The organism is Naasia sp. SYSU D00057, from assembly GCF_017916505.1.
In the GTDB taxonomy this organism is placed as follows: Bacteria; Actinomycetota; Actinomycetes; order Actinomycetales; family Microbacteriaceae; genus Naasia.
The window spans coordinates 431,660-489,330 of sequence record NZ_JAFMSZ010000003.1 but is presented as its reverse complement, the minus strand read 5'-3'; the positions used below and the strand labels follow the sequence as shown (position 1 = coordinate 489,330).

Below are 57,671 nucleotides of genomic sequence, written 5' to 3'. Positions count from 1 at the left end.
GTGCCGGGCGGACTCGACGGGCGCCGGGGAAAGCACCCCGACGGGGTCGCCGCTCGTACCCCGTCCCGGCTCGGGAAGCGGACGCCGGACGGGAACGAAGCGGGCTGGGCAGGGCGCCGATGCGATGCTCGGGGCCGACGGCGGAACAGGCATCCCGGCACGGTAGGACGGCGCCGCTTGCGGATCGCGGATCGGCCCGATCCGGTGGCCCGTCAGGCCTCCGGCGGTGCTGGGGAGGAGCGGCCACTCACGGGTCGTATGGCGGACACCCGTCGCGCGAAGATGCGGACGCGACCGTTAACGAGAAGGGGCGGCACCTATTGGGGGGAACAGGTGCCGCCACAGCAACGCTGGATTGGGGGGAATCGCTTACGCTGCGTGTCAAAGGAGCTTTGACGGCATCAGTGTACCCCGTTCGGGTCACGGCGCAAGAGCCAATTCCGGGCGTTGTCGGGTGATCCTCAGGTTCCGTCGTATGACGGCCGGAGGGCGCCACGAGCGGCCGAATCGCTAGGCTCGGACCCGATGCAGCAGGCAGCGCGAAGGAGCGTGGAGATGGTGGAAGCGACCGACGATACGAGGGCCGAGGACCTGGTCTTCGATCCGCCGGCGGAGTTCGCCGCGAACGCGGTTGCGAAGGGCTCGCTGTACGCCGACGCCGCGCAGGATCGCCTCGGCTTCTGGGCGGATCAGGCACGCAGCCTGCTGCACTGGCACCGCCCCTTCACGCAGACGCTCGACTGGTCGGAGGCGCCGTTTGCGAAGTGGTTCGCGGACGGCAAGCTCAACGTCGCCTACAACTGCCTCGACCGGCACGTGCTGGCCGGCAACGGCGACCGCGTCGCCCTGCTGTGGGAGGGCGAGCCCGGCGACTCCCGCCGCCTCACCTACGCGGAGCTCACCGCGGAGGTGAAGCGCGCCGCCAACCTGCTCACCGCCCTCGGCATCCGCCAGGGCGACCGGGTGGCGATCTACCTGCCGATGATCCCCGAGGCGATCATCGCGATGCTCGCGGTCGCGCGGATCGGCGCGGTGCACTCGGTCGTGTTCGGCGGGTTCAGCGCCGAGAGCCTCCGGGCCCGCATCGACGACGCGGAGGCGAAGCTCGTCATCACCGCGGACGGCGGCTACCGCCGGGGCCGCGTCAGCCCCTTGAAGCCGGCCGTCGATGCCGCTCTCGAGAGCGGCGACTCGACGGTTGAGCACGTACTCGTGGTGCAGCGCGCCTGGCCGGACGACGAGGAGCTCGCCTGGACGGACGGCCGCGACCTGTGGTGGCACGAGGAGATCGCCCAGGTCGACTGGGAGCACGAGGCTCAAGGCTTCGACGCCGAGAACCCGCTCTACATCCTCTACACGTCGGGCACGACTGGGAAGCCGAAGGGCATCCTGCACACGAGCGGCGGCTACCTCACCCACGTCGCCTACACGCATCGCAACGTGTTCGACCTGCACCCGGAGACGGACGTCTACTGGTCGACCGCCGACGTCGGCTGGGTCACCGGGCACAGCTACGTCGTCTACGGCCCGCTCGCGAACGGCGCCACCGAGGTGATCTACGAGGGAACGCCGGACACCCCGCGGCCCGGCCGCTGGTGGGAGATCGTCCAGAAGTACGGCGTCACGATCCTCTACGCGGCGCCGACCGCGATTCGCTCCTTCATGAAGGCGGGCCGGGAGATCCCGCAGCAGTCGGATCTCTCCTCGCTGCGGCTGCTCGGCTCGGTCGGCGAGCCCATCAACCCGGAGGCCTGGCTCTGGTACCGCGAAGTGATCGGCGGCAACCGCACGCCCATCGTCGACACCTGGTGGCAGACCGAGACGGGCGGCATCATGATCAGCCCGCTGCCGGGGGTGACCGCGGCGAAGCCGGGCTCGGCCCAGGTGCCGCTGCCGGGGATCACGGTCGAGGTCGTCGACGACAAGGGCCGGCCGCTCGGCAATGACGAGAGCGGGCTGCTGGCGATCCCCGAGCCGTGGCCGGGGATGCTGCGCGGCATCTGGGGCGACCCCCAGCGCTTCATCGACACCTACTGGTCCAAGTTCCCGGCGCGACCGACCGGGCCCGTCTACTTCGCCGGCGACGGCGCGAGGAGGGACCACGACGGCGACATCTGGCTGCTCGGGCGGGTCGATGACGTCATGAACGTCTCCGGACACCGGCTGTCGACGGCGGAGATCGAGTCGTGCCTCGTCTCCCACCCGTGGGTTGCGGAGGCGGCGGTCGTCGGGGCGCACGACGAGACCACCGGTCAGGCGGTCGTCGCCTTCGTCATCGCCAAGGCCCGCCACGCGGACGAGGCCAACGCCGAGGGTGCCACGAACGAGCTGCGGGCCCACGTCGCGAGCTCGATCGGCGCGATCGCCCGGCCTCGCGAGCTGTTCATCGTGAACGAGCTGCCGAAGACCCGGTCCGGCAAGATCATGCGGCGCCTGCTCCGCGACGCGGCCGAGGGCCGGCCGCTCGGCGACACCACGACCCTGACGGACGCGACCGTGATGCAGGCCATCGCGGACCGCCTCAAGAACTGAGGAATCCGGGCCGGTTCGGCAGGTCCGGGCTTCCTAGGAGGCCCGGATCCGCCGATCCGGCCCGGATCGTCGTCGTCGAGGTCGAGGTCAGGCGAACTCGAGGACCATCTCCACCTCGACGGGCACGTCGAGCGGCAGCACCGCGACGCCGACCGCCGAGCGGGCGTGCCGGCCCGCGTCGCCGAACACCTGACCGAGCAGCTCGGAAGCGCCGTTCACCACGACCGGCGCCCCGGTGAACTCCGGCGAGGACGCGACGAAGCCGACGAGCTTCACGACCCGGGTCACTCGATCGAGGTCGCCGAGGGCCGCCTTGGCGGCGGCGAGCGCGTTGAGCGCGCACGTCTTGGCGCACTCCTTCGCCACCTCGGGCGAGACGAGGCCGTCGGCCTCGCCGACCTTGCCCGTGGCCTGCGGAACCCCGTCGACGAACGGCACCTGGCCGGACAGCCAGAGCAGGTTGCCGGTCGTCACGGCGGGAACGTACGCGGCGACGGGAGCGACGGGCTCCGGCAGGTCGAGACCCAGCTCGGCGAGACGCTGCTCGACCGAGCCCATCAGGCGTCCCCGGCCGGGCGCTTGAGATAGGCGACGAGGCCGCCCTCGGGTCCCTGCACGATCTGCACCAGCTCCCAGCCCTGCGATCCCCAGTTGTTGAGGATGGCGGTCGTGTTGTGCACGATCAGCGGGGTCGTCATGTACTCCCAGACGGCCACGAAATTCCCTTCCGCCACGCTCCGCCCACCGCGAACAGCGCGGCGGTTTGTCAGCGTGGCTCCCGTACCCTTGATCCTATGTCTGCCCTCAAACGGCCGAAGGGCCGCCTGGGCGCAGTTCTGAGCTTCGTGGGGATCAGTGCGATCGCGGGCGTTCTCGCCGGCGTCGCCGTCACGCCTGCGATCGCGCTCACCGGACTCGCCGCGAACAACTCCATCGGGATGTTCGAGAACCTCCCCAGCTACGTCAAGATCGGCGACCTTCCCGAGAAGACGACGATCTACGCGCACCGCTCCGTCGACGGCGCCGACCAGAACGTGCCGATCGCCTCCTTCTACGCGGAGAACCGCGAGAGCGTGGCGTGGGAGCAGGTGTCGCAGTTCGCGAAGGACGCCGCGCTCGCCGCGGAGGACCCGCGCTACTACGAGCACGGCGGCATCGACCCGCTGGGCGTCGTCCGCGCCGCGGTCTCCAACGTCCTCGGCAGCGACGTGCAGGGCGCGTCGACGATCACGCAGCAGTACGTGAAGAACGTGCTCGTCGCGCAGGCGACCGGCCTCGCCACCGAGGCCGAGCGGGACGCCGCGTACGAGGAGGCCACCAAGGTGAGCCTCGACCGCAAGCTCAAGGAGATGCGGCTCGCCATCGGCCTCGAGAAGGTCTACTCGAAGGACGAGATCCTCCTCGGCTACCTCAACATCGCCCTCTTCGGCGGCCGGGTCTACGGCATCCAGACGGCGTCGCAGTACTACTACGGCGTCAACGCGTCCGACCTGACGCTGCCGCAGGCCGCGAGCCTCCTCGCGATCGTCAACAATCCCGAGAAGTTCCGGCTCGACAAGCCGGACAACGAGGAGAACGGCGCCGCGAACGGCTACGCCGCCAACAAGGTCCGGCGCGACTACATCCTCGGCAACATGCTCGAGGAGAAGAAGATCACGCAGGAGGAGCACGACGCGGCCGTCGCCGCTCCCATCGAGCCGCGCATCACGCCGGCCGCGTCCGGCTGCACGATGGCGGGCAACGCGGGCTTCTTCTGCGACTACGTCGTGAACGTGATCCGCAACGACCCGGTGTTCGGCGACAGCGCCGAGGAGCGCTACAGCCGGTTCATCCGCGGCGGCTTCGACGTGTACACCACGCTGGACCTCGACCTGCAGGACACCGCGCAGGCGGCGATCGACAAGAACGTCCCCAAGGCGATGGAGACGGTGGACATCGGGTCCGCGTCGACCGCCGTGGAAGCCGGCACGGGCAAGATCAAGGTGATGGCGCAGAACAAGGACTTCAACGACAGCGGCGACGCCGCCACGCTCGGTCCGAACTTCAGCGCCCTGAACTTCAACACCGACGCCGCCTACGGCGGATCGCAGGGCTTCCAGGCGGCGTCGACCTACAAGGCCTTCACCCTCATCGCGTGGCTGCGTGCCGGCCACACCCTCGGCGAGACGTTCAACGTGTCCGAGAAGACGTACGACCTCTCCACCTTCAAGGCGTGCGACAACTCCTTCGGCGGCACCGAGTACATCGAGAACGACGCCAACGAGGGCGGGAGCCGGTCCGTGCTCTCCTCCACCGCGACCTCGATCAACGGCGCCTTCATGCAGATGGGCCAGAAGCTCGACCAGTGCGACATCCGCAAGGCGGCCGAGGACCTGCTCGTGCACCCCGCCGCGGGCGACAAGCTCGAGGACAACCCGGCGGCCATCCTCGGCACCAACAACGTCTCCCCGCTGACGATGGCGACCGCGTACGCCGGCATCGCCAACAACGGCCTCGTGTGCACCCCGATCGCGATCGAGCGCATGGTCGCGCAGGACGGCAGCGACACCGCCATCCCGACGAGCACCTGCACGCAGGGCATCGAGCCTGACGTCGCGAACGCGGCGGCGTATGCGCTTCAGCGGGTCATCACCGAGGGCAGCGGCACCGAGTCGAACCCGCGCGACGGCATCGAGCACATCGCCAAGACGGGAACGAGCAACAGCGCGACGCAGACCTGGACGACCGGCGCGAGCACCAAGATGGGCCTCGCCGTCTGGGTGGGCAACCTCACCGGCGACGCCAACCTCCGCAAGGTGCGGATGGACAACGGCTACTACGCCGCAACGGCCCGACACCGCATCTGGAAGCCGATCATGACGGCGCTCGACGAGAAGTTCGGCGGCGACGACTTCCCGGACCCCAACAGCAGGTACATCCGCGGCGTCTTCGCCACAGTGCCGGACGTGACCGGCATGACGATCGACCGCGCCCAGGCCGCCCTGGAGAACGCCGGCTTCGAGTTCGTCGACGGCGGCGCGCAGCCGTCCGGCGCACCGAGCGGACAGGTGATCGGCAGCGACCCGGCGGGCGGCTCGTCCGTCGCCCGCGGCAGCACCATCACGGTGTACACGAGCGACGGGACAGAGGTGGGCACCGCCGTGCCCGACGTGGTCGGCCAGAAGGCGCCCGCCGCCACCGCGGCCCTGCAGGCGGCCGGATTCTCGGAGATCGAGTACGAGCTCGACACCGAGTCCGACGCGGACACCTGCACCGTGACCGGCACCGACCCGGCGGGCGGCTCGACCGCGCCGACGGACACGACGGTCACCGTCTCGGTCGCGGCGGGCGACGAGGGCGACGGCGACGGCGAGGACTTCGACCTCAGCAGGTGCGCGTGATGCTGCGGCGCGCGGCGGCCGTCGTCGCCGCCGCAGCCGGCGCGGCGTTCGCCTACGGCTCGCTCGTCGAGCGGCGCCGGTTCACCCTGCGCGAGTACGACGTGCCCGTCCTGCCGGCAGGCTCGGCCCCGCTGCGCGTGCTGCACCTCTCCGACCTGCACATGGCGCCGTGGCAGCGCGCCAAGCAGGAGTGGATCCGGTCTCTCGCCACGCTGCAGCCCGACCTCGTCGTGACGACCGGGGACAACCTCGGGCACGAGCGCGGGCTCGAGGGCGTCCGCGAGGCGCTGGAGCCGTTCCAGGGCGTCCCCGGCGCCTTCGTGTGGGGCTCGAACGACTACTTCGGTCCTGAGCTGAAGAACCCGTTCCTGTACTTCCTCGGCGCCTCCGCTCCCCCGAAGCGCTTGCACCGGCTCGACATCGAAGCTCTCGAGCTCTACTTCACCGAGCTCGGCTGGACCGACCTCAACAACACCGCGGCCACCCTCGAGCTCGGCGGCCTGGCCATCGACTTCGTCGGCGTGGACGACCCGCACCGCCGCTTCGACCGGCTCGACCGGGTGTCCGCGGCCATGGACGACCTCGACGAGGTGCGCGAGCGGGATGCGGACCTCCGCGTCGCCGTCGCGCACGCGCCGTACCAGCGCATCCTCGACTCCTTCACCCGTCGCGGCGCCGACCTGATCCTCGCCGGCCACACGCACGGCGGGCAGGTGTGCGTGCCCGTCTACGGCGCGCTCGTCACCAACTGCGACATCCCGCGGCGCCAGGTGAAGGGCCTCAGCCGCTGGCCGGCCGGCAGCCGCTCCTCGTGGCTGCACGTCTCCGCAGGGCTCGGCACCTCGATCTACGCGCCCGTGCGCTTCGCGTGCCCGCCCGAGGCGACCCTCCTCACGCTCACCGCGCGCGCCTGACGCCTCGCACGCCCTCCGTGATCGAGGAGCCGGCCGCAGGTCGGCGTCTCGAGATCACGCGACTAGCGCTGGGAGTCGCGTGGCTGGGTACAGAGGCACGCCCGAGTGATTTCGAGACGCCCGCTGCGCGGGCTCCTCAATCACCGGAGAGACGCCCGCTGCGCGGCCTCCTCGATCACCGGAGAGACGGCCGCTAGGCGGGCTCCTCCTGCACCCGAGGGGTGGGGTCACCGGAACCAGGCGAGACACCGGAAACGAAGAAGAGCGGTCCCGCGCTGCGGAACCGCTCTTCTTCGTGTTGTCGGGGTAGCGGGATTCGAACCCACGGCCTCCTCGTCCCGAACGAGGCGCGCTACCAAGCTGCGCCATACCCCGGCGACTTGCGCCTGTACGAGGATACCGGATGTTCGGAGCCCCTCGGAACGCGATCGCGCCCCGGCCCCGTTCCCGAGCCGCCGCTCAGGTGAAGTCGGGGTCCGGCGCGGACGCGTAGCTGAACGCGCCGGCCGCCTGGCGGGCCCGCCCGAGGAGGCCCTCGCTCTCGCGCAGGTAGCACTCGCCGCACAGCGACTCGTAGGTGACGTTCTCGAAGCTGTCGATCGCCACCTGGTCGCCGTCGAACACGTAGCGGTCACCGACGCGGCGCGCGTTGAACACGGCCTTGCGGCCGCAGCGGCAGATCGTCTTCAGCTCCTCGAGGCTGTGCGCGATCTCCAGCAGGCGCCGGCTCCCCGGAAAGGCGACCGTCTGGAAGTCCGTGCGGATGCCGTAGGCGATCACGGGCACGTTCTCGAGGATGGCGATGCGCAGCAGGTCGTCGACCTGCGCGTCGGTGAGGAACTGCGCCTCGTCGACGAGGATGCAGGCCACCTGGGATCCGGTGCGCAGCCGCACCGCGGAGCGCTGCCGGTGGAACAGCTCGATGACGTCGTCGTCCGGCGAGATGGTGAAGTCGACGGGTCGGCGCACGCCGAGGCGGGACACGATGTCACGGTCGCCCTTGAGATCCACCAGCGGCTTCGCCAGCAGGACGCGCTGGCCCCGCTCCTCGTAGTTGTGGGCGGCCTGTAGCAGAGCGGTGCTCTTGCCGCTGTTCATCGGGCCGTAGCGGAAGTAGAGCTTGGCCAAGGGTCCCCGTTCGTCGGCCGCCTACTGCAGATAGCCGTCCTCGGCGGCGCGACGGATCAGGTCGGCCTTCCGGCTGGCTGGGCGGTTAGCTTTAGCGTACTTCTCGCGCACGCGACGGAGGTACGTCTTGGCTGTCTCGTACTGCACATTCATCAGCGAGGCGACCTCGCTCGTCGAGTGACCTGCCACGTACAGCTTCAGCGCCTCCGCCTCGCCGAGGCTCAGCTTCGGGCGGTTCGTGTTGCTCGCGCCGATCGGCAGGGGACGCCAGTCCTTCTGCAGCTCCTCGCCCCGCGCGACACCCATGATGCTGCGCGCCACATCCATGACCTCGCGGAGGGGCTGCGACTTCGACACGAATGCGGCCGCTCCTGCCGCCATGGCCCGGTCGCGGGCCTCGCTGGTGTCGACGCCGCTGAGCACGACCACCTTGGCGCCCGCCGCGCGGCACGTGCGGACACGCGCCTCGATGGAGACGGGCTCCTTCAGCTGGAAGTCGAGGAACACGAGCTGGGTCGGGAAGTTGGCGCTGTGAACGAGCTCGAGCCACGTCTTCGCGCTCAGCACGACCTCGAAGTCGGGGGCGTTGGCGCCGATCCAGCTGGTGAGGCTGTCGAGGAGCACCTCGTGGTCGTCGAGGATCGCGAGGCGCACGGGTGCGCCGCCCTCCAGCAGCGGCTGCGGTGCGGGCTCCCGGGTGAGCTTCGCTCCCCCGATCAGCGTGGGGATGCTGCCCGTCGGGGTGCGATCGATGGAGTCAATTGGCGGCATACGTGAACCTCAGAGTAAGGGCGGGAGGGTCGGACTCGACGGCGACGTCGTCGAATACCGCACGGAGGACGGCGAGATAGGGGGCCAGCGACGCGGTCAGCGCCGCGGCGTCGAGGGCGCTGCGGCAGTCGAGCCGGACGGCGGTGCGGTCTCCGGTCGCCGACAGCTCGACGGCGAGGTCGGCCGCGAGAAGCCGTCCGGACAGGGCCGAGACGAGGGCCCGCACGGCGGAGCGCTGGTCGAAGTCCATGCCTTCGGCGCGGTGCCCGGGGTCGTGCACGGGCGAGGCCCACACGGCGGAGCGGTCGCCGCCGCGCGCGGGGGCGAGGAGGTCGTCGAGCCAGGAGCGCTCCGTCTCGGCGACCATGACGGCGCGGATCGCCTCGGCCACATCGCGGGCCCGGCGGGCGTGGTCGCCGGTCAGCGTGCCGCCGTCCAGCAGCTCCGTGAAGAGCGGCACGACATCCTGGTTGAGGATGGTGACGCGCCCCTGCTGCACGGAGCGGACGATGCCCTCCTCCTGGTTCTCCGCGTGCGCGCGCGACGCCCGCTCGGCGCGGTCCCGCCAGCGCTCGAGGCGCCTGAGGACCGAGTCGGCGAACGACGCTCCCGCGAGCCCGAGGGCGAGCACGGGGACGACCGCGACGGCCACGAAGATGAGGACCGGCAGCTGCGTGACGAAGAAGCGGCTCTCCAGGATGGTGATCGCGGCCACCACCGCGGCGGCGACGCCGGTGAGGGTCCGGGTCTCCGCGGGCGGCCGGTAGGGGCTGAGCGCCAGCAGCAGGATGCCGAGCACGATCGGCCCCCAGTCGTCGCTGACGAGCTGGTTGCGACCCCACGAGGCGAGCGCGGCGAGCAGATTGGCGACGAGGGCGATGCCGACGACCACCGCGGCGCTGCGCCGCCGCAGCGGCGCCCGCTCCGGCTTGCTGAGCACGACGAGCGCGAGGCACGCGAGCACGCTCACCGCCACCGCGAGCACGGCGAGGGCGGGGTCGGCGGTCTGATCCCCGGTGTGCACGAGGGTCAGCACCACGGCGATCGCGGTCGCGGCCACGGCGCCGAGCACGGTCAGCGGCCGGCCCGCCAGCGCGCCCAGCGGATCGAGCAGCTGGACGGTGCCCTCGCGGGCGCTCATCGGGCGTCCTCGCTCTCCGGCACCCCGGGCACCGCTGCGGGGCTGCCGTCGGGCACCTGCACGAGCACGGAGGTGCCGCGACCGGGCGCAGACCAGACCTGCACCCGTCCGCCCACCGTCTCGATGCGCGATCGGACCGAGTGCCGCAGGCCGAAGCGGTCGCGCTGGACCGCGGCCTGGTCGAAGCCCCGGCCGCCGTCGATCACCATGACGGAGAGCGTGCCGCCGCCGGCATACACGACGACCTCGGCGGCGCGGACTCCTGCGTGTTTGTGCACGTTGACGAGCAGCTGCCGGACGGCGAGCCCGAGCGCCTCGTCCACCGGCCGGGCGAGCGTCGCGACGGAGGCGGGGTCGCCGGAGACGGTCACGTCGAGGCCCAGCGCGCGGGCGTCCTCGATCGCCTGCGCCAGCCCGCTCGCAGCCCACTCCCCCGGGTTGGGCAGCTCGCTCGCGGCGGCCGCATCGGACCAGTCCTGGCCGATGATCGTCTCGAGGTCACGCCGCAGCCGGCTCGCGAGGGCGGGCGACAGCGGCCCGCGAGGAGCGGCCGAGATGGCGGCCAGATCGCTCAGCACCGTGTCGTGCAGGAGCGCCGCGGCGCGCGTCTCCGCCGCCTGCCGCAGCTCGGCGATCCGCTCGTCCCGCACCGCACGGTGCAGTGCGGGCTGGAGGCGGCGGGCGCCGCGCCGGGTCATCGCGGTGACGGCGGAGACGACCACGACGAGCAGCGCCGCCAGGGCGGCCGTCACGTCGAGGACGACGGGCTTGCCCGTCTCGATGGCGCCGATCCCGATCGCGACCTCGCCGAGCACGTAGCCGGCGAGGGGCGGCACGACGCCGCCGACGACGCGCGACCCGACGGCGCCCACCATGACGAGCGCCACCTTGAGCATGGTGAACACCCACGCGTTGGAGGCGGTGAGCACAGGCACCTGCAGGAGGCCGATGAGCGCGAAGAGATAGCTGAGCGCGGCTCCGAGCAGCAGGTAGGCGCCCGCGTTCAGGGCGGTCGGACGACGCTCGACCGCGTAGAGCAGCAGCGCCATCCCCGCGAGCGGGATCAGCGAGGGCCAGAGGAGGTCCGTCGGCGCGACCGCCTGCTGCACGAGCGTCGCCACCAGGGCGGCGAACAGGCACACCGCGGCGATGACGTGTGCCGCGCGCGCGATCCCGGCGCTCACCGCACGGGGAGCGAGGTGGCCGGGAAGACCGAGGGACACGGGACCTCTCGAGGTGTCGGTGGGCCGTCCCTGATCGCCGGGCGACGGCGGCGACGGGGGCCGCCGGATCGATTATGGCAGTGACACGACCGTTTTGTACCCCGATCCGGCGATCACCCGGCGCGGCCCGCCCGCAACGGGGTACAGCTCAGAAGAGCGTCGGCACCGGCTCGGGCGCCGCCTGTCGCTGCGCGGCGCTCGAGAGCACCGCCCCGGTAGCGGGGTCGGTGCGACCGGAGCGCAGCCCGTGCTTCGCGAGGAGAGGCGAGATCCGCTGGGCGAGCCAGGCGCGGTACTCCTTCGGCGCGTAGGCGCCACGCGCGTACAGCTGCCGGTAGCGGCCAGAGAGGTCGGGGCGGTACCGGTCGAGCCAGGCCAGGTACCACTCCTTCGTTCCCGGCTTCAGGTAGAGCGCGGTGTGCAGCACCGAGGTCGCGTTCGAGGCCGCGATCATGCCGAGCGCCTTGTCGAGGTGGCTCGTCGTGTCCGTGAGGTAGGGCAGCACCGGCATGAGGAAGACGCTGCAGGGCAGACCGCGCTCGCGCGCCGCGGCGACCGTGGCGAGGCGAGCGGCGGTGGTGGGCGTGCCCGGCTCCACGGACTGCTGCAGCTCGTCGTCGTAGACGGCGATGGACATCGCGAGGTCGACCGGCACGCGCTCGGCGAGCGTGGCCAGCAGGTCGAGGTCCCGCCGCAGGAGGGTGCCCTTGGTGAGGATGGAGATGGGAGTGCCGGAGTCCGCGAGCGCGGTGAGGATCTCCGGCATCAGCCGGTAACGGCCCTCCGCGCGCTGGTAGGGGTCGGTGTTGGTGCCGAGCGCGACCGGCGGACGCTGCCACTTCGGCGACGCCAGCTCCTTCCGCAGCACCTCGGCCACGTTCACCTTCACGATGATCTGGCGGTCGAAGTCCTCGCCCTCGTCGAGGTCGAGGTAGCGGTGGGTGGGCCGCGCGAAGCAGTACGTGCAGGCGTGGCTGCACCCGCGGTAGGGGTTGATGGTCCAGCCGAAGCCGAAGCGCTCGGGCCCGGGCACCTTGTTGAGCGCGCTCTTCGCGAGCACCTCGTGGAAGGTCACGCCCGCGAACTCGGGCGTGCGCACCGAGCGGACGAAGTTGTTCAGCCGAGCGAGTCCGGGCAGGGCGTCGACCTGCTCGACGTCCAGCTCCTGCCCGCTCCACCGCATGCGACCAGTCGAACATACGTTCGACTGGTCGTCAACCTAGGCGACGAGGCGCAGCACCCGCGCGGTCTCCTCGAGGACCTCCTCGGCCCGCTCCGGCGTCTTCGACAGGAGGGTGCCGTACGTGGGGACCAGCTCCTTGAGGTGCGGCTCCCACGATCCGATGGAGCCCGGGAAGCAGCGCTTGAGCACGTCGAACATGATCGGCGCGGCCGTCGAGGCACCCGGCGAGGCGCCGAGGAGGCCGGCGATGCTCCCATCCGCCGACGCGATCACCTCGGTGCCGAACTGCAGGACGCCGCCCTTGCGCTTGTCCGGCTTGATCACCTGCGCGCGCTGCCCGGCGACGATCAGGCGCCAGTCCGAGCGCTTCGCGAGCGGGTAGAACTCGCGGAGGCTGCCGAACTTCTTCTTCCGGCTCGCCAGCACCTCGCCGACGAGGTAGCGCACGAGGCCGATGTTGTCCTTCGCGACCGCGAGCAGCGGGATGATGTTGTGCGGCTTGACCGAGCCGAAGAGGTCGAGCAGCGAGCCCTTCTTGAGGAACTTGGGGCTGAAGCCGGCGTAGGGCCCGAACATGAGCGACGCGGAGCCGTCGACGATGCGGGTGTCGAGGTGGGGCACCGACATCGGCGGAGCGCCGACCGACGCCTTGCCGTAGACCTTCGCCTGGTGGCGGGCCACGACCTCCGGGTTGTCGGTGCGCAGGAACTGGCCGCTGATCGGGAAGACGCCGTAGCCGCGCGCCTCCGGGATGCCGGACTTCTGCAGCATCTTGAGCGCCCAGCCGCCGGCGCCGACGAAGACGAAGCGGGCGCGGACCTCGGCCGTGCCGCCCTTCTGCTTGACGCGGACCCGCCACAGGCCGTCCGCATCCTTCTTCAGGCCCTTGACCTCGGCGTTGAGGTGGAGCTGCGCGCCGCCCTCGACCATGCGGTCGAAGAGCGCACGTGTCAGCGCACCGAAGTCGACGTCCGTGCCCGCCTCGATGCGGGTGGCGGCGACCGGCTCGTCCTTGCGCCGGCCCTCGATGAGCAGCGGCGCCCACTCGTGCAGCACGCGCGGGTCGTCGGAGAACTCGAGCCCGGCGAACAGGGGCTCATCCTTGAGCGCGTCGAAGCGCTGGCGGAGGAAGCGCACGTTCTCCGCGCCGCGCACGAAGGTCATGTGCGGCACCGAGTTGACGAACGCGGTGGCCTCGGGAAGGCGCGACGACTCGACGAGTGAGGACCAGAACTGGCGCGACACCTGAAACTGCTCGTTCACCTTGATCGCGCTGCGGATGTCGAGCCGGCCGTCGGGCCGCTCGGGGGTGTAGTTGAGTTCGCAGAAGGCGGCGTGCCCGGTCCCGGCGTTGTTCCAGGGGTTGCTGCTCTCCTCAGCGACCGCGCCGAGGCGCTCGTAAGCCGCGATCGACCAGGTCGGTTCGAGCTGCTGGAGGAGGGTGCCGAGAGTCGCGCTCATGATCCCCCCGCCGATGAGCACGACGTCGACGGGTTCAGCCGATGCCATGCTCCGATTCTACGTGGGCGGAGCATGCCTCCCGCGTCATGAGACCCCCGCCGCGATCAGGCCGATTCCCGCCGCGAGAAGGCCGACGGTGAGGCTCGCCGCCCCGATCCACAGCAGCGCCAGAAGGCGGCTGGGCTTCTGCGGGTCGCGCCCCAGCACGGAGAGGAAGAAGCCCGCCGGCATGAGGATCGCGGCGAGCGGCACGCCATTGCGGGCGACGAGATCCCAGCCGAGGGGAAGATCGGCAGAGTCGAGGACGCCGAGGATGGCGATGCTGAGCACGAGCAGCACTCCCGCGTGCGCGTGCCCCGCGCGGTAGAAGCTGAGCTGCAGCCGATTCGCCGGCGCCTTCCCGCGCAGGACGCGTGTGAGGAACCAGCCGCCGGATTCGACGGTGACGAGCGCCAGCAGCAGGACGCCGATGAGGACCTGGGTCCCGGGTTGGATAGTCATGGTATCCGATCTTGGATACCGCTACTATCCGTGTCAAGGCCGTTCAGGGGGAGGCAGCGTGAGGGTCTCGGAACTGGTTCGGCGCACGGGGACACCGCTCGCGACAGTGAAGTTCTACCTCCGGGAGGGGCTCCTCCCCGCGGGCCGGGCGACGGGCGCGACTCAGGCGGAGTACACGGAGGAGCACGTCCGGCGCATCGCCGTGATCCGGGCGCTCAGCGACGTGGCGGGGCTTCCGCTCGCCAAGATCAGGGCGATCCTCGCGGTCGTCGACGCTCCCGGCGACGACCTCTTCGCCGCCCTCGGCGCCGCCGTCGGGGCGCTGCCGCCCTACCCGTCGCCGGAGGACCCCGCCCTCCCCCGCGCACGGGCCGCGGTCGAGCGACTCGGGCTGCACTGGGATCCCGACTACCCCGCCACCGGCCAGCTCGAGCGCGCTCTCGCCGCCGCCGAGGCGGCGGGGCTGCCGATCAGCGACGAGCGACTCGAGGTGTACGGACGCGTGCTCGGCGAGCTGGCGGAGTACGACATCGCCGGCCTGCCGCCCTCCGGCGGACCTGCGGTCGAGTACGCGGTGCTCGGCACGGCGCTCTACGAGCCGGTCCTGCTCGCCCTCCGCCGCCTCGCCCACGAGGACCGCGCCCGCCGCCGCCTGCGGCCCCCCGGCGCGTGAGGAGTTGCCCTCCCGGTGATTGAGGAGCCGCCGCAGGCGGCGTCTCGAGATCACCCGACCTGCCCCCGGGAAGCCGCGCGCGGCTGGGTCCAGAGACCGGCTCGCGTGGTTTCAACACGCGGGTTCGCCGCTCCTCAACCACCGGGATGGCTGGGTCCAGAGACCGGCTCGCGTGGTTTCGAGACGCGGCTTCGCCGCTCCTCAACCACCGGGGTGCGGGGCTGCGCCGCTCCTCGGTCGCGGTGACGGACGTCAGGCGACGGGGAGGCGCTCCGCGACCAGCTCCGCGAGCTGCACCGCGTTCAGCGCAGCGCCCTTGCGGAGGTTGTCGTTGCTGATGAACAGCGCGAGGCCGCGGCCCTCCGGGGCGCCCTCGTCCTGACGGATGCGGCCGACGTAGCTCGGGTCCGTGCCGGCCGCCTGCAGCGGGGTCGGGATGTCGGAGAGCGCGACGCCCGGCGCGCCGTCGAGCAGCTCGCGGGCGCGCTCCGGCGAGATGGGGCGTGCGAACTCCGCGTTGATGGAGAGCGAGTGCCCGGTGAACACCGGGACGCGGACGCAGGTGCCGCTGACGAGCAGGTCCGGCAGCTCGAGGATCTTCCGGCTCTCGTTGCGGAGCTTCTTCTCCTCGTCGGTCTCGCCGAGTCCGTCGTCGACGAGGTTGCCGGCGAACGGGATGACGTCGAACGCGATGGTGCGCGGGAACTTGTCGGCCTCGGGGAAGTCGACGGCCGAGCCGTCGTGCACGAGGCGGGCCGGGTCGTCCGCGACCGCGGCGCTGGCCTGCTCGACGAGCTCGGCGACACCGGCGAGGCCGGCACCGGAGACCGCCTGGTAGGTGCTGACGACGAGGCGGGTCAGGCCGGCCTCCTGGTCGAGCACCTTGAGGACCGGCATCGCGGCCATCGTGGTGCAGTTCGGGTTCGCGATGATGCGCTTGACGGCCTCGTCGAGGGCGTGCGGGTTCACCTCGCTGACGACGAGCGGCACCTCGGGGTCCATGCGCCAGGCCGACGAGTTGTCGATGACGGTGACGCCGGCCGCGGCGAAGCGGGGAGCCTGAGCCTTCGACGTCGAGCCGCCCGCGGAGAAGATGGCGATGTCGAGGCCGGAGGGATCGGCGGTGGCCGCATCCTCGACGACGATCTCCTCGCCCTTCCACGGCAGCGTGGTGCCCGCCGACCGCGCTGAGGCGAAGTAGCGGATCTGCTCGACCGGGAACTCGCGCTCCTCGAGCAGCCGCCGCACGACGGCGCCGACCTGTCCGGTCGCGCCGACCACTCCGACGCGCACTCCCCTGCCCTCAGCCATGGTTCCGTTCCTCCTGGTCAGCGTCCGGTGCCGGCGTAGACGACGGCCTCGGCCTCGCCGTCCAGGCCGAAGGCGGAGTGCACGGCGCGCACCGCGTCGTTCAGCATGTCCGCCCGAGTGACGACCGAGATGCGGATCTCGCTCGTCGAGATCATCTCGATGTTGATGCCCGCCTCGAAGAGGGCGGTGAAGAGCTGGGCGGAGACGCCCACGTTGGTGCGCATGCCGGCGCCGACGAGCGACAGCTTGCCGATCTGGTCGTCGTGCTGCAGCGTCGAGAAGCCGACCTGGTCGCGCTCCACGGTCAGTGCGGTGAGCACGGCCTGCGCGTCCGACTTCGGCAGCGTGAACGAGATGTCGGTGAGGCCGGTGGCCGCGGCCGACACGTTCTGCACGATCATGTCGATGTTGGCGCCGGACTTGGCGACGATGTTGAAGATCTGCGCGGCCTTGCCCGGGATGTCGGGCACCCCCACGACGGTGATCTTCGCCTCGGTGAGGTCGTGGGCGACACCGGCGATGATCGGCTCTTCCACAGGAACTCCGTTCTCGTCCCGCCCCGGCTCGGTGGGGTTGTAGACGATGGTGCCCTCGTTGTTGTTGAACGAGGAGCGTACGTGCAACGTAACGCCGTGCCGTCTGGCGTATTCCACGGCGCGGATGTAGAGGACCTTGGCGCCGGACGCGGCGAGCTCGAGCATCTCCTCGCTCGTCACCCGGTCCAGCTTGCGGGCGCGGTGCACCACGCGGGGGTCGGCGGTGAAGACGCCGTCGACGTCGGTGTAGATCTCGCAGATGTCCGCGTCGAGCGCCGCCGCGAGCGCGACCGCCGTCGTGTCCGATCCGCCGCGGCCGAGGGTGGTGATGTCGCCGGTGCCGCGGTTGAACCCCTGAAAGCCGGCGACGATCGCGATGGCGCCCTCGTCGAGTGCCTCGCGGACGCGGACCGGGGTGACGTCGACGATGCGCGCGGCGCCGTGCTGGGCGTCCGTGATCATGCCGGCCTGGCTGCCGGTGAAGGAGCGGGCGTCGTGGCCGAGGTTCTCGATCGCCATCGCGAGGAGCGCCATGGAGATGCGCTCGCCCGCCGTGAGGAGCATGTCGAGCTCGCGCGGCTCCGGGATCGGGGCGACCTGGTGCGCGAGGTCGAGGAGGTCGTCCGTGGTGTCGCCCATCGCGGAGACGGCGACCACCACGTCGTTGCCGGCACGGCGGGTGGCGACGATGCGCTTCGCGACCCGCTTGATGCTCTCGGCGTCGGACACGGACGATCCGCCGTACTTCTGCACGATCAAGCTCACACGCGACTCCCGGGATCCGGTCGCGCACCCCGGGCGACCGCGACGATTCTACTGGGACGGCCGATAACGGAAAGCTGAGTGTGACTCAGTGCGCGTTGCCGCGGTCCTCCCGTCCCTCAACAGGCAGAGATCCCGCCAACAGGTGGAATCGGCGGGTTTCCGCCTGTCGGCGGGAGGAATGCCTGTTGAGGGACGGTGACCGTCTCTGGCGGATGCTGTCGCGTCGCGCGGATCGGTCAGTGCTCGACGAGGCGGCGGCCCTCGAAGGCGCGGCCGAGGGTGACCTCGTCGGCGTACTCGAGGTCGCCGCCGACGGGAAGGCCGGAAGCGAGGCGACTGACGCGCACCTCGAGGGTGCGGAGCAGGCGGGAGAGGTACGTGGCGGTCGCCTCCCCCTCCAGGTTCGGGTCGGTCGCGATGATGACCTCCTCGACGACCCCGTCGCTGAGCCGCTGCAGCAGCTCGCGGATGCGCAGGTCCTCCGGTCCGACGCCGTCGATGGGGCTGATCGCGCCGCCGAGCACGTGGTAGAGGCCGCGGAACTCGCGGGTGCGCTCGATGGCCACGACGTCCTTCGCCTCCTCGACCACGCAGATGAGGGTGCGGTTGCGCCGGGCGTCGCGGCAGATGTTGCAGCGCTCCTGATCGGCGACGTTGCCGCACTCGACGCAGAAGCGCACCTTCTCGCGCACCTCGAGCAGGATCTCGCCGAGCCGCTGCACGTCGAAGCTCTGCGTCTGGACGATGTGGAACGCGATCCGCTGGGCGGACTTCGGCCCGATGCCGGGGAGCCGGCCGAGCTCGTCGATCAGCTCCTGGACGATGCCTTCGTACATGCGCTACTCCCGATTCCGGGGCGGCAGCGACGTCTCCTCGAGGAAGCTCGCGCCGAGGATCTCGCGCACGACGGCCTCGCCGTAGCGCTGAGGCTCGTCGCGCACGGGCGACGAGGCGCCGCGCGATGCGACGGGCGCTCCGCCCACGGACGCTGCGGGGCCGGCCGCCGGGGCGTCGCCGGCGTCGACCCGGGCGAGGAACTTCACGCGCACGCCGAGCACGTCGAGGATCGCCCGGCGCAGGATCTCGCTGACACCCTGGCCGGGCGTCTGCTGCTGCTGGCGGAACCCGGCCACGTCGTTCTCGCTGACGAAGCCGAGGGTCAGGATGTCCTCACGCAGGCCGAGCGGCTGCGCGGTGTAGACGACGGTCCACGCGGCGAGCTTGATGCGCTTGACCGCCTCGAGGATCTCCGGCCAGGCGTCGCGGACGCGCTGCAGGTCGAGGGCGATCGCGGCCGGATCCGCGGCAGGCCGCTCCGGCTCCGGCGCGGGCGCCGGGCGGGAGGCGGCGGGAGGCTCGACCGGCGCGGCCGGGGCAGCGGGCGCGGGCTGGGCGGGCCCGGCGGCTGCGCCTGACCCGGGCACCCGGACCTCCCAACCCGGCTCGCTGACCGGGGACGGGCGCGACGCCGGCTCCGGGCGTGCGGTCGGCGCCGGCTCCGGCCGGGTGTCGGGGCGGCGCTCCGGCACAGCTGCGGCACGCGCCGCGGGAGCAGCGGCGGGCGGAGCCGAGACGGGGGCCGGCGCCGGCGCGGCTGCCGCGGGCGCCGACGTCGCAGCGGGGGCAGACGGGGCCGCGGAGGCGCTGTCGGGCACCCCTACCCGGCGCTCGAGGCGCTCGACGCGGGCGAGGGCCCCGCGCTCGGTGCCATCGCTTGCAGTGACGAGCACGCGGGCGATCATCAGCTCGAGGTGGAGGCGGGGCGAGGTCGCGCCGGTCATCTCGGTGAGGGCGTCGTTGACGACGTCCGCGGCGCGGGACAGCTGCGCGACGCCGTAGTGCGCCGCCTGAACCCGATAGGACTCGAGCTGCTCGGTCGGCACGCCGCGGAGCACGGCGCCCGCGTTCTCGCCGGTCGCCGCGACGACGATGAGGTCGCGGAGGCGCTCCAGGAGGTCCTCGACGAACCGGCGCGGATCCTGCCCGGTCTGGATGACCCGGTCGACGGCTGCGAACGCGTCGGCGCCGTTGCGGGTGCCGAGCGCGACGATGACGTCGTCGAGGAGCGCACCGTGGGTGTAGCCGAGCAGCGCGACCGCGCGCTCGTAGTCGACCGTGTCGCCCTCTGAGCCGGCGATGAGCTGGTCGAGCAGCGACAGGGTGTCCCGCACCGACCCGCCACCCGCGCGCACGACGAGCGGGAGCACGCCGGCCGCGACGCTCACCTTCTCCTGGTCGCAGAGCTGCTGGAGGTACTCGAGCATCTGCGCGGGCGGCACGAGCCGGAAGGGGTAGTGGTGCGTGCGGGAGCGGATCGTCCCGATCACCTTCTCCGGCTCGGTGGTCGCGAAGATGAACATGACGTGCTCGGGCGGCTCCTCGACGATCTTGAGGAGCGCATTGAAGCCCTGCGGCGTCACCATGTGCGCCTCGTCGAGGATGAAGATCTTGTAGCGGTCGCGGGCGGGCGCGAAGATGGCCCGCTCGCGCAGGTCGCGGGCGTCATCGACGCCGTTGTGGCTGGCGGCGTCGATCTCGACGACGTCGAGCGATCCGCCGCCGTTGCGGCCCAGCTCGACGCAGCTGGGGCAGGTGCCGCAGGGGGTGTCGGTGGGGCCCTCGGCGCAGTTGAGGCAGCGGGCGAGGATTCGGGCCGACGTGGTCTTGCCGCAGCCGCGGGGGCCGCTGAACAGGTAGGCGTGATTGACCCGATCGGTGCGCAGGGCGGTGCGGAGCGGGTCGGTGACCTGCGCCTGACCGATCAGCTCCGCGAACGTCTCGGGGCGGTAGCGACGGTAGAGGGCGGTGACCACCGAACAAGGGTAACCGCCGGGGGTGACACCGCAGCCCGGGCGCGGCGGCCCGTGGGAAGGGGCCGGATCGACCGGCACGGGGAGGGCGCGGGCGTGATGGAGCACTGGTTCAGCAGTGCGCCCGCGGTCCGGCGCGCGGAAGTTCAGCAGGCGCCGACGCGCTCTGTGGCGCGGCTCGGCAGGCGTCGACGCGGTCTGCGGCACGGCTCAGCAGGCGCCCACGCGACTCAGCAGGCAGAACAGGCCCGGATTCGCCTGCTGAACGCCTCCAGCGCCTGCTGAAGGGCGGGAGCGTTCCTGCTGAGTCGGCCGTTCTCCGGAAGCCGACGGCGCCTCCCGTCGGGAGCCGAGCCCGCCCCGACAGGCCCCGAAAACAGGAAGGACCCCCCGCGCACCCGCCAGAGCCCGGTTACCCTTGCTGCGTTTCCGCCCTGGGGGAGTTGGCCTGGATGGCGCCACGCGGGGAGCCGGGGTCCAGCATACCGGTAGGATGGTGAACGACCGGAGGATTCGCCTAGTGGCCTATGGCGCACGCTTGGAAAGCGTGTTGGGTGAAAGCCCTCGGGGGTTCGAATCCCCCATCCTCCGCCATGTAGAAGAGGCGCCGCCCCGCTGGGGTGGCGCCTCTTCTTGTTGACGCGGGACAGTGGGGACGAGGAGCCTCTCGCAGGGCGGGCCTCCGGCGCAGGCTCGCGCCAGCGATCGCATCCCCATCCCGAGCGAGCGGCGCAAGCGGCGGAGCGGTGACTGCCGAGGACCCGGCCACGGCTCCACCACCGAGGCGCTTGACCTCTGCAGCAGCGGCGCCACCCTCACTACCCTTACCGCCATGTCGCCCGACGACGCTCCTTTCCTGACGGAGGTGACGGACGCCCTCGCGTCCCTCCCCTCGGTCGAAGCGGTGGCGCTCGGGGGCTCCCGCGCCCGCGGCACCCATCGTCCGGACAGCGACTGGGATGTGGGGATCTACTACCGGGGCGCATTCGACCCCGAGCACCTGCGCCGGCTGGGGTGGCCCGGGACGGTGTCCGATCTCGGCGGCTGGGGCGGCGGGGTCTTCAACGGCGGCGCCTGGCTCATGGTCGGAGAGCGGCGGGTCGACGTGCACTACCGCGACCTCGACGTCGTCGAGGCGGAGCTCGCGAGGGCGGAGCGGGGCGAGTTCGGGATCGAGCCCCTGATGTTCCACCTCGCCGGCATCCCGACCTACCTGGTCGTGGGTGAGCTGGCGGGCAACCGTGTACTGCACGGCTCGCTGCCCTCGCCCGGCTATCCCGAGGCGCTGCGCCGATCCGCCCCGGCCGTCTGGGCGGACCGCGCCGCCCTGCACCTCTCCTACGCGGAGAGCGGAGCCGCACGACACGGGCGGCTGACCCAGTGCGCGGGCCTGATGGCGGTGGCCGCGGTCGAGTACGCGCACGCCGTCCTGGCCGCGCGGGGCGAGTGGACCACCAACGAGAAGGACCTCCTCGACCGGGCGGGCCTGCGCGCCGCGGACGGGATCCTGGCGTCCCTGCACAGCGAGCCCTCGAGCCTTCTCGCCGCCGTCGCCGAGATGCGCGAGTTGGGGCGGACCGCACTGTCACAAGCCTGAGGAAGGGGCACCCGCACTGCCTCTCGAGCAGACGCGCCAGCGCGCCCCCGCACCCCTACGGGGGCTTCCGTCTCCTTCCAGCGCTCGCCTAGCCTCGTGAGCCGGAGGCGGTATGGGAAGTCGGGCGACGCGCAGCGCACTCGTCGTGCGCCCCTTCTGGCGGCGCTTCGCGACGACGATGAGCATCACCGTCGGCCTCGCGGTCGTCCCGCCCTTCGCGGCGCTCTACTGGCTCACCGTGCCGACGGGGACCTGGCCGACGGTCGCCGCCATCCACGCGGTCACCCTGCTCGCGATCGCGGCGGCCGCCATCCGCGTCCGCCACGTGGTCATCAAGGTCGACGAGCGCGGCATCCGCGAGCGCGGCTACTTCGGCCGACTGGCGGTCACGCCGCCGGAGGAGATCGACTCGATCCTGATCCTCACCGTGCTGGGCTCCAGCTCGGGCGACCCGAGCACGCAGCTGTTCGTCCTCGACCGCGCCGGCCGCACCCGGGTGCGGATGCGCGGCCAATACTGGTCGGAGGAGTCGCTGCGCGCGGTGGAGCACGCTCTCGACGTGCCCGTCCAGCGGATGCCGACGCCGCTCACGCGGCGCGAGCTGCGGGTGCTGCACGGGCGCAACCTGTTCTGGCACGAGCGCTACCCGGGACTCGCGTTCACGGCGATCGCGCTGCTCGCCGCAGGGGTGGCGGTCCCGGTGTTCGTCGTGATCGAGTCGCTGCTCTAGCGCTCCTCGAGCCCCCAGGGCTGGCCGTAGCCGCCGTCGGCCTCGCTCCGCGACATCAGGTCGAGGAACGGCGCGGCGTCGAACGACTCCGGCCCGCGCACCCCGCTTCCCTCCCAGACGCCACCCGCGAGCAGCTCGAGCGCGACGACCGGGTTGAGCGCCGTCTGCCAGACGACGCACTGGCTGTCGTACTCCCGCATCGTCTCCTCGTTGTCGGCGACGTGGTACAGGTACACCTCGCGGGGTTCGCCGTCCGGGCCCGTGCCCGTCACCCAGACGCCCGCGCAGGTCTTGCCGGTCATCCGGGGCCCGAGTGTCGCGGGGTCAGGCAGGGCCGCCGCGACGACGTCGCGCGGGGCGACCTCGACCGGCCCCGCGGCGGAGCGCACGCGGATCGGCGTCGTGGAGTCGAGGGACAGGCGGTGCAGGGTCTTCAGGACGGAGATGAACTCCTCCCCCAGGCCGTACTTGAAGGTCACCCGCTTCGCGGAGAGCCAGCGCGGCATGAGGAGCACCTCCTCGTGCTCGACGTTGACGCACTCCACCTCGCCGATGCCCTCGGGGAATCGGAACACCTCCGGCTCGCTGAACGGCGCGGTGGTGTACCAGCCGCGATCCGCCTCCCACACGACGGGCGGGTTCAGGCACTCCTCGATGGTCGTCCAGATGCTGAACGACGGAGCGAAGAGCTCGTTGCCGTCGTCGTCGCGGACCACCAGGTTGGCGCCGTCCCGCGTCCCGAGCTCGTCGATGCGGGAGAACAGGTGGTCCTGCGCGTAGCGCGCGAAGACGTCGCTGAGCCCCGGCTCGACGCCCATGCCGACGAGCGCGAGCCGCCCGGCGGCCTCCCAGTCCGCGGCCGCGTCGAACTGGGCGTCGCCGAGCTTAACTCCCGGCAGCTCGTGCGGCCGCTCCGGGTGCGGCTCGGACAGGCTCATCGCCATGTCGAGGTAGTCGGCCCCGGCCTGGAGGGCGCCGGCGAAGACGGCGGGCACGAACCTCGGCTCCACCGCGTTCATCACGTGCGTCGCGCGGTGCTTCCGCGCCACGGCGGCGACCGAGGCGGGGTCGGATGCGTCGATGCGGTCCGCCGAGAACCGCGCCGCCACGTCGGCGCCGTGCCGGCGCTCGATCCAGGCGACCGTCTCCTGCGCGCGGCCGAGGTCGTAGTCGGTCACGACCATCGAGTCGAAGAAGGACCGCCGGGCGGCGATCTTGGCGATGGCGTTGCCGACGCCGCCGGCGCCGACCAGGAGGATCCTCATGCCCGAACGCTATCGGGAGCGGCGGCAGGAACGGAAGCGCGGACCGCTGGAACCGACATTAATTCGGCCCGTCAGCCACGGATTCCGCGTCGGAAGGTCAGCAGCACCATCGTTTCCCTCCGTCCAGCGTCGACCGGGGGCCACCGGGTATCTCCGGCCGCTCCCCTAGGATTCTGGAATCGATTCCGAGGAGGACGACGGTGACTCTGCGTGTGGGGATCCTCGGTGCGGCGGGCATCGCGCCGAAGGCTCTGATCGACCCCGTCCGGCGACGGCAGGGCGACGTGGTCGTCACCGCTGTCGCCTCCCGCCGGCCCGACTCGGCGGCGGCCTACGCCGAGGAGCACGGCATCCCCCGCAGCCACGGCGGCTACGCGGCCCTGCTGGCGGATCCCGAGGTCGACCTCGTCTACAACGCCCTGCCTCCGTCGGCGCACGCTGAGTGGTCGATCGCCGCGCTGGAAGCGGGCAAGGACGTGCTCTGCGAGAAGCCGTTCGCGATGGATGCCGCCCAGGCCCGCGCGATGACGGACGCCGCCGAGCGGACGGGGCGCCGGCTCGTCGAGGCGTTCCATCACCGCTACCACCCGCTCTGGGACCACGCGGCGGCGTACCGGGACTCCGGCCGGATCGGCGAGGTGCGGCACCTCGTCGCGCGCTTCGACGCGTCGATCCCGTTCTGGGCCGAGTCGCTGCGGCACGCGCCCGAGCTGGGCGGCGGCGCGCTCATGGACCTCGGCTGCTACGCCCTGCACTGGGCGCGGACGTTCGCCGGGGAGGAGCCGACCGTGGAGGCGGCCCAGGCGGAGCTCAACGAGCTCGGCGCCGACCAGTCCATCCGAGCGCGCCTCACGTTCCCGTCGGGACTGACCGCGGTCGTCGAGGCGAGCATGGACGGGCCGTTCCGCCAGGAGCTGCTGCTCGAGGGCACGCAGGGCACCGTCGCGGTCGACGGTCTCGTGTTCCCCGCCCGCGGGCACAGCGTCCGCGAGGAGGTCGACGGCGTCGCCCGCTACAGCACGGTGGCCGGGCGGGAGACCTACGACCACCAGCTCGACGCCCTGGTCCGTGCCCTGGCTTCGGGCGAGCGGCTGCCCACCGAGGGCGCCGACTCGGTCGCCAACATGGCCGCGATCGATGCGATCTACGCCGCCGCCGGGGTCGTGCGCCCCGTCGCCTGAGCACGCGCCGCGACCGGCCATGACAGCCCTGTCCTCCGCGGCACCTCGCGGGCAGGCGCGGCGGGCCCAGCCGCTCGGCACGACTGCTACCGTCATGCCGTGAGCGTGCGCATCGAGCGGGTGGAGCTGCCGGGCATCGGCACGCGCCACGACGTGCTGACCGACAGCGGCCGCCGCGTGGGTGTCGTCTCGTACCGGACCGGCGAGCGGGATCTCGCGCTGTTCGACATCGACGACCCGGACGCGGCGAGCGACACGGTCACCCTCACCGACGACGAGGCGGACGCGCTCGCGAACGTGCTCGGCGCATCCGTGATGATCGGCCAGCTGACCGGCATCCGGGAGGCGGCGGGGCTCTACACCGAGCAGCTCGTCCTCCCCGCCACGTCGCCGTTCGCCGGCGGCGTCCTCGGCGACACCAAGGCGCGGACCCGCACGCGGACCTCGATCGTCGCGATCATCCGCAAGGCGGAGGTGATCCCGTCCCCGACCCCGCAGACCGATCTGCAGGCGGGCGACACGGTCATCGCGGTGGGCACCCGACCGGGCCTCGACTCGCTCGCGAAGCTGCTCACGCACGGCGCCGGCTAGCGCCATGAGCCAGTCCACCCTTCTGCTTGTCGAGGTGGGCGTTCTCCTGCTCGCACTCGGGCTCCTCTCGCGCCTCGCCAACCGGTTCGGCATCTCGGCCATCCCGCTGTTCCTCGTCGCGGGACTCGCGTTCGGGCACGGCGGGGCGCTGCCGCTCTCGGCGAGCGAGGAGTTCTTCCACACCGGCAGCGAGATCGGCGTGATCCTGCTCCTGCTGCTTCTCGGGCTCGAGTACACCGCGGGCGAGCTCGTGCAGAGCCTCAGCCGCTCCCGGATGGCGGGACTCCTCGACGCCTGCCTCAACGCGCTGCCCGGCGCCGCCTTCGCGCTCCTGCTCGGCTGGGGGCCGGTCGCCGCCGTCGCGCTCGCCGGCGTCACCTGGGTCTCCTCCTCCGGCGTGATCGCCGGCATGCTGCGCGATCTCGGGCGGCTCGGAAACCGGGAGACGCCGACGATCCTGTCGGTGCTCGTCATCGAGGACCTCGCGATGGCCTTCTACCTGCCGGTCCTCGCCGCGGTGGTGGTGGGAGCGGGCCTGGTGCAGGGCCTCACGACCCTCGTCATCGCCGCGGCGGCCGTCGTCGCGATCCTGTACCTCGCGCTGCGCCACGGCCGCGTCGTGTCGAGCCTCTTCTCGGCGTCCCATCCGGAGTCGCTGCTGCTCGGCGTACTCGGGCTGACCATCCTGGTCGCCGGCCTCGCCCAGCAGGTCAACGTGTCGGCGGCGGTCGGCGCATTCCTCGTCGGCATCGCCCTCTCCGGGCAGGTCGCGCACGCCGCAGAGGAGCTGCTGACTCCGCTGCGGGACCTGTTCGCCGCGATCTTCTTCGTGTTCTTCGGCCTCGCGACCGACCCCGCCGACATCCTGCCGGTGCTGGTTCCCGCAGCGGTCCTCGCCGTCGCGAGCATCGCGACCAAGGTGCTGACCGGCTACCTCGCGGCGAAGAGGGCCGGCATGGGCATCCCCGGCCGCTGGCGCACCGGCTTGGCGCTCACGCCCCGCGGCGAGTTCTCCATCGTCATCGCCGGGCTCGCCGTCGGCGCCGGCGTCGAGCCGCAGCTCGCGCCCCTCGCCACCGCGTACGTCCTCATCACCGTGGTCGCCGGTCCGCTGCTCTCGCGCATCCCCGACTCGCAGTGGTTCCGCGCGGCCGTCCGGCGCCGGGGAGACGCGCTCCGCGCCGCCGCCCGCTAGTCGCTGAGGGCCGGGACGGTCCGCGGACGGACGATCAGCCACAGGCTGAGGATCGCGACCGCTGCGGTGACCGCCATGACGGCGCCCATGGGGATGGCGGTGCCGATGCCGAGCAGGCCGACGATCGGCGACAGGATGCCCGCGATGCCGAAGTTGCAGGCGCCCAGCAGGGACGCCGCGGTGCCCGCCTCGTTGCCGTGGTGCGCGAGCGCCACCACCTGCACGCAGGGGAAGCCGAACCCGCAGGCCATGATGAAGAAGAACAGCGGCACGACGACGCCCGGCAGCCCCCAGCCGAGGACGACGCCGAGCACGATGAGCCCGGCGGTGATCAGCTGCACCGCCGTGGTGCCCGCGAGGATGAACGCAGGGCCGACCACCTTGGTGAGCCGGGCGGCGGCCTGGTTGCCCACGAAGATGCCGACCGAGTTCACGGCGAACAGCAGGCCGAACTGCTGCGCGTTCATCCCGTAGACCTCCTGGAAGAGGAAGGACGACGAGGAGAGGTAGGCGAACAGGCCGGAGAACTGCATCGCGCCGAGGATCGCGACCCCGACGAAGATCCGGTCGGAGAAGAGGGCCCGGTAGCGCTGGCGGACCGTGCTGTGGCCCGCCGTGTGCGTCTGCTCCTCGGGCCGCGTCTCGCGCAGCAGGAGGCCGGCGAGCACGAGCATCACGAGCCCGTAGGCGCCGAGGAACACGAAGATGCCGCGCCAGTCCATCGTGCGCAGCAGCTGGCTCCCGACGACCGGGGCCAGGATGGGCGCCAGCGACGTGACGAGGGCGAGCCGGGACAGCATCCGCACGAGCGGGCGCCCGCCGAAGAGGTCGCGCACCATGGCCATCGCGACGACGCCGCCGCCGGCCGCGCCCGCACCCTGCAGGACGCGGAACACGAGGAGCATCGGCACGTTGTCGGCGAGGGAGGCGCCGACGGAGGCGAGCACGTGCACCGTCGTGGCGACGAGCAGCGGCACGCGGCGGCCGACCCGGTCACTCCAGGGGCCGACGAGGAGCTGGCCGAGGCCGAACCCGATCGTCGTCCCGGTGAGGGTCAGCTGGATGGCGGCGTCGGAGACGCCGAAGTCGTCGGTGAGCGCTGGGAACGCCGGCAGGTACATGTCGATCGTGAACGGGCCGAGGCCGACGAGGGCCCCGAGCACGACGATGAAGAGGGCCAGCTGGGCCCGGGAGAGGGCATGGCCCGGATAAGGAGTGGCGGCGGCGGTCACGCGAGCGTCTCGATCTCAGGATGGAACGGCGCGGTGGCGTCGCTGGCACCGGGGAATCGGTTTCTCAGTGTATCGATGGAAGCCGATTAGTTAGAGGTGCTTTCCTTTTTTCCCGCGCCCCAGTATGGGGCCGGCAGGGACGCGGGAAACGACTGCAGAGAGACGACGTCCGGCAACCGGGTCCAATTGCCGGACGTCGTTCCGTTGCCGCTTACTCACCCGCCTCCGGCAGGCGGCGGGTCCGGGCCAGCTCGGAGTACCAGAGCGCGCTGTCCTTCGGCGTGCGCTTCAGGGTGTCGTAGTCGACGTGCACGATGCCGAAGCGCTTCGAGTAGCCGTACGCCCACTCGAAGTTGTCGAGCAGCGACCACACCTGGTAGCCGCGGAGGTCGACGCCCTGCTCGAGCGCCCGGTGCGCAGCGGTGAAGTGGCGCCGCAGGTAGTCGACGCGCTCGGCGTCGTGCACCCGGCCGTCCTCGATGACGTCCTCGAAGGCGGCGCCGTTCTCGGTGATCATCAGCGGCTGCTCGGGGAACTGGTCGCGCAGGGAGAGCAGCAGCTCCTCCATCCCATCGGGCGCGATGTTCCAGCCCATGGCCGTGTACGGGCCGGGCTGCGGCAGGAACTGGACCCGGTCCGCGCCCGGGTAGGGCGACGCGGTCGACTCCCCGTGATTGTCGGCCATCTGCTTCTCGCCGCTGCCGTCCCACAGCGCGACTCGGGCGGTGTTGTAGTAGTTGACGCCGAGCACGTCGAGCTTCTGGGAGATGTCCTCCAGGTCGCCGTCCTGGACGAACGACCAGTCGGTCACCGGCGCGGTGTCGGCGAGCAGGTCCTCCGGGTACGCGCCGCGCAGCATGGGACCGGTGAAGACGCGGTTCGCGACCGCGTCGATCTGGCGGACCGCCTCCTCCTCGCCGCGCGCGACCGTGAAGTTGAGCGTCACCGAGTAGTCGGGGTCGTTCGCGACCACGCCGCGCAGCGCCTGGATGCCGAGGCCGTGCGCCAGGTTCAGGTGGTGGGCGGCCCGCAGCGCGCCGAGCGGCTCGGTGCGGCCGGGCGCGTGCACGCCCGAGCCGTAGCCGAGGAACGCCGAGCACCAGGGCTCGTTGAGGGTCGTCCACGTCGCGACGCGATCGCCGAGCGCCGCGCCGACGATGCCGGCGTACTCCTGGAATCGGTACGCGGTCTCGCGCACCGGCCAGCCGCCCGCGTCCTCGAGCGGCTGCGGCAGGTCCCAGTGGTACAGCGTCACGATCGGGGTGATCCCGCGCGTGAGCAGCCCGTCGACGAGTCGCGAGTAGAAGTCGAGGCCGGCCTGGTTGACGGCTCCGGACCCGGTCGGCTGGATGCGCGGCCACGCGATCGAGAAACGGTAGGCGCCGAGTCCGAGCTCGGTGAGGAGGTCGAGGTCCTGCTCCCACCGGTGGTAGTGGTCGTCGGCGACGTCGCCGTTCTCGCCGTTCCGCACCTTGCCCGGCGTGCGGGCGAAGGTGTCCCAGATGCTCGGCCTCCGGCCGTCCTCCTGGGCCGCGCCCTCGATCTGGTACGACGCGGTGGCCGAGCCGAACAGGAAGGACTCGGGGAAGACGAGGCCGGAGTCGCGGTAGTCGGGGGATCCAGTCGTCACAGGTCGAGCTCCAGTCGTCCGTCGGTGGTGTCGGCGGTGGCGCCGCCGACGACGCGCACCGAGAAGGAGTCGAGCCCCTTCGACGTGATGATGGCACGCTTCCCGGAGCGCTCCACCGTGAAGGACGCCGAGCGCCCCTCCGGAGAGACGACGCGCACGGTGCGGACGCCGTCGGCCGAGGCCGGGTAGAGGTCGAGCGTGAGGCCCTCGAGGTAGTCGTAGTCGGGCCGGTCCTCCCGAGCGCCGACGGGGAGGACCGCGCCGTCCCGGGCGTAGAGGGGGAGGCTGTCGAAGCCGTGCTGCTCGGTGCGCCAGCCGCCGCCGGTCACCCGCTCGCCGGTCAGCACGTTCGTCCACGTGCCGGCGGGCAGATAGAGCTGCACCCGGCCGTCGGCGCGGAACACCGGCGCCACGAGGAGGTCGCCGCCGAGCAGGTACTGCCGGTCCACATAGGCGACCGCAGGGTCGTCCGGGAACTCGAGGAGCATCGGGCGCATCACCGGGACGCCGCGCTCCGCCGCCTCGAGACCCACCGCGTAGAGGTAGGGCATCAGGCGCAGCTTGAGCTTCGTGAACCTGCGCGTGACGTCGACGGCCTCGTCGTCGAACACCCACGGCACCCGGTAGGAGTCGCTGCCGTGGAAGCGGGAGTGGCTCGAGAGCAGGCCGAAGGCGGTCCAGCGCTTGAACACGCCGGCGTCCGGGGTGCCCTCGAAGCCGCCGATGTCGTGGCTCCAGAAGCCGAAGCCCGAGAGGGCGAGCGAGAGCCCGCCGCGGAGGGTCTCCGCCATTGACTCGTAGGTCGAGGTGGAGTCGCCGCCCCAGTGCACGGGGAGGCGCTGACCGCCGACGGTCGCGGACCGGGCGAACAGGACGGCGTCGCCCTCGCCGCGGCGCTCTTGGAGCACCTCGAAGACGGCCTCGTTGTACAGCTGGGTGTACCAGTTGTGCATGCGCTCCGGGTCGGCGCCGTTCGCGTAGGCGACCTCGAGCGGGATCCGCTCGCCGAAGTCGGTCTTGAAGCAGTCGACGCCCTGGTCGAGCAGACGGCGCAGCTTGCCCTGGTACCAGGCGGTCGCGTCCGGGTTCGTGAAGTCGACGAGGCCCATGCCGGCCTGCCAGAGGTCCCACTGCCAGACGTCGCCGTTCGGCTTGCGGACGAGGTAGCCGAGCTCCTTCGCCTCGGCGAACAGCGGCGAGCGCTGGCCGATGTAGGGGTTGATCCAGACGCAGACGCGGAGGTCCTTGTCGTGCAGCCGGGCGAGCATGCCCTCCGGGTCCGGGAAGGTGCGCGGGTCCCACTCGAAGTCGCACCAGTTGAACTCGCGCATCCAGAAGCAGTCGAAGTGGAAGACGCTGAGCGGGAGGTCGCGCTCGGCCATCCCGTCGAGGAACGAGTTGACGGTCGCCTCGTCGTAGTCCGTCGTGAAGCTGGTGGAGAGCCACAGCCCGTAGGACCAGGCCGGCACGGTCGCCGGGCGGCCGGTGAGCGCGGTGTACCGCTCGAGCACCGTCTTCGGGTCGCCCGCGAGAACGAAGTACTCGATGGCCTCGCCCGGGACGGAGAACTGGACGCGCTCGACCGCCTCCGAGCCGATCTCGAAGGAGACGTGGCCGGGGTGGTTCACCAGGACGCCGTAGCCGGCGCTCGAGAGGTAGAACGGCACGTTCTTGTAGGACTGCTCGCTCGACGTGCCGCCGTCCGCGTTCCACACGTCCACCGTCTGCCCGTTCTTGACGAGCGGGCCGAAGCGCTCACCGAGGCCGTAGATCGTCTCCCCCACGCCGAGCGCGAGCTGCTCGTGCAGGTAGGTGCTGCCGAGAGGGCGCGCGGTCCCGCCGCGGGCGTTGCCGACGGGGCCCGGGTCGACATGCGCATCCGGAGCGAGCGTGATGTGGCCGAGGGACTTGTGCCCGCTGCCGGTGAGGACGCGGCCGCCGCTCTCGAAGGTGAGCGACCAGGGTGCGCCTGCGCGGACGCGCGCCGTGAGGTCGCCGCTCCTCAGGGTGCCGCCCTCGTCCGTGACCGCCACCTCGCCGTGGCCGCTCTCGGCGCCGACGAGATCGAAGCCGAAGGCGCCCTCGGTGCCCTGGAAGTGCTCGACGCGGACGCCGATGACGCCGGGCAGCGGCGAGGTGAGGGTGACGGTCAGCGTCGGCCGGTTGAGGGTGTCGCCCCGGCGCTCGATGACCTTGGTGGGCGCGGTGACGGTGAGCCGCCCCTCCCCGGGGACGACGTCGTACGCCTCCTGGGCGTACAGTGCCGAGACCCCGGGTCGCAGCTGCCAGAAACCGTCGGTGAACTTCACGGATGCCTTTCCTTGGGGGCGCGGAGCCCCGGTTCGGGTGGTGGGCTGCAGGAGGACGGCTCAGCCGGCCAGGAGAGCACGCATGGCGGAGACCGCGGCGCCCCTCGCGTAGAGGCTGAAGTCGAATGGGGGCCGCTCGATGCGCACCTCGTCGACGTCCCCCTGCTCGAGGTATTCGAGAAGCGCGCGGCGCAGCTCCTGCGGCGCGATGTCGAGCATGTCCCGTCCCTCGCCCATCACGGAGACCATCTGCGGGTCGAAGGCGTTGACGGACTCGGCGATGATGCCGCCGAGTGCGAACGCCGCCCGCCGGAACGCGTCGACGGCTCGAGCCTCGCCCGCGCGTGCGCGCCGGAGAGCGGTCGCGTAGTCCCCCGGCGCGACGCCGGCGTTGAACTCGATGGAGGGGATGGTGACGAAGCTGTGGACGCAGTCGTCGTGCCCGTTCTCGCACACGCGGCCCGTGCCGCCCACGCGCAAGTGCCCGATCCGTCCCGTCCGGCCGTGAGCGCCCTCCAGCAGCTCTCCGCCCACGACGACGCCGCTGCCGATGCCCGCGCCGAGCCCGTAGACGACGAGCGGCTCGTACGCGACGCCGCTGCCGAACCAGTGGTGTGCCGCGGTGAGGGCGTGCACGTCGTTGGAGACGGTGACGGGGAGCCCGGTCGCGGGTCCCACCAGCGCGGCGAGCGGCACGTCCTCGTTCCAGCCGAGGAAGGACGACCGCCGGACCACCAGGTCGGGTCCGCTGCGCAGCACGTCCCCGGCGAGGCAGATGCCTATCGCGACCGGGGCGGTCGCTCCCGCGCTGAGATCGGCGGCCACCTCGGTCAGCAGCGCGACGACCGTGTCGACCCCTCGCGAGGGGAGCGGCACCGCCCGCTGCTCGACCACGCGGGCCGAGAGGTCGGTGACGACGGCGTAGAGGGTGTCGCCGGTCAGCTTCACCCCGAGGAAGTGAGCCGCCTCAGGACGCAGGTGGAGCGTCTCGGGGGGACGTCCGCGGGATTCGCGGAGCTCCACATCACCCTCCACGACGAGGCCCAGGTCGAGCAGCTCGCGGGCGATGCGCGAGAGGCTCGCGCGCGACAGCCCGACGTTCTCGGCGAGCCGCACTCGGGACTGCGCGCCGTGCAGGAGCAGCTCGAGCAGCACGAGGCCCCCGGCGTGCCCGAGCTCCGGCCACCGCGTTCGCGGCTGCGCGTGCGTGGTCACTGCGCGAGCCTATTCGCGACGGCGGCATCGGCTCCGGCAGCGCTGTCGTCCGCTTCCGCGAAATCGGCAGGGGTGACCACCGTGTCGGCGGCGGACAGGACGACCCTGCGGATCCGCGTGTCGCCGAGCCGGAGGACCACCTGCCCCTCGGCGTGCCGGGCGAGTGCGCGCAGCCGGGCCTCGCGCAGGCCGGTCGCGTCCCACACGAGGTCGACCCGGACCCCGGGCCTCGCCACCAGGCCCGCGACCCTGCCGGGCGGAAGCTCCGTCGGGAGCGCCGGCAGGAGGTCGATCTCGCCCGCATGGCTCTGCAGGAGCGATTCGGCCACGGCGGCGACGAAGCCGAGGTTTCCGTCGAGCTGGAAGGGAGGGTGCGCCGCGAACAGGTTGGGGTAGAGGCCGCCGGCGTAGGGCCCGGACGCCGCGCCCGCTGGGCGGATCACCAGCCGCAGGAGGTCGGCGACACGGTCGCCCCGCCTCAGCCGCGCCCACAGCGCGGTCTTCCAGGCGAGAGACCAGCCGGTCGAGTCGTCCCCGCGCCGTCGCAGCAGCTCCTCCGCCGCCGCCGTCTGGGCAGCGTCGAACTGCGCGTCCCCCGGGTACAGCGCGTACAAGGGGCTCAGGTGTCGATGCTGCGGGTCGACCTCCGGCACGTCGGCGCCCCACTCGAGGATGCGGCCGTCGGCGGAGAGGGCGGGACCGGTCGGCAGGTCGCGCAGTGCGCGGGCGGCGACGGCGAGCAGTGGATCCCCCGCGGCGCCCGCAGCCGCGGCGATGACCGGCGCCGACTCGAACAGGTCGCGAAGCAGCTGGAGGTCGAGGGCGGACGCCGCGGTGATGGCCACTGCCCGGCCCTCCTCGTCCCGGAACGTGTTCTCCGGGGAGGTCGACGGAGCGGTTCCCCATGACGCGTCCGGCATGCGGATCATCCAGTCGAGGGCGAACAGCACCGCGCCTCGCGCGACCGGCCAGGCCACCTCGCGGGCCACGGCCTCGTCCATGGCTCCGTATTCGACGGCCTCCCGCAGGTGGCGGACGAGCCACGGACCTGCCATAGGCCAGAACGCCCAGGAGGCGTCGCCTCGGCGGACGCCCACCGGTGAGGTGTAGACCCACGCGTCCGAATTGTGGTGCGCCACCCAGCCGTCGGCGTCGTAGAGCCGACGGGCGGTCGGGGCCCCCGCCCTCGCGAGGGCCGCGAGGAACGCGTGGAGCGGCTCGGCCGTCTCCGCCAGGTTGGCGACGAATGCCGGCCAGTACGCCATCGAGAGGTTGATGTTGAGCGTGTAGTTCGAGCTCCACGGCGGCTGCATCTCCGCGTTCCAGATCCCCTGGAGGGTCGCGGGAAGACCGCCGGGCCGTGAGGAGGCCAGCAGCAGGTAGCGTCCGTAATCGAACAGGGCGGTGAACAGGCCAGGGTCGGCGCGAACCGGGCCGGTCGGGTCCATGGACGCCGCGGCGATCCGGCGCGGCGGGTCCGCCAGGTCGAGGGAGGCGCCGTCGAGCTGCAGCCGAACCCGGTCCATGCGCTCGGCCCAGTCGGCGCGATGCTCGTCGAGGACCGCGTCCGCGCCTGCCGAGATGGCGTCCTCCAGGCGTCCGATGGCGATCTCCTGGAGCCGGTGCGGGTCGCCGAGCGGCTGGCCCAGCCCGGAGAACGTGGTCTCGCTGGTCGCCCATACTGCCCAGGAATCCCCGCCGAGCGGCTGCACCTTCACGGCGACGACGGCCTGGACCGCGTCGCCGGCCCGGTCGGACCAGCTGGCGGCGGGGAAGTCGGGCTCGTGCGACGGCGGGACGTCGCTCGGCAGCAGAAGCCTCAGCACCAGGGAGTCGGGCGAGGTCTCCTCCGCGACAGTGCGCAGCGGGGTCGTCAGCCGGACCTCGGGAGCCGGCGTCCCCTCGAGCACGGTGAGGAGGACGCCGTACCGGGCGGACACCACCGAACGGGCGGTCCTCCCTCCCGACCGCACCTCGTGCACGGCGGTGCGCAGGCGCAGCCGCCGCTCGTAGTCGGCGTCGGGCTCGTCCCCGCCGGTCATGACGACGAGCGTCCCGAGCGGCAGATAGGCCTGCGTGTAGTCGGACTGCATCTCCCTGATCGCCCTCTCCGCCTCGACGGCCCGACCCTCGAGGGCGGCCCCGCGAGCGTCGGCGAGGAGGCGGCGTGCGTGCTCGGCGTCGACCGTGGGCTGACGCGCCTCCGATCCGGGCGAGCCGGACCACGCGCTCTCGTCGTTCAGGTCGAAGCGGGCCTCGCGCGGGTCGCCCCAGCACATGGCGCCGAGGCTGCCGTTGCCGAGCGGCAGTGCCTCGAGCCACGTGCGCGCCGGCGTCGAGAAGGAGATGTCGGTCATCGTGGAGTCGGCTCAGCCCCGGATGCCACCGGCCGTGAGGCCGGACTGCCAGAAGCGCTGCAGGGACACGAACACGATCGCGATCGGAATCACCGAGACGAGCGACCCGACCACCGTGAGGATCTGGAGGCCCGGGATGGAGATCGAGGACTGGCTCCAGCCGGTGAGGCCGACGGTGAGCGGCATCAGCTCCTGGTCGGTGAGCACGAGCAGGGGCAGGATGTAGCTGTTCCAGCTCCCGAGGAACGCGAACAGCAGCACGGTCACGAGCCCGTTCGCCATCAGCCGCATGCCGAGCGAGGCGAAGATGCGGAACTCCCCCGCGCCGTCGAGCCTCGCCGCCTCCACAAGCTCCATCGGGACCGACGACTGCGCGTAGATGTAGCAGAGCAGCACGCCGAACGGGTACACCAGGGCGGGCAGCAGCATGCCCCAGTACGTGTTGTTCAGCCCGAGGGAGACGAGGAGCACGTAGGTCGGCTGGGCGATGACGGTGCCCGGGATCAGCATGCTGGCCAGAATCACCGCGAGGAGCGTCTGCCTGCCCCTGAACCGGTACACCGCGAGGGCGTAGCCGGTCGCGGCGCATACGAGGGTCGTGAACGCCGAGCCGATGACCGAGTAGATGATCGTGTTCAGTCCCCAGCGCCAGAAGATGCCGCCGTCGTAGGTGCTGAGCGCGGCGAGGTTCTCGAAGAGCCGGAAGTCGGCGAGTGCGAATCCGGGGGTCGAGAAGAGCTGGCCGGTCGACTTCGTCGAGGCGATCACGAGCCAGAGCACCGGGATGAGGAAGTACGCGGCGGCGATCACCATCACCACCGTGACGACGGTCATCCACCCCCGGCTGACCCGGTCGCCATCGCGGAACGCGGTGCGACGGGGTGCGGTCGGCTTGGTCGGCGGCGCGTTGAGGGGCAGCTGCTCAGTGAAGACCATCGGTCGCCGTCCTCGTCGCTCGGTTGTTGATCCGCAGGATGATCACGGAGACGATCAGGGTCGCCACTCCGAGGATCACCGCCATCGCGGAGGCCAGGTTCGGGTTCTTCGCGAGGGTGGAGGCGGCGTAGATCGCCATGTTGGGCGTGTAGTCGCTCGAGATGTTCGAGGTCACCGTCTGCATCACCTGGGGCTCGTTGAACAGCTGAAGGGTGCCGATCACGCTCGACAGCGTCGTCAGCAGGATGGCGGGGGCGATCATCGGAAGCTTCACTCCGAGCGCGATGCGCAGCTCGCCGGCGCCGTCGAGGCGCGCCGCCTCGTACATCTCGCGCGGCACGGTCTGCAGTGCCGCGAACAGGATGATCATGTTGATGCCGGTCACCGACCAGGTGGCGACGTTGGCGATCGACCACAGCACCGTTCCCGGGGCCAGGAAGTCCGCATCGAGGCCGATCGCACGCAGGCCCTGGACGATGGGGCTGACGGACGGCTGGTAGAGGAAGCCCCAGAGGAGCGCGGCGATGACGCCCGGCACCGCATACGGCAGGAAGACCGCGAACTGGAAGAACCGCCGTCCTCGGACGAGGGCCGAGTCGAACATCAGCGCAAGGCCGGCCGCGATCATCATCATCACGGGCACCTGCACGATGCCGAAGAGGAGGACGCGGCCGAAGCTCGTGAGGAAGTCGGAGTCCGCGAAAGCGACGACGTAGTTGTCCACACCCGCGAACACCGTCTCCGAGCCGCCGAAGCCGAGTCCCGACGAGCGGGTCGCGAAGAGGCTGTTCACGACGGCGATGACGATCGGCGCGACGAGGAAGGCCAGGAACAGCACCACGAAGGGCGCGATGAAGACGTAGGGGGCGACTCGCCGCCCGGCGCCGGAGAACCGGCGCCGGGACGGCGAGACGCGTGCGGCGGTCATGGTTTCGACTACTCGTTGACCGACAGACCGCGGGACTTCAGGTCGTCGACGACGGCCTTCTGAGCCTTCTCGAGCGCCTGGACGAAGGTCTGCTCGCCGTTGACCACCGTCGAGAACTCATCGGTCAGGGCGGTGGTCGCCGTGCCGAAGTTCGGGCCCTCCGTCCACGTGGCGGGCGTGTTCTCGGCCGCCTCGATGAACACCTCGTTGACGACCTGGCCGCCGTAGAACTCGCTCTCCTGCAGCAGGGCGTCCGAGGCGAGACCGTTGGTGGTCGAGGGGAACAGGCCGCCGACGGTGATCAGCGTCTCCTGCGTCTCGTCCGCGCCGTTCAGCCATGCGGCGAACTCCGCTGCGGCGCCGGGGTCCTTCGCTCCGGCGAGCACCACGACGGCGGCACCGCCCGAGTCGCCCTGGTTGGAGGAGCCGGCGTTCACCGGCATCGGGGCGACCCTCCACTTGCCGGAGGTCTCCTCGGCGTTCAGTGCGAGCTGGGACGGGAACCAGGCGGCGTAGCTGATCGTGGCGATGGTGCCGGCGTTCACGAGCGCCCAGTACTCCGGCGTCCACATCTGCTCGGTCGTGACGAGGCCCTCGTCGAGCAGGGTCTGCCAGCGCTCCGCGATCGCACGGCTCTTCTCGTCGTCGATCCCGACGGTCCACGCGCCGTCCTCGATGGAGTACCAGCTGCCCTCGGCCTGCGAGACCTCCTGCACCCACTGGCCGAACTCGGTCGGAGACATGTTCGCGATGTAGAGCTCGGGGTTCGCGGCGTGCAGGGCGCGGGCCGCCTCGAGGTACTCGTCCCAGGTCGTCGGGACGGGGATCCCGTACTGGGCGAGGATGTCCTCGCGGTACATCATGCCGCTCGGGCCGATGCCCTGCGGGATGCCGTAGACCTTGCCGTCGAAGCTCACCGAGGCCCAGGAGGCCGCCGTGTAGTTGCCCTCCTCGTCGGAGACGAACTCCGTGATGTCCTGCACCCGGTCCGAGATGACGTAGTCGGGGAGATCGTGCGTGCTGAGCTGGACGAGGTCGGGGCCGGCGCCGGCGTCGACCGCCGCCTCCACCTTCTGGCCGTCGTCACCGGTCATGCGGTGGAAGTCGACCTGCACGTCGGGGTTCTCCTCGTTCCACTGGTCGACGAGGTCCTCGAGGCCCGGGACCCAGCCCCAGAAGCTGATCTCGGCGGAGCCGGAGGCCTCTCCGCCGGAGCTCGATCCGCTGCCGGAGCTGCAGGCGGCGAGCGAGGCCACGGAGAGGGATCCGAGGACGACCGCTGCGGCGGTGCGGAGAAGCCGGCGTCGATTCGGCGTCGTTGCGTTCATCGTTGTCCTTTCGAGACGACGTTGTCGGGAAAGCACCGGAGCGGAAGGTGCCTCAGTGCGATGGAGCCTGGCGGCCGATCGGTCAGTCATCAGATGTCTGTTCCGGCCGGGTGTCATTTTGTGCCAGCGTGGAACAAAATGTCAACACGTGGTCCGGCGCGTCGCTGCGAAGCGGCGCGTCATGCTGGACGGCGGCCCATCCTCGATCTCCGGAGACTCAATGCCCTTCACCGACCTGCCACTCGACGTGCTCAGCTCCTACCGACCGGAGGTGGAGGAGCCGGCCGACTTCGACGAGTTCTGGCGCGCGACCATCGAGGAGGCGCGCGGCGCCGAGGGCGAGGTCGTTCGCCGACCGGTGAGCACGCCGATCACCGAGCTCATCGTCGAGGACCTCGAGTTCCCGGGCTTCGCGGGCGAGCCGATCCGCGGCTGGATCCTCCGTCCGCGCAGCGAGAACCCCCTTCCGACGGTCATCGAGTACATCGGCTACAACGGCGGCAGAGGCGTCGTCGGGGAGCGCCTCAACTGGGCTGTGAGCGGCTACGCGCACATCCTGATGGACACGCGCGGCCAGGGCAGCGGCTGGGGGACCGGCGGCGACACCCGCGACCCCTACGGCTCCGGCCCCTCGGTGGAGGGCTTCATGACGAAGGGCATCGAGACCCCGGAGACGTACTACTACCGCCGGCTCTACACGGACGCGGTTCGACTCGTCGATGCCGTGCGGAAGTTCGACTTCGTCGACCCCGACCGCATCGCCGTGACCGGCGCCAGCCAGGGCGGGGGCATCGCGCTCGCCGTCGCCGGCCTCGTTCCGCATCTCCTGCGGGCGGCGATGCCCGATGTCCCCTTCCTGTCCCACTTCAGGCGCGCCGTGGAGGCGACGCCGGAGCGCCCGTTCACGGAGATCACCCGCTACCTCGCGACCCACCGGGACGTCGAGCAGAGCGTTTTCTCGACGCTGTCCTACTTCGACGGGGCCAACTTCGCGCGCCGCGCGACGGTGCCCGCCCTGTTCTCGGTCGCGCTGATGGACGGCATCGTGATCCCGTCCACCGTCTATGCCGCCTTCAACCGCTATGCGCACGAGGATCGCGGGATCACCGTGTATCCGTACAACGGTCACGAGGGCGGCCAGCTGCACCAGTGGGTCCGCCAGGCCGAGTGGCTCCCGGCTCGGCTCAGCTGAGCGGCTCCTCCCGGACGATCCGCACCGTGCCGCCCGGCACGACGCCGTCGAACGGCGCACCGGTGACGAGGTCCGTGCCGCGTGCGGACGCGCGCACGTCCTCGTCGCCGTGGTTGATCAGGAAGAGCCAGGAGCGCCCGGACGCCGTCCGCCGCACCGCCTCCAAACCGGGCGCGACGGGCACCGAGGCCGTCACGCCCGCGCCGGCGAGCACCTCGCCGAGCAGATCGGCACGGGCCTCGTCGTCGAGCCTCGCTGAGACGTACCAGGCCTCCCCCATCCCGACGCGGCGACGGGTGAGGGCCGGCTCGCCGTCGAGCACTCCGCCGCGATAGCGCCTCACGGCTTCCGCACCTCGCAGCTGAACGAGCTCCGTCCACGTGGTCACGGTGCCGGCAGGCTCGAGCGCAGAGCACTCCCCGTCCTGCAGCACGAAGAACTCCTCGGCAGCGGCACCGACCAGGTCCCTGAGCGCACCCGGGTACCCGCCGCGGATCACCCGATTCGACTCGTCGACGAGCCCCGACGCGTAGGTCACCAGCACCGTCGCTCCCCCGCGAGCGGCAGCCTCGAGCCCGCGGGCGAGTTCCGGTTCCACGAGGTACACCGCGGGCACGAGGATGACGCTGTAGTCCTCGAGCGAGGCGGTGCGCGGGAGAACGTCGCAGAGGACCCCCGCGTGCCAGAGCGTGCGGTGCCACTCGCGTGCGGCATGGAAGGCGGGCAGCCCGTGCAGCGGCTTCTGGCCGGCCTGCCATGCCCAGCCCGCGACGTCGTCGGCGAGAAGCGCGACTCGGGCCGGCTCCACCAGGGAGCCGGCGACCTCCGCGCTCGCGGCGAGGATCCGTCCGAGTTCGGCGACCTCGCGCCACACCTTCGTGTCGGTGCCGGCGTGCGGCACCATGCCGGAGTGCCACTGCTCGGATCCGGCGGTCGAGGCGCGCCACTGGAAGAACAGAGCGCCGTCCGAGCCGCGGGCGACGTGACTGAGGCTGTTGCGCACCAGCTCGCCGGGGGCCTTCGACCGGTTCCGGGGCTGCCAGTTGACCGCGCTCGTCGAGTGCTCCATGAGCAGCCAGGGCCGCATCCGGTCGAGCCCGCGAGTGCGGTCGGCGGAGAAGGCCAGCTCCTGCGCGCGCTCGGGGTCCGCCGCCAGCGTGTAGTGGTCGTTCGCGACGACGTCGACGTGCGGCGCCCACGACGCGTGGTCGATGACACCCGGCCCACTGCCCACCATGAAGTTTGTCGTGATCGGCAGGTCCGGTGACAGCTCGCGGAGCGCGTCCCGCTCCGCCACATAGTGCTCGAGCAGCGCGTCCGACGAGAACCGGTCGAAGTCGAGCAGCAGCCCCGGGTTCTGCGCGGACTCGCTGTCCCGCGGCGGCAGCACCTGCGCGAACGAGGAGTACCGGTGCCCCCAGAAGGCCGTGCCCCAGGCGGTGTTCAACCCGTCCACCGTGCCGTAGCGGCGCTCCAGCCACGACCGGAAGTGCTCCGCCGACGCGTCGCAGTAGCAGTGCCGGTTCCCACCGCCGAACTCGTTGCCGACGTGCCACATCCGCACCGCCGGATGGGCGGCGTACCGCTCGCCGATGGTCGTCACGGCGCGGAGCGCATAGCGCCGCCACACCGCCGAGCTCGCACACCAGCCCAGGCGGCCGCCCTGCCAATAGCGCTGTCCGCTGCGGTTCACGGGCAGGATCTCGGGGTGCTCCTGGTGCAGCCAGATGGGCGGGGAGGCTGTCGGCGTGGCGAGGTCGACCGCGATGCCTCCCTCATGGAGGAGTTCGAGGACCCGGTCGAGCCATGCGAAGTCCCACTCCCCGTCCGCGAGCTCCAGGCTCCCCCAGGCGAAGACGCCGAGGGTGACCAGCGTGACTCCCGCCTCCCTCATCAGTCGGACGTCCTCGACCCAGACGTCCTCCGTCCACTGCTCCGGGTTGTAGTCGCCACCGAAGGCGAAGCCCTGCACGGGGCGGGACAGGTCGCGGCGAGTGGGACCGGTGAGGACGGGGGCGAGGGGCACGGAGGCCGGCATGCGATGCCTTTCTGCGAGCGGCAGCCGCCGGTCGCGAGGTTGGGAGCGGGATCAGGATGCGGTTCGCTGCAGCGTGGCCGGATCCGCGATGACGGGCGCGAAGACGAGCTCAGCGGCGCCGATGAGGAGACGGTCCTCGCCGAGGGCGGCGGGCCGCAGCCGCAGCCCCTCCGCGGCGGGCGGCAGGGTCTGGTCGGCGACGAGGCCGGCGAGGCCGACCGGGTCGGACGCGAGCAGCGTGGCGAGGAAGCCGCCGAGCACGATGAGGGACGGGTTGAGCACGTTCGCCGCATTGCTCAGCGCCGTGGCGAGCACCCGGCGCTGGCGGGCGAGCTCGTCGCGCACCGACTGGTCCGTCGCGCCGAGCAGGGCCCGGGCGAGCGTCGGCTCGTCCGCCACGGCGAGCGCGGCCGCTGCAAGGAGCCGGGCGCGGCTCACCTCGTCCTCGAGGGCGCCGCGCTCGCTCGTGCGGTCCTGCACGGCCGGGCGGTTGTGGCCGAACTCGCCCGCGTAGCCGCCGGCGCCGCGGAGCGGGCGGCCGTCCGCGATGACCCCGCCGCCGATGCCGGATGCGCCGCCGTTGAGGTAGACGAGGTCGTCCACGCCGCGACCCACGCCGAAGAGGTGCTCCGCGAGCGCGCCGAGGCTGGCGTCGTTGTCCGCCACTGTCGGCAGTCCGAGCTCCTCCTCGAAGAGGCGGGTGAGCGGGGCGTCGCGCCAGCCGAGGTGCGGGGCGAGGCGCACGAGTCCGTCCGCGGTGCGCACGAGGCCCGGGACGGCGATGCCGATGCCGGCGACGCGGCGCCCGGCGAGCGGACCTGGTCGGAGTGCGTCGAGGAGGTCGCGGACGATGCGCACGGTCTGTTCGGGTGTGACCGGCGACTCGACCGGGTGCCGCACCCGGTGCTCGACCGAGGCGCCGAGGCCGACGACGCCGAGCGTCACCGCGTCGACCTCCGGGTTGACCGCGATGGCGACCACGCCGGGGGCGGGGGTCACGAGCGGGGAGGGGCGGCCCACCCGGTTCGTCGCCTCCGGCTCCCCCTCGATGACGAAGCCGAGTGCGGCGAGCTCGGTGACGAGCGCGCCCACCGTCGAGCGGTAGAGGCCGGTCTCCGCCGTGATCTGGGCGCGCGAGACGGAGCGGGAGCGGTGCACGATGCCGAGCACCGTCGCGAGGTTCGCCCGCCGCAGGCGGTCCAGATTGCTGCCGGAATTCGACACGTGCCAACCATAGCGATGCAGGGTAATATGTGCATCGACGCAACAATTCCGAGAGACAAGGACGTCACCAGTGACTGATCTCACTCCCACCCGCGAGGACAAGTTCTCGTTCGGCCTGTGGACCGTCGGCTACAACGGCACCGACCCCTTCGGTGGCCCGACCCGCGAGCACCTCGACACCGTGCACGCGGTGGAGAAGCTCGCCGAGCTCGGCGCCTACGGCCTCACCTTCCACGACGACGACCTCTTCCCGTTCGGGTCGAGCGACGAGGTGCGCCAGACGGAGATCGACCGCCTCAAGCAGGCGCTCGCCGACACCGGCCTCGTCATCCCGATGGTGACCACCAACCTGTTCAGCGCGCCCGTCTTCAAGGACGGCGGCTTCACCTCGAACGACCGCACGGTCCGCCGCTACGCGCTCCGCAAGGTCCTCCGCAACATCGACCTCGCCGCCGAGCTCGGCGCGAAGACGTTCGTCATGTGGGGCGGCCGCGAGGGCGCCGAGTACGCCGCGTCGAAGGACATCCGCAACGCCCTCGAGCGCTACCGCGAGGCCGTCAACCTGCTGGGCGACTACGTCACCGACAAGGGCTACGACATCCGCTTCGCGATCGAGCCGAAGCCGAACGAGCCCCGCGGCGACATCCTGCTCCCGACGCTCGGCCACGCGATCGCGTTCATCGAGACCCTCGAGCGCCCCGAGCTGGTCGGCATCAACCCCGAGGTGGGCCACGAGCAGATGGCGGGCTTGTCGTTCACCGCCGGCGTGGCGCAGGCCCTGTACCAGGGCAAGCTCTTCCACATCGACCTCAACGGCCAGCGCGGCATCAAGTACGACCAGGACCTGGTGTTCGGCCACGGCGACCTCTACGACGCGTTCGCGCTCGTCGACCTGCTGGAGAACGGCGGCATCCAGGGCGGCCCCGCCTACGACGGCCCCCGTCACTTCGACTACAAGCCGAGCCGCACCGAGGACGAGAACGGCGTCTGGGAGTCGGCGCGCGCCAACATGCGCAACTACCTGCTGTTCAAGGAGCGCGCCGCGGCCTTCCGCGCCGACCCCGAGGTGCAGGAGGCGCTCGAGGCCGCGAAAGCGACCGAGCTGACGCAGCCCACCCTCAACGAGGGCGAGAGCTACGACGACCTGCTCGCGGACCGCACCGCGTTCGAGGACTTCAACGCGTCGGCCTACCTGGGCGGCAAGGGCTTCGGCTTCGTCCGCCTGCAGCAGCTCGTCACCGAGCACCTGCTCGGCGCGCGCGGCTGACCCCTCCCCACCCCCTGAACTGCCCACTTCTGCTGCAACTCGGCACCGAGACGCAGCAGAAGTGGGCATTTCGCGTACGAAAGGACAAGCGATGACGCTCGTCGCCGGGGTCGACTCCTCGACCCAGAGCTGCAAGGTCGTGATCCGCGACGCGGACACCGGCCGGATCGTCCGCACCGGACGGGCCACGCACCCCGACGGCACCTCCGTCGACCCCGCCGCCTGGTGGGATGCGCTGCTCGCCGCCATCGAGGACGCCGGCGGGCTGGACGACGTCGCCGCGATCGCGGTGGCCGGCCAGCAGCACGGCATGGTCGCCCTCGACGCCGAGGGGCGCGTCGTCCGCGACGCCCTCCTCTGGAACGACACCCGGTCCGCCGGAGCCGCGCGCGACCTCATCACCGAGCTCGGCGCGGCCGAGCTGGCGCGCCGCACGGGCTCCGTGCCGGTCGCGTCGTTCACCGCCACCAAGCTGCGCTGGCTGCACGACGCCGAGCCGGAGAACGCCGGCCGCGTCGCCGCGGTCGCGCTCCCCCACGACTGGCTGACCTGGCGCCTGCTCGGCTACGGCCCCGACTCCCCGCTCGGGCCCGTCCTCGAGGCCCTCGTCACCGACCGCTCCGACGCGAGCGGCACGAGCTACTGGTCGCCGGCCGACGAGGCCTACGACCGCGAGCTCGTCGCCCTCGCGCTCGGTCACGACGTCGTCCTGCCGCGAGTCCTCGCGCCGTCCGACCGGGCGGGCGAGACGGTGGCCCAGCCGGGCATCCCGGCCGGCATCGCGGTCGGCGCGGGTGCCGGCGACAACGCCGCCGCAGCACTCGGCCTCGGGGCCGCCGCGGGCGACGCCGTCGTGTCGATCGGCACGAGCGGCACCGTCTTCGCGGTCTCCGACGTGCCCGCGCGGGACGAGTCGGGCACGGTGGCGGGATTCGCGAGCGCGAGCGGCGAGTTCCTGCCCCTCATCGCGACCCTGAACGCCGCCCGCATCCTCGACGTGACCGCCCGCCTGCTCGCGGTCGACCACGCCGAGCTCGGCCGGCTGGCGCTCGAGGCGGAGCCGGGCTCCGGCGGCCTCACGCTCGTGCCCTACTTCGAGGGCGAGCGAACCCCCAACCTGCCCGACGCCACCGCGTCGCTGCACGGCATGACCCTGCGTTCGACGACGCGCGAGAACATGGCCCGCGCCGCCGTCGAGGGGCTCCTCTGCGCCCTCGCCGACGGGCTCGACGCCCTGCGTGCGGTCGGCGTGACGGAGCGGCGCGTGCTGCTCATCGGCGGCGCCGCGCAGAACCCCGCCGTGGCCGCGGTCGCCGCCCAGGTGTTCGACGCCCCGATCGAGGTACCCTCCCCGGGTGAGTACGTCGCGGGCGGGGCCGCGGTCCAGGCGGCGTGGATGCTGACCGGCGCCCGCCCCGAGTGGCCCCTCGAGGTCACCGCCCGTCCCGAGCTCGACACCCGCCCCGAGATCCGCGCCCAGTACGCGGCGGCCCGGAGCACCGCCACGGCCTGAGCCGCAGAACCCCGCCCCGGTTCCCATCCCGCGCCCCGGGAGGAGCCGGGGCGGGCTCTCAGCGCCCCAGTGCCTGCGCGAGCTCCCGGCCGGCCGCCTCGAGGAAGCGCAGCGGCTCCGCCATCGCGGCCGCCGGCGAGCCGGCCAGGTCGGTGAGCGAGATCGCCTGCGCGTAGCGGGACGCCCGCGCCGCGATCCTGCCCGCGACGAGCACCGGCGGGACGCCGCGCTCCTCCGCCAGCTCGGCGACCCGATCCGGCACCTTCCCCGCCGCCGTCTGCCCGTCGAAGGACCCCTCCCCCGTGACGACCAGGTCGGCCGCGGCGATCCGGTCCGGCAGGCCGAGCGCGTCGGCGACAGCACCGGCGCCCGACGTGAGAGCGGCGCCCCAGGCGAGGAGCCCGAAGCCCGTGCCGCCGGCGGCACCGGCGCCCGGCGTCCCCGGGTCGGCGGGCAGCAGCCGGGCGAGGCGGGCGAGCCCCTCCTCGAGCAGCGTGACCTGCTCGGCGTCGGCGCCCTTCTGCGGCGCGAAGACGGCGGCGGCGCCCGAGGGGCCGAGCAGCGGGTTCGTCACATCGGTGAGCACGAGCGCTCCTCCCGGCGGCAGCGGCCGCAGGCCGGAGAGGTCCGCGGTCGCGACGTCCGCCAGCCCGCGGCCGCCGGGGGCGACCTTCGCTCCCGCACCGTCGAGGAATCGCGCCCCGAGTGCGGCGAGCGCGCCCTTGCCTCCATCGGTGGAGGCGCTGCCGCCGATCGCGAGCAGGAGGCCGTCGACGCCGGCGTCGAGGGCGGCGGCGACGAGCTGCCCGAACCCGTAGGTGTGGGCGTCGAGGGGCGCGAGCTCCGGAAGCAGCGTTATGCCCGAAGCCGCGGCGAGCTCGACGACGCCGAGGCTTCCGCGGCCGCCCGCGGCGGGGAGCAGCAGCCACTCGGCGTCGACGGTGCCACCGTCCGGGGTGCCGACCGGCCCCTCGACCCTCGCGGGCATCCGGCGCGCGCCGGGCACCGCCGCGGCGAGCGCGTCGAGCGTCCCCTCACCGCCGTCGGCCATCGGCGCCACGTCCAGCTCGTCGTCGGGGCGCACCGCCCGCCAGCCGCGGGCCAGCGCGGCCGCCGCGTCGGCCGCGGACGCGGTGCCCTTGAACGAGTCGGGGGCGAAGACGATCCGCGCCACGGGGCCTGCCTCTCTGGAAAGCGTGTGCCGGCAAGCCTAGGGGCGCGGTACGGCGCCCGGCCGACCACGGCGGCCCTCCCGCGCGATCCGCGCCAGGATGGACGCGTGCCGATCCTCGACAAAGACATGACCCTCTGCATCTCTCTGGCCGCGCGGCCGAGCAACCTCGGGACGCGGTTCCACAACTTCCTCTACGACGAGCTCGGCCTGCCGTTCGTCTACAAGGCGTTCGCGCCCACCGACATCGAGCAGGCGATCGCCGGCGTCCGGGGCCTCGGCATCCGCGGCTGCTCGGTCTCGATGCCGTACAAGGAGGCGGTGATCCCGCTCGTCGACGAGCTCACCCCGTCCGCGGATCGCATCCGCTCGGTCAACACGATCGTCAACCACGACGGCCGCCTCATCGCGCACAACACCGACTACCTCGCCGTGCGCGCCCTGCTCGAGGAGTCGCCGCTGCGTGGAACCGGATCGGTGCTGCTGCGCGGCAGCGGCGGGATGGCGAAGGCGGTGCTCGCGGCCGTCCGCGATCTGGGGTTCGAGGACGTCACGCTGCTCGCGCGCAGCGAGGAGCGCGGGCGCCCGCTGGCCGACCAGTACGGCGCGGCGTGGACCGCGGACGCGACGTCGAGCGCGGACCTGCTCATCAACGCGACCCCGATCGGCATGGCGGGCGGCGCGCACGCCGACGAGCTCGCCTTCCCCGAGGAGGCGGTCTCCGCCGCGTCCACCGTGTTCGACGTGGTGGCGGTGCCCGCAACCACTCCCCTGCTCGCCCTCGCCGAGCGCCTGGGCAAGGACACGATCACGGGCGTGACGGTGACCGGGCTGCAGGCCGCCGAGCAGTTCGAGCTCTACACCGGCGTCCGCCCGACCCCGGAGGCGATCGAGCGCGCGACGGCCTTCAGCCGCGCGGGCTAGGAAGCGTCGCCGAGTGCGCCCGGAGACACCGAGTGCGCCCCGTGCACCGGGCGCACTCGGTGTGCAGGGGCGCACTCGGTGAGATCTCCTAGATGCCCTGGGCGAGGCGGTAGTAGGCGGCGTTCCAGCGGACGGACTCCTGGAAGCGCGGCAGCGTCGTGTCCTCGTCGATGACGAGCAGCTCCGTGCGCGACATCTCCGCGAAGTCGCGGAACGCGTCGAGGCCCACGGCGGTCGACATGACCGTGTGGTGGGCGGCGCCCGCCGTCAGCCAGGCCGCGGCGCTCGTGTGGAAGTCGGGAGCGGGCTTCCACACCGCGTGCCCGACCGGCAGCATCGGCATCGGCTCGGGCAGCGCCACGTTCTCGACGACGTTCGCGACGAGGCGGAAGCGGTCGCGCATGTCGCTCAGCGCGACCACGATGGCCGGGCCGGGGTCCGCGGTGAAGACGAGGCGCACCGGGTCGGCCTTGCCGCCGATGCCGAGCGGGTGCACCTCGAGGCGCGGCCGCGAGGTGGTGAGGCTGGGGCTGACCTCGAGCATGTGGGCGCCGAGGATGAGCTCGTTGCCCGGCTCGAGGTGGTACGTGTAGTCCTCCATGAGGCTCGCACCGCCGGGCAGGCCGGAGCCCATCACATTGGCGACGTGCACGAGGATGGCCGTCTTCCAGTCGCCCTCCGCGCCGAAGCCGTAGCCGTCGGCCATCAGCCGCTGCACGGCGAGGCCGGGCAGCTGCGGGAGCGAGCCGAGGTCCTCGAAGCTCGTCGTGAAGGCGCCGAAGCCGCCCTCCTCGAGGAAGCTGCGCAGCCCGAGCTCGATGCGGGCGCCGTCACGCAGGGACTCGTGCCGGTCGCCGCCCTTCCGCAGCTCCGGTACGACGTCGTAGAGCTCCTCGTACTCGGCGACGAGGGAGTCGACGGCCGAGTCGGAGGAGGCGTGCACCGCCTCCGCGAGCTCGTTCACGCCCCACGTGTTCACCTGAACGCCGAAGTGCAGCTCCGCCTCGGTCTTGTCGCCCTCGGTGACGGCGACGTAGCGCATGTTGTCGCCGAAGCGCGCGAGCTTGAGCGAGCGGGACGCGGCGAAGCCGGCGGCGGCGCGGGTCCAGGTGTCGACGTCGGCGACGACCCGCTCGTCGGACACGTGCCCGACGACCGTCTTGCGGGCGACGCCGAGTCGGGCCTGGATGTAGCCGAACTCCCGGTCGCCGTGCGCGGCCTGGTTGAGGTTCATGAAGTCGAAGTCGATGCTCGACCAGGGCAGGCCGACGTTCGCCTGCGTGTGCAGGTGCAGCAGCGGCTTGCGCAGGACATCGAGCCCGGTGATCCACATCTTCGCGGGCGAGAAGGTGTGCATCCACGCGATCACGCCGATGACGGAGTCGTCGGCGTTCGCGTCGAGCGCCGCCCGGCGGATCGAGTCTGTGTCGGTGAGCACCGGCTTCCAGACGAGCTCGACGGGGAGCGCGGCACCGAGCTCCTCCGCGATGCGTCCGGACTGCTCGGCGACCTGGCGGAGCGTGTCCTCGCCGTAGAGGCCCTGACTGCCGGTGAGGAACCAGACCTTGCGCGTGCGGAGGTCGGGGGTGATACGGGGCATTGTTCTCCTTCTGGTCGGTTCTGTCGGGAAGCGTCCGTCGTCGGACTGCTCGGGACGTCGGGTTCGTCGAGGAGGGGCGGCGCCTCAGAGGGCGTCGACGGCCGCGCGCTCGACCGGGATCGCGGCGCGGTAGCGGTCGAGGAAGGCGGCGAAGCCGGCGACGTCAGCGGGGTCCGGCTCGGCGGTGTCGATCTCGGTGTCCGCGAAGACCGTCAGCCGGAGGTAGGTGTCGAGGTCGGTGCCGTCGGCCGCGCCGACGTAGGACGCCAGCACCGCGATGCCCCACGCGCCGCCCTCCGCGGCGGTGTGCGCGACGGCGACCGGAGCATCGAGCGCCCCGGCCAGGAAGCGCTGGGCGACGCCGGCCGTGCGGAACATGCCGCCGTGCGCCATCATCCGCTCGAGGACCACACCCTCCGCGTGCAGCACCTCCATGCCGATGCTCAGCGCGCCGAAGACGCTGTAGAGCTGGGCGCGGACGAAGTTGGCGAGGGTCAGGCTGCTGTCGGGCGTACGCACGACGAGGGGCCGCCCCTCGGGAAGGCCGAGGATCGGCTCGCCGGCGAGGGTGTTGTAGGCGAGCAGCCCGCCCGCGTCCGCGTCGCCCTCGAGGGCCTCGCGGAACAGCGCCCCGTAGACGGCGTCCGGGTCCGCAGGGGCGCCGAGCGCCGTGGCGAAGCGGCCGAACAGTCCGACCCACGCCCCCAGCTCGCTGGCGCCGTTGTTGCAGTGCACCATCGCCACCGCGTCGCCCGACGGGGTCGTGACGAGGTCGATCTCCTCGTGCACTCCCTCGATCGGGCGCTCGAGGACGACCATCGCGAAGATGCTCGTCCCGGCGCTCACGTTGCCGGTGCGCGGGGCGACAGCGCCGGTCGCGACCATGCCGGTGCCGGCGTCGCCCTCCGGTGGGCAGAGGACGGCGCCCGGCTGCAGGGCGCCCGAGGGGTCGAGCAGCAGGGCGCCCTCCCGGGTCAGGTTCCCGGCCGGCTCCCCCGCCACGAGCACGTTCGGTAGCAGCTCGCGCAGCGGCCGCTCGAGCGGAGTGCCGGCGGCGAGCTCGTCGAAGCGGCGCAGCAGCTCCGCGTCGTAGTCGGCGGCGGCCACGTCGATCGGGAACACTCCGGAGGCGTCGCCGATGCCGAGCACCTTCCGGCCGGTGAGGCGCCAGTGCACGTAACCGGCCAGGGAGGTGAGGTGCCGGATCTGCGGCACGTGCGGCTCCTCGTCGAGGACGGCCTGGTAGAGGTGCGCGACCGACCAGCGCAGCGGGATGTTCGTCCCGAACCGCTCCGTCAGGGCGCGGGCTGCGCGCTCGGTGTTCGTGTTCCGCCACGTGCGGAAGGGGACGAGGAGCTCGTCGTCCGAACCGAAGGCGAGGTACCCGTGCATCATCGCCGAGACGCCGACGGCGCCGAAGCCCTCGAGGGCGACGCCGTACCGCTGCTGCACGTCGGCGGCCAGGTCGGCGTATGCCGCCTGGAGGCCGGCCTCGACATCCTCGAGCGAGTAGGTCCACAGCCGGTCGACGAAGCGGTTCTCCCACTCCGATCCGCCCGACGCGATCACGACGCCGGGGTGATCGCCGAGGAGGACCGCCTTGATGCGGGTCGAGCCCAGCTCGATGCCGAGCGTCGCGCGGCCCGCGGCGATCGCGTCCCGGGCGGCCGTGGTCTGCTCGTCGGTGGTCATCGGCGGTCGTCCCCCTGCTGGCCGTAGACGTTCTGGTAGCGGTCGAACAGCGAGTCGACCGCTTCCTGCGGGATCGGCAGCGGGTCACCCAGCTGCCGCGCGATGTGCACAGTCCGGGCGACGTCCTCGACCATCACGGCCGCCTTGACCGCGTCCTTCGCGCTGGAGCCGATGGTGAACGGCCCGTGGTTCTTCATGAGCACGGCACGGGAGCGGTGCCCGCGCAGCGTCTCGACGATCCCGCGGCCGATGGAGTCGTCGCCAATGATTGCGAACGGGCCCACGGGGATCTCGCCGCCGAACTCGTCCGCCATCGCGGTGATCACGCACGGGATCGGCTCGGCGCGGGACGCCCAGGCGACCGCGTAGGTGGAGTGGGTGTGCACGACGCCGCCCACCTCCGGCATGTTGCGGTAGACGTAGGCGTGCGCGGCGGTGTCGCTCGACGGCGAGTTCTCGCTGCCCGGGGTGCCGGGGATCACGTTGCCGTCGAGGTCGCAGACGATCATGTTCTCCGGCGTCAGGTCGTCGTAGCTGACGCCGGACGGCTTGATGACGAACAGGTCGGCGCCGGGCACGCGGCCGGAGACGTTGCCGCCGGTCCAGATGACGAGCCCCCACCGGATGAGCTCACCGTGCAGGCGGGCGACCTCTGAGCGCTGCTGCGCGATCGCGGCTTCGACCTCGGGGGAGAAGGAACTCACGCTCTGGAACCTCTTCGTTCGGGTGTCGATTCGATGTGAACGGTCACATGGACCCTCGCCAGTGTAGGGCGAGCACGCTCCGGGGTGTCAACCGTACGGGCGGGCGTTCCCCCCGTCGAGTGCGGCCCTGGTGCGCCGAACGCGCCCCGGAGCACCGAGTGCACCCCGTGCCCAGGGTGCTTTCGGTGTTTCGAGGCGCACTCGGCGAGGAGCGGGGCCGCCTCACCGGGCCCGAGGCGGGGCGGTCGAGGACCGCAGCACCAGCTCGGGGGCGATGGGCGCGGCGGACCGGGCGCCGCCGTCCAGCCGGCCGAGGAGGAGGGCGACGCACCGCCGGCCGAGCTCCTCGAAGTCCTGGCGCACCGTAGTGAGGGGCGGCGCGAAGTGCCGGGCCTCCGGCATGTCGTCGAAGCCGACCACGCTGAGGTCGGAGGGGCAGTCGCGGCCCGCCTCCCGCACTGCGGAGAGGACGCCGAGCGCCATCTGGTCGTTGGCGGAGAAGACCGCGGTGACGCCGCCCCGATCGAGCAGCTCGCGGCCGGCCCGGTAGCCGGCGTCGGCGGTCCAGTCGCCGAGGAGCGGCTCCCCCGCCGGCACGTCCCAGGCGGCGAGCTCGGCGGCGAAGCCGCGCAGCCGGGCCTCCGCCTCGCTCCAGTCCTGCGGGCCGGCGAGGTGAGCGATCCGCCGGTGGCCGAGCTCGAGCAGGTGCCGGGTGGCGAGCCGGGCGCCCGCGATCTGGTCGACGGACAGCGCGTGCGACCCGTCGTCCTCCGACTGCAGCGTCACATAGGGCACGCCGATCGCGAGCGACGAGATCGCGGCCGCGACGCGGGTCTGCGGCGCGATGACCACGAGGCCCTCGACGGCCTGATCGAGCAGATGCTCGAGCGCCGCGTCGATCGCCTCCGGGTCGGTCGAGGACAGGTTGGTGGTCACCACCGAGTAGCCGGCGGCGCGGGCCGCCGCCTCGATGGCGACGATGCTGCTCGACGGGCCGTAGTGCATCCGATTGGACGTGAGGATGCCGAGCGTGTGCGAGCGGCTCGTGACGAGCACGCGGGCCGCCCGGTTGGGCCGGTACTTGAGCGTCTCCATGGCGTCGGTGACGCGCGCCCGCGTCTCCGGGCGGATGCTCGGGTGCTGATTGAGCACGCGCGACACGGTCTGGTGCGACACTCCGGCCAGCCGGGCCACGTCCCGGATGCTGGCCGGCCGCTGGGCCGTTCCCTCGGCGGTCACCGCACCAGTATGGCGCGCGATGTGACACGTCACATCGCCGCCCCGCACCGCTTGGCGCGGGGGGAAACGTCCTCGCGGGGAAACGACACCCAAGGGCGCGCGTTCCCCGCGAGGAGCCGAGGTCAGGAGCGCGGGAGCGCCTGCTCCAGGTCGGCGAGCAGATCCTCGACGTCCTCGATGCCCACCGACAGGCGGACGATGTCCGGGGCGACCTCGAGCGGGGTGCCCCGCACCGAGGCGTGGGTCATCTCGGCCGGGTAGCCGATGAGCGACTCGACCCCGCCGAGCGACTCGGCGAGCTGGAAGAGCTTCGTCGACTCGACGAACGTGCGCGCGGCCTGCTCGCCGTCCTTGAGCGCGAGCGACAGCATGCCGCCGAAGCCGCTCATCTGGCGGGCGGCGAGCTCGTGCCCCGGGTGCGTCGGCAGGCCCGGGTAGTAGACGCGCTCGATGCGCGGGTGGTCGGCGAAGTGCTCGGCCACCGCGGCGGCGTTCGAGGAGTGGCGGTCCATCCGGACGCCGAGCGTCTTGATGCCCCGCACCGTGAGCCATGCCTCCATCGGCGCGAGGATCGCGCCCGCGGCGAACTGGTGGAACCGGACCTTCTCGCCGATCTCCTCGTCGTTCGTGATGACGGCGCCGCCGAGCGCGTCGGAGTGGCCGCCGAGGTACTTCGTGGTCGAGTGCACGACGACGTCGGCGCCGAGCTCGAGCGGACGCTGCAGCGCGGGCGACGCGAACGTGTTGTCCACGACGACGATGGCGCCGGCCTCCTTGCCGATCTCGGCGAGGGCCGCGATGTCGGTGATCTTCATCAGCGGGTTGCTCGGCGTCTCGACCCACAGGATCTTCGTGACGCCGGGACGGAGGGCCGCGCGGACCGCGTCCTTGTCGCTCATCTCCACGGCGTCCACCTCGACGCCCCAGGGGCCGAGGATGCGCGCGATGAGCCGGTGGGTGCCGCCGTAGACGTCGTTGCCGAGGACGATGTGGTCGCCGGGACGGAGCACGGCGCGGAGGAGCGCGTCCTCCGCGGCGAGGCCCGAGGCGAAGGCGGTGCCGATGCTGCCGCCCTCGAGCGCGCCGAGGAGCGTCTGCAGCGAGTCCCGCGTCGGGTTGCCCGAGCGGCCGTACTCGTAGCCGCCGCGCAGCCCGCCGACTCCGTCCTGCACGAACGTCGAGGTCTGGTAGATGGGCGGGACGACCGCGCCCGTCGTCGGGTCGAATTCCTGGCCCGCGTGGATCGCGCGGGTGTTCAGGCCGGATGACATGGATCTCCTCGAGGTCAGGCGGACAGGTAGGCGAGCAGGTCCGAGCGCGTGAGCACCCCGACGGGCTTGCCGTGCTCGGTGACGAGCACGGCGTCGGCGGCGCCGAGCGCGGTGCGGGCCGCGGAGACGCTGTCGCCCGCGCCGATCAGGCCGAGCGGCGCGCCCGTGACGGTGCCGACGGGATCGCCGAGCTGCGTCCGGCCGCTGAAGACGGAGTCGAGGAGCTGCCGCTCGTCCAGCGCGCCGAGCACCTCGCCCATCACGACGGGCGGCTCGGTCGCGAGGACCAGCAGCTGGGAGACCCCGTACTTCTCCATCGACGCGATCGCGTCGCGCACCGTGGCGCCGGGCAGGACGTGCACGAGATCGGGCACGGCGCCGGCCTTCGCGCCGAGGACGTCCGCGACGGTCGCCTCCTGGCCGGCGCCCGAGAACCCGTAGGAGCGCATCCACTCGTCGTTGAAGATCTTGCCGAGGTAGCCGCGGCCCCCGTCGGGGAGGAGGACGACGACGACGGCGTCGGCGGGCAGGTCCTTCGCGGCCTTGAGCGCCACCGAGACGGCGAGGCCGCTCGAGCCGCCGACGAGGAGACCCTCCTCGCGGGCGAGGCGCAGCGTGAGGTCGAACGACTCGGCGTCGGAGGACGCGATGATCCGGTCGACGACCGACGGGTCGTAGGCGGAGGGCCAGAAGTCCTCGCCGACGCCCTCGACGAGGTACGGGCGACCGGTGCCGCCGGAGTAGACGGAGCCCTCGGGGTCGGCGCCGACGATCTGCACGCGGCCGTCCGACACCTCCTTGAGGTAGCGCCCGACGCCCGTGATCGTGCCGCCGGTGCCGACGCCCGCCACGAAGTGGGTGATCTTCCCCTCGGTGTCGCGCCAGATCTCGGGGCCGGTCGTCTCGTAGTGCGAGGCCGGCCCGTTCGGGTTCGAGTACTGGTCGGGCTTGAAGGCGCCGGGGATCTCGCGGGCGAGCCGGTCGGAGACGCTGTAGTAGGAGCGCGGGTCCTCCGGGGCGACGGCGGTCGGGGTCACGACGACCTCGGCGCCGTAGGCGCGGAGCACGCTGCGCTTGTCCTCGCCGACCTTGTCGGGCAGGACGAAGACGCAGCGGTAGCCGCGCTGCTGCGCGACCAGGGCGAGGCCGACGCCGGTGTTGCCGGAGGTCGGCTCGACGATCGTGCCGCCGGGCTTCAGCAGCCCGCGCTGCTCCGCGTCGTCGATGATCTTCACCGCGATGCGGTCCTTCGCGGAGCCGCCGGGGTTCAGGTACTCGATCTTCGCGAGGACGGTGGCCTCGATGCCCTCCGTCACCCGGTTGAGGCGGACGAGCGGGGTGTTCCCGATGACGTCGAGGATCGTGCGGGCGTACTTCATGACTCTGCCTTCGATAGGGAGCCCGAGCTCCCGGGGAACGGGACGCGAACGGGCGGGACGGGGGTGTCGGCGCCTAGCGGCGGCGACAGCGACACGTCGAGATACCCACGCCGCGAGTCTAGTCACCGGTCGCGGCCGCCGCGAAAGGCCGCTCAGGCGGTCTGCTGGGCGGCGAGGCGCGCGTAGAGGCCGCCGCGGCGGAACAGCTCGTCGGCGGTTCCGCTCTCGACGATCCGGCCGCGCTCGACGACGTGGATGACGTCCGCCTCGGCGACCGTCGAGAGCCGGTGCGCGATCGCGATCGTGGTGCGGCCGCGGGACGCGGTGTCGAGCGCGGCCTGCACCGCGCGCTCGGACACGGAGTCCAGGGCGCTCGTCGCCTCGTCGAGGATGAGCACGGCAGGGTCCTTGAGGATCACCCGGGCGATCGCGACCCGCTGCTTCTCGCCGCCGGAGAGCCGGTAGCCGCGCTCCCCCACGACCGTGTCGTAGCCGTCGGGGAAGGACTCGATGGTCTCCGCGATGTTGGCGAGCTCCGCAGCACGGCGTATCTCCTCGTCCGTCGCATCGGGACGCGCGTACCGCAGGTTGTCGCCGATGCTCGCGTGGAAGAGGTAGGTCTCCTGGCTGACGATGCCGATCTGCTCCAGCAGCGAGTCCTGCTGCACGTCGCGTACGTCGTGCCCCGCGAAGAGCACGGCACCCTCGGTCACGTCATAGAGGCGCGGGATGAGATAGGAGATCGTCGTCTTGCCCGCGCCCGAGGGGCCGACGAACGCGGCGAACTGACCGGGCTCGATCCGGAACGAGACGTCGTCGAGGGTCGGCCGACCGGTCGCGGGCGCGCCCGGATAGCGGAACTCGACCGAGCGGAACTCGATCTCGCCGAGCCGGTCGGACGGGCCGAGGGCGACGGCGCCGGGGCGGTCGCGGATGGCGGGCACGAGGTCGAAGTACTCGAAGATGCGGGCGAACAGCGCGCCCGAGGTCTGCAGGTCGAGCGCGACTCGCATGAGGCCGAGGAGCGGCCACATCAGGCGGGCCTGGACCGTCGTGAAGGCGACGATGGTGCCCGCCGTGATGTCGGCGCCGCCCTGGATGAGGAACGCCGAGGCGAGGTAGACGAGCGCGGGCACCACGGACAGGAAGATCTGCACGAACGCGAAGAAGCCCTGGCCGCTCATCGACTGGCGCACCTGAAGCCGGATCTGGTTGCGGTTCTCCGCCGCGTACCGTTCGTTCTCCGCCTCGGCGCGCCCGAAGCTCTTCGCCAGCAGGATGCCCGACACGCTGAGGATCTCCTGCGTGATCGCGGTCATCTCGGAGAGCGACTCCTGCGTCTGCGTCGCGATGCGAGCGCGGATGCGGCCGACCCGCCGCTGCGCGAACGCGAGCGCGGGCAGCAGGACGACGGCGATGAGCGTCAGCTGCCAGCTGAGCAGCAGCATCGCCGTGAACGCCGCGAGCACGGTCACGACGTTGCCGATGACGCTCGACACGGTGTTGCTCAGCACCCCCGCGACACCGCCGACGTCGTTCGCGAGCCGCGACTGGATGATTCCCGTCTTGGTGCGCGTGAAGAACCCGAGCTCCATCGCCTGCAGATGGCGGAACAGGTCGACGCGCATGGTGCC

45 protein-coding genes, 2 tRNA genes, 1 other RNA gene and 1 pseudogene (2 of these 49 running past the window's edge) are annotated in these 57,671 nt (G+C 71.9%); 14 read left to right on the top strand and 35 right to left on the bottom strand.

The annotated features are described in order from the left end of the window. Positions 1 to 36, bottom strand: partial view of a TadA family conjugal transfer-associated ATPase gene (locus J3P36_RS12800; protein WP_374100723.1) — the 5' portion only. The gene continues 954 nt to the left of window position 1, outside the view; 36 of the gene's 990 nt are visible here — the first part of the coding sequence; it begins with the start codon at positions 34 to 36; the stop codon falls past the left edge of the window. Between the two features lie 519 nt (positions 37 to 555). On the opposite strand from J3P36_RS12800, the gene acs reads away from it, so the two are divergent. After that, positions 556 to 2,532: an acetate--CoA ligase gene (gene acs, locus J3P36_RS12795; RefSeq protein ID WP_210508553.1), complete on the top strand. Its 1,977-nt coding sequence runs from the start codon at positions 556 to 558 to the stop codon at positions 2,530 to 2,532. A gap of 87 nt (positions 2,533 to 2,619) precedes the next feature. Here the strand turns inward: acs and J3P36_RS12790 are convergent, their stop codons facing one another. Beyond that, positions 2,620 to 3,090, bottom strand: coding sequence for a RidA family protein (locus J3P36_RS12790; protein WP_210508552.1), 471 nt, complete (start codon positions 3,088 to 3,090; stop codon positions 2,620 to 2,622). 8 nt (positions 3,091 to 3,098) lie between these two features. Further along, positions 3,099 to 3,248, bottom strand: a pseudogene (locus J3P36_RS12785) (DUF4177 domain-containing protein); the annotation flags it as partial. Positions 3,249 to 3,326: 78 nt separating this feature from the next. Here J3P36_RS12785 and J3P36_RS12780 point away from each other — a divergent pair. Together J3P36_RS12780 and J3P36_RS12775 are read left to right on the top strand one after the other, a co-directional pair. Then, on the top strand, positions 3,327 to 5,912 hold the full coding sequence (locus J3P36_RS12780) for a transglycosylase domain-containing protein (RefSeq protein WP_210508550.1): 2,586 nt from the start codon (positions 3,327 to 3,329) through the stop codon (positions 5,910 to 5,912). Next, on the top strand, positions 5,912 to 6,826 hold the full coding sequence (locus J3P36_RS12775) for a metallophosphoesterase (protein ID WP_210508615.1): 915 nt from the start codon (positions 5,912 to 5,914) through the stop codon (positions 6,824 to 6,826). The genes J3P36_RS12780 and J3P36_RS12775 overlap by 1 nt, the downstream gene beginning before the upstream one ends. 301 nt (positions 6,827 to 7,127) lie before the next feature. Here the strand turns inward: J3P36_RS12775 and J3P36_RS12770 are convergent. The 8 genes from J3P36_RS12770 to J3P36_RS12735 form a co-directional block, all read right to left on the bottom strand. Continuing rightward, positions 7,128 to 7,201, bottom strand: a tRNA-Pro gene (locus J3P36_RS12770). A gap of 84 nt (positions 7,202 to 7,285) precedes the next feature. Then, positions 7,286 to 7,954: a thymidine kinase gene (locus J3P36_RS12765; RefSeq protein ID WP_210508549.1), complete on the bottom strand. Its 669-nt coding sequence runs from the start codon at positions 7,952 to 7,954 to the stop codon at positions 7,286 to 7,288. Positions 7,955 to 7,975: 21 nt separating this feature from the next. Further along, positions 7,976 to 8,725: a response regulator transcription factor gene (locus J3P36_RS12760; protein WP_210508548.1), complete on the bottom strand. Its 750-nt coding sequence runs from the start codon at positions 8,723 to 8,725 to the stop codon at positions 7,976 to 7,978. Beyond that, entirely contained in the window at positions 8,712 to 9,866 is a 1,155-nt protein-coding gene (locus J3P36_RS12755; RefSeq protein ID WP_210508547.1) for a hypothetical protein, read from the bottom strand. Before J3P36_RS12755 ends, J3P36_RS12760 begins: the two co-directional genes overlap by 14 nt. Next, on the bottom strand, positions 9,863 to 11,089 hold the full coding sequence (locus tag J3P36_RS12750) for a sensor histidine kinase (RefSeq protein WP_210508546.1): 1,227 nt from the start codon (positions 11,087 to 11,089) through the stop codon (positions 9,863 to 9,865). The genes J3P36_RS12755 and J3P36_RS12750 overlap by 4 nt, the downstream gene beginning before the upstream one ends. Positions 11,090 to 11,237: 148 nt before the next feature. Beyond that, entirely contained in the window at positions 11,238 to 12,272 is a 1,035-nt protein-coding gene (locus J3P36_RS12745) for an Rv2578c family radical SAM protein (RefSeq protein ID WP_210508545.1), read from the bottom strand. A 36-nt stretch (positions 12,273 to 12,308) separates the two neighbouring features. After that, positions 12,309 to 13,781 (bottom strand): malate:quinone oxidoreductase, encoded by a 1,473-nt coding sequence (locus J3P36_RS12740; RefSeq protein WP_210508544.1) that lies wholly within the window; start codon positions 13,779 to 13,781, stop codon positions 12,309 to 12,311. A gap of 36 nt (positions 13,782 to 13,817) precedes the next feature. Further along, positions 13,818 to 14,234 (bottom strand): hypothetical protein, encoded by a 417-nt coding sequence (locus J3P36_RS12735; RefSeq protein ID WP_210508543.1) that lies wholly within the window; start codon positions 14,232 to 14,234, stop codon positions 13,818 to 13,820. Here J3P36_RS12735 and J3P36_RS12730 point away from each other — a divergent pair. After that, a complete protein-coding gene (locus J3P36_RS12730; protein ID WP_246854640.1) occupies positions 14,233 to 14,907 on the top strand; it encodes a MerR family transcriptional regulator in 675 nt (224 codons plus the stop codon). The two genes, J3P36_RS12735 and J3P36_RS12730, sit on opposite strands and share 2 nt — an antisense overlap. 252 nt (positions 14,908 to 15,159) lie before the next feature. Here the strand turns inward: J3P36_RS12730 and J3P36_RS12725 are convergent, their stop codons facing one another. From J3P36_RS12725 to ffs, 5 genes are all read right to left on the bottom strand, one after another. After that, on the bottom strand, positions 15,160 to 16,218 hold the full coding sequence (locus tag J3P36_RS12725; RefSeq protein WP_210508541.1) for an aspartate-semialdehyde dehydrogenase: 1,059 nt from the start codon (positions 16,216 to 16,218) through the stop codon (positions 15,160 to 15,162). A 17-nt stretch (positions 16,219 to 16,235) separates the two neighbouring features. Further along, entirely contained in the window at positions 16,236 to 17,519 is a 1,284-nt protein-coding gene (locus J3P36_RS12720) for an aspartate kinase (protein ID WP_210508540.1), read from the bottom strand. Between the two features lie 236 nt (positions 17,520 to 17,755). Continuing rightward, positions 17,756 to 18,355 carry a recombination mediator RecR gene (gene recR, locus J3P36_RS12715; protein ID WP_210508539.1) on the bottom strand — a complete coding sequence of 200 codons (600 nt, stop codon included), beginning with the start codon at positions 18,353 to 18,355 and terminating at the stop codon, positions 17,756 to 17,758. Between the two features lie 3 nt (positions 18,356 to 18,358). After that, positions 18,359 to 20,332 carry a DNA polymerase III subunit gamma and tau gene (locus J3P36_RS12710; protein WP_307807087.1) on the bottom strand — a complete coding sequence of 658 codons (1,974 nt, stop codon included), beginning with the start codon at positions 20,330 to 20,332 and terminating at the stop codon, positions 18,359 to 18,361. Between the two features lie 375 nt (positions 20,333 to 20,707). Beyond that, positions 20,708 to 20,804, bottom strand: an RNA gene (ffs, locus tag J3P36_RS12705) — signal recognition particle sRNA small type. A gap of 31 nt (positions 20,805 to 20,835) precedes the next feature. Between ffs and J3P36_RS12700 the strand changes: the two genes are divergently transcribed. The 3 genes from J3P36_RS12700 to J3P36_RS12690 all read left to right on the top strand — a co-directional run bounded on the left by J3P36_RS12700 (position 20,836) and on the right by J3P36_RS12690 (position 22,656). Continuing rightward, a tRNA-Ser gene (locus tag J3P36_RS12700) sits at positions 20,836 to 20,923 on the top strand. Positions 20,924 to 21,161: 238 nt separating this feature from the next. Beyond that, on the top strand, positions 21,162 to 21,926 hold the full coding sequence (locus J3P36_RS12695; protein ID WP_210508538.1) for a nucleotidyltransferase domain-containing protein: 765 nt from the start codon (positions 21,162 to 21,164) through the stop codon (positions 21,924 to 21,926). 112 nt (positions 21,927 to 22,038) lie between these two features. Then, a complete protein-coding gene (locus J3P36_RS12690) occupies positions 22,039 to 22,656 on the top strand; it encodes a hypothetical protein (protein ID WP_210508537.1) in 618 nt (205 codons plus the stop codon). Here the strand turns inward: J3P36_RS12690 and J3P36_RS12685 are convergent. Further along, entirely contained in the window at positions 22,653 to 23,921 is a 1,269-nt protein-coding gene (locus J3P36_RS12685) for a saccharopine dehydrogenase family protein (protein WP_210508536.1), read from the bottom strand. The genes J3P36_RS12690 and J3P36_RS12685 overlap by 4 nt on opposite strands. A 200-nt stretch (positions 23,922 to 24,121) precedes the next feature. Here J3P36_RS12685 and J3P36_RS12680 point away from each other — a divergent pair, with 200 nt between their 5' ends. From J3P36_RS12680 to J3P36_RS12670, 3 genes are all read left to right on the top strand, one after another. Next, positions 24,122 to 25,102: a Gfo/Idh/MocA family oxidoreductase gene (locus J3P36_RS12680; protein ID WP_307807086.1), complete on the top strand. Its 981-nt coding sequence runs from the start codon at positions 24,122 to 24,124 to the stop codon at positions 25,100 to 25,102. Positions 25,103 to 25,201: 99 nt separating this feature from the next. Next, positions 25,202 to 25,693, top strand: a complete 492-nt coding sequence (locus J3P36_RS12675) for a cation:proton antiporter regulatory subunit (RefSeq protein ID WP_210508535.1) — start codon at positions 25,202 to 25,204, stop codon at positions 25,691 to 25,693. A gap of 4 nt (positions 25,694 to 25,697) precedes the next feature. Next, on the top strand, positions 25,698 to 26,888 hold the full coding sequence (locus J3P36_RS12670) for a cation:proton antiporter (protein WP_210508534.1): 1,191 nt from the start codon (positions 25,698 to 25,700) through the stop codon (positions 26,886 to 26,888). Here J3P36_RS12670 and J3P36_RS12665 read toward each other — a convergent pair. The 8 genes from J3P36_RS12665 to J3P36_RS12630 all read right to left on the bottom strand — a co-directional run bounded on the left by J3P36_RS12665 (position 26,885) and on the right by J3P36_RS12630 (position 38,823). Then, entirely contained in the window at positions 26,885 to 28,120 is a 1,236-nt protein-coding gene (locus J3P36_RS12665) for a multidrug effflux MFS transporter (RefSeq protein WP_210508533.1), read from the bottom strand. The genes J3P36_RS12670 and J3P36_RS12665 overlap by 4 nt on opposite strands. A 211-nt stretch (positions 28,121 to 28,331) precedes the next feature. Beyond that, entirely contained in the window at positions 28,332 to 29,750 is a 1,419-nt protein-coding gene (locus J3P36_RS12660; protein WP_210508532.1) for a GH1 family beta-glucosidase, read from the bottom strand. After that, entirely contained in the window at positions 29,747 to 32,059 is a 2,313-nt protein-coding gene (yicI, locus tag J3P36_RS12655; protein ID WP_210508531.1) for an alpha-xylosidase, read from the bottom strand. Before yicI ends, J3P36_RS12660 begins: the two co-directional genes overlap by 4 nt. 60 nt (positions 32,060 to 32,119) lie before the next feature. Beyond that, the gene (locus J3P36_RS12650; RefSeq protein ID WP_210508530.1) at positions 32,120 to 33,274 is read right to left on the bottom strand and encodes an ROK family protein; all 1,155 of its coding nucleotides are present in this window, start codon (positions 33,272 to 33,274) and stop codon (positions 32,120 to 32,122) included. Continuing rightward, positions 33,271 to 35,631, bottom strand: a complete 2,361-nt coding sequence (locus J3P36_RS12645; protein WP_210508529.1) for a glycoside hydrolase N-terminal domain-containing protein — start codon at positions 35,629 to 35,631, stop codon at positions 33,271 to 33,273. Before J3P36_RS12645 ends, J3P36_RS12650 begins: the two co-directional genes overlap by 4 nt. Before the next feature lie 12 nt (positions 35,632 to 35,643). Further along, positions 35,644 to 36,567 carry a carbohydrate ABC transporter permease gene (locus J3P36_RS12640; RefSeq protein WP_210508528.1) on the bottom strand — a complete coding sequence of 308 codons (924 nt, stop codon included), beginning with the start codon at positions 36,565 to 36,567 and terminating at the stop codon, positions 35,644 to 35,646. Beyond that, entirely contained in the window at positions 36,554 to 37,495 is a 942-nt protein-coding gene (locus J3P36_RS12635; RefSeq protein WP_210508527.1) for a carbohydrate ABC transporter permease, read from the bottom strand. Before J3P36_RS12635 ends, J3P36_RS12640 begins: the two co-directional genes overlap by 14 nt. An 8-nt stretch (positions 37,496 to 37,503) precedes the next feature. Continuing rightward, positions 37,504 to 38,823 carry a sugar ABC transporter substrate-binding protein gene (locus J3P36_RS12630; RefSeq protein WP_210508526.1) on the bottom strand — a complete coding sequence of 440 codons (1,320 nt, stop codon included), beginning with the start codon at positions 38,821 to 38,823 and terminating at the stop codon, positions 37,504 to 37,506. A 220-nt stretch (positions 38,824 to 39,043) separates the two neighbouring features. Here J3P36_RS12630 and J3P36_RS12625 point away from each other — a divergent pair, with 220 nt between their 5' ends. Further along, the gene (locus tag J3P36_RS12625) at positions 39,044 to 40,015 is read left to right on the top strand and encodes an acetylxylan esterase (protein WP_210508525.1); all 972 of its coding nucleotides are present in this window, start codon (positions 39,044 to 39,046) and stop codon (positions 40,013 to 40,015) included. Here J3P36_RS12625 and J3P36_RS12620 read toward each other — a convergent pair. Together J3P36_RS12620 and J3P36_RS12615 are read right to left on the bottom strand one after the other, a co-directional pair. Beyond that, positions 40,008 to 42,053 carry a beta-galactosidase gene (locus J3P36_RS12620; protein WP_210508524.1) on the bottom strand — a complete coding sequence of 682 codons (2,046 nt, stop codon included), beginning with the start codon at positions 42,051 to 42,053 and terminating at the stop codon, positions 40,008 to 40,010. The genes J3P36_RS12625 and J3P36_RS12620 overlap by 8 nt on opposite strands. A 51-nt stretch (positions 42,054 to 42,104) precedes the next feature. Then, positions 42,105 to 43,277, bottom strand: coding sequence for an ROK family protein (locus J3P36_RS12615; RefSeq protein ID WP_210508523.1), 1,173 nt, complete (start codon positions 43,275 to 43,277; stop codon positions 42,105 to 42,107). A gap of 70 nt (positions 43,278 to 43,347) precedes the next feature. Between J3P36_RS12615 and xylA the strand changes: the two genes are divergently transcribed. Together xylA and xylB are read left to right on the top strand one after the other, a co-directional pair. After that, the gene (gene xylA, locus J3P36_RS12610) at positions 43,348 to 44,544 is read left to right on the top strand and encodes a xylose isomerase (protein WP_210508522.1); all 1,197 of its coding nucleotides are present in this window, start codon (positions 43,348 to 43,350) and stop codon (positions 44,542 to 44,544) included. 91 nt (positions 44,545 to 44,635) lie between these two features. After that, positions 44,636 to 46,057, top strand: coding sequence for a xylulokinase (gene xylB / locus J3P36_RS12605; RefSeq protein WP_210508521.1), 1,422 nt, complete (start codon positions 44,636 to 44,638; stop codon positions 46,055 to 46,057). Positions 46,058 to 46,115: 58 nt separating this feature from the next. On the opposite strand, the gene J3P36_RS12600 is transcribed toward xylB, so the two are convergent. Next, the gene (locus J3P36_RS12600) at positions 46,116 to 47,231 is read right to left on the bottom strand and encodes a glycerate kinase (RefSeq protein WP_210508520.1); all 1,116 of its coding nucleotides are present in this window, start codon (positions 47,229 to 47,231) and stop codon (positions 46,116 to 46,118) included. Positions 47,232 to 47,336: 105 nt separating this feature from the next. On the opposite strand from J3P36_RS12600, the gene J3P36_RS12595 reads away from it, so the two are divergent. Next, entirely contained in the window at positions 47,337 to 48,152 is an 816-nt protein-coding gene (locus J3P36_RS12595) for a shikimate 5-dehydrogenase (protein WP_307807085.1), read from the top strand. A gap of 88 nt (positions 48,153 to 48,240) precedes the next feature. Here the strand turns inward: J3P36_RS12595 and araA are convergent, their stop codons facing one another. The 7 genes from araA to J3P36_RS12560 form a co-directional block, all read right to left on the bottom strand. Further along, complete coding sequence (gene araA, locus J3P36_RS12590) at positions 48,241 to 49,752, bottom strand: L-arabinose isomerase (protein ID WP_210508519.1); 1,512 nt, start codon at positions 49,750 to 49,752, stop codon at positions 48,241 to 48,243. Between the two features lie 84 nt (positions 49,753 to 49,836). Further along, entirely contained in the window at positions 49,837 to 51,444 is a 1,608-nt protein-coding gene (locus J3P36_RS12585) for a xylulokinase (protein ID WP_210508518.1), read from the bottom strand. Further along, positions 51,441 to 52,148 carry an L-ribulose-5-phosphate 4-epimerase gene (locus tag J3P36_RS12580; protein WP_210508517.1) on the bottom strand — a complete coding sequence of 236 codons (708 nt, stop codon included), beginning with the start codon at positions 52,146 to 52,148 and terminating at the stop codon, positions 51,441 to 51,443. Before J3P36_RS12580 ends, J3P36_RS12585 begins: the two co-directional genes overlap by 4 nt. A 222-nt stretch (positions 52,149 to 52,370) precedes the next feature. After that, the gene (locus tag J3P36_RS12575) at positions 52,371 to 53,387 is read right to left on the bottom strand and encodes a LacI family DNA-binding transcriptional regulator (RefSeq protein ID WP_210508516.1); all 1,017 of its coding nucleotides are present in this window, start codon (positions 53,385 to 53,387) and stop codon (positions 52,371 to 52,373) included. A 122-nt stretch (positions 53,388 to 53,509) separates the two neighbouring features. Beyond that, complete coding sequence (locus tag J3P36_RS12570; RefSeq protein ID WP_210508515.1) at positions 53,510 to 54,658, bottom strand: cystathionine gamma-synthase; 1,149 nt, start codon at positions 54,656 to 54,658, stop codon at positions 53,510 to 53,512. A 14-nt stretch (positions 54,659 to 54,672) separates the two neighbouring features. Then, the gene (locus J3P36_RS12565) at positions 54,673 to 56,037 is read right to left on the bottom strand and encodes a cystathionine beta-synthase (protein WP_210508514.1); all 1,365 of its coding nucleotides are present in this window, start codon (positions 56,035 to 56,037) and stop codon (positions 54,673 to 54,675) included. A 152-nt stretch (positions 56,038 to 56,189) separates the two neighbouring features. After that, positions 56,190 to 57,671: the 3' portion of an ABC transporter ATP-binding protein gene (locus tag J3P36_RS12560; RefSeq protein ID WP_210508513.1), read on the bottom strand. The gene runs 366 nt beyond the window's last position; only the last 1,482 of its 1,848 coding nucleotides appear in the window; its start codon lies beyond the right edge, outside the window — the gene reads right to left on this strand; it ends in the stop codon at positions 56,190 to 56,192.

Bases quoted from the DNA above. Each gene is read 5' to 3' on its own strand.
- acs (WP_210508553.1), top strand. From the start codon at position 556: ATGGTGGAAGCGACCGACGATACGAGGGCCGAGGACCTGGTCTTCGAT.
- J3P36_RS12790 (WP_210508552.1), bottom strand. From the start codon at position 3,090: ATGGGCTCGGTCGAGCAGCGTCTCGCCGAGCTGGGTCTCGACCTGCCG.
- J3P36_RS12780 (WP_210508550.1), top strand. From the start codon at position 3,327: ATGTCTGCCCTCAAACGGCCGAAGGGCCGCCTGGGCGCAGTTCTGAGC.
- J3P36_RS12775 (WP_210508615.1), top strand. From the start codon at position 5,912: ATGCTGCGGCGCGCGGCGGCCGTCGTCGCCGCCGCAGCCGGCGCGGCG.
- J3P36_RS12760 (WP_210508548.1), bottom strand. From the start codon at position 8,725: ATGCCGCCAATTGACTCCATCGATCGCACCCCGACGGGCAGCATCCCC.
- J3P36_RS12755 (WP_210508547.1), bottom strand. From the start codon at position 9,866: ATGAGCGCCCGCGAGGGCACCGTCCAGCTGCTCGATCCGCTGGGCGCG.
- J3P36_RS12745 (WP_210508545.1), bottom strand. From the start codon at position 12,272: ATGCGGTGGAGCGGGCAGGAGCTGGACGTCGAGCAGGTCGACGCCCTG.
- J3P36_RS12740 (WP_210508544.1), bottom strand. From the start codon at position 13,781: ATGGCATCGGCTGAACCCGTCGACGTCGTGCTCATCGGCGGGGGGATC.
- J3P36_RS12730 (WP_246854640.1), top strand. From the start codon at position 14,233: ATGGTATCCGATCTTGGATACCGCTACTATCCGTGTCAAGGCCGTTCA.
- J3P36_RS12735 (WP_210508543.1), bottom strand. From the start codon at position 14,234: ATGACTATCCAACCCGGGACCCAGGTCCTCATCGGCGTCCTGCTGCTG.
- J3P36_RS12725 (WP_210508541.1), bottom strand. From the start codon at position 16,218: ATGGCTGAGGGCAGGGGAGTGCGCGTCGGAGTGGTCGGCGCGACCGGA.
- recR (WP_210508539.1), bottom strand. From the start codon at position 18,355: ATGTACGAAGGCATCGTCCAGGAGCTGATCGACGAGCTCGGCCGGCTC.
- J3P36_RS12695 (WP_210508538.1), top strand. From the start codon at position 21,162: ATGTCGCCCGACGACGCTCCTTTCCTGACGGAGGTGACGGACGCCCTC.
- J3P36_RS12690 (WP_210508537.1), top strand. From the start codon at position 22,039: ATGGGAAGTCGGGCGACGCGCAGCGCACTCGTCGTGCGCCCCTTCTGG.
- J3P36_RS12685 (WP_210508536.1), bottom strand. From the start codon at position 23,921: ATGAGGATCCTCCTGGTCGGCGCCGGCGGCGTCGGCAACGCCATCGCC.
- J3P36_RS12670 (WP_210508534.1), top strand. From the start codon at position 25,698: ATGAGCCAGTCCACCCTTCTGCTTGTCGAGGTGGGCGTTCTCCTGCTC.
- J3P36_RS12645 (WP_210508529.1), bottom strand. From the start codon at position 35,631: ATGACCGACATCTCCTTCTCGACGCCGGCGCGCACGTGGCTCGAGGCA.
- J3P36_RS12640 (WP_210508528.1), bottom strand. From the start codon at position 36,567: ATGGTCTTCACTGAGCAGCTGCCCCTCAACGCGCCGCCGACCAAGCCG.
- J3P36_RS12635 (WP_210508527.1), bottom strand. From the start codon at position 37,495: ATGACCGCCGCACGCGTCTCGCCGTCCCGGCGCCGGTTCTCCGGCGCC.
- J3P36_RS12630 (WP_210508526.1), bottom strand. From the start codon at position 38,823: ATGAACGCAACGACGCCGAATCGACGCCGGCTTCTCCGCACCGCCGCA.
- J3P36_RS12625 (WP_210508525.1), top strand. From the start codon at position 39,044: ATGCCCTTCACCGACCTGCCACTCGACGTGCTCAGCTCCTACCGACCG.
- J3P36_RS12620 (WP_210508524.1), bottom strand. From the start codon at position 42,053: ATGCCGGCCTCCGTGCCCCTCGCCCCCGTCCTCACCGGTCCCACTCGC.
- xylB (WP_210508521.1), top strand. From the start codon at position 44,636: ATGACGCTCGTCGCCGGGGTCGACTCCTCGACCCAGAGCTGCAAGGTC.
- araA (WP_210508519.1), bottom strand. From the start codon at position 49,752: ATGCCCCGTATCACCCCCGACCTCCGCACGCGCAAGGTCTGGTTCCTC.
- J3P36_RS12585 (WP_210508518.1), bottom strand. From the start codon at position 51,444: ATGACCACCGACGAGCAGACCACGGCCGCCCGGGACGCGATCGCCGCG.
- J3P36_RS12570 (WP_210508515.1), bottom strand. From the start codon at position 54,658: ATGTCATCCGGCCTGAACACCCGCGCGATCCACGCGGGCCAGGAATTC.
- J3P36_RS12565 (WP_210508514.1), bottom strand. From the start codon at position 56,037: ATGAAGTACGCCCGCACGATCCTCGACGTCATCGGGAACACCCCGCTC.